This is a genomic window from Streptomyces sp. NPDC006385 (genome assembly GCF_040612485.1).
Classification (GTDB): domain Bacteria; phylum Actinomycetota; class Actinomycetes; order Streptomycetales; family Streptomycetaceae; genus Streptomyces.
Genome location: NZ_JBEXQG010000025.1, coordinates 57,672 through 110,416, shown reverse-complemented (window position 1 = coordinate 110,416; position 52,745 = coordinate 57,672). Strand labels below are relative to the sequence as shown.

41 protein-coding genes (1 of these 41 only partly in view) are annotated in these 52,745 nt (G+C 71.7%); 33 read left to right on the top strand and 8 right to left on the bottom strand.

The genetic code is table 11. The features are described from left to right. The 8 genes from ABZ078_RS20840 to ABZ078_RS20805 all read left to right on the top strand — a co-directional run. Positions 1–2,661, top strand: a 2,661-nt coding sequence (locus ABZ078_RS20840; RefSeq protein WP_356577306.1) for an acyltransferase domain-containing protein, incomplete at its 5' end; no start/stop codon positions are given. 55 nt (positions 2,662–2,716) lie between these two features. Next, the gene (locus ABZ078_RS20835; RefSeq protein WP_356577304.1) at positions 2,717–3,922 is read left to right on the top strand and encodes a macrolide family glycosyltransferase; all 1,206 of its coding nucleotides are present in this window, start codon (positions 2,717–2,719) and stop codon (positions 3,920–3,922) included. A gap of 1 nt (position 3,923) precedes the next feature. Next, a complete protein-coding gene (locus tag ABZ078_RS20830; RefSeq protein WP_356577302.1) occupies positions 3,924–4,910 on the top strand; it encodes an NAD(P)-dependent oxidoreductase in 987 nt (328 codons plus the stop codon). A gap of 8 nt (positions 4,911–4,918) precedes the next feature. Further along, positions 4,919–6,142 carry a glycosyltransferase gene (locus ABZ078_RS20825; RefSeq protein ID WP_356577300.1) on the top strand — a complete coding sequence of 408 codons (1,224 nt, stop codon included), beginning with the start codon at positions 4,919–4,921 and terminating at the stop codon, positions 6,140–6,142. A gap of 54 nt (positions 6,143–6,196) precedes the next feature. After that, on the top strand, positions 6,197–7,321 hold the full coding sequence (locus ABZ078_RS20820; RefSeq protein ID WP_356577298.1) for a DegT/DnrJ/EryC1/StrS family aminotransferase: 1,125 nt from the start codon (positions 6,197–6,199) through the stop codon (positions 7,319–7,321). Positions 7,322–7,347: 26 nt separating this feature from the next. Beyond that, positions 7,348–8,412, top strand: coding sequence for a glucose-1-phosphate thymidylyltransferase (locus ABZ078_RS20815; RefSeq protein WP_356577296.1), 1,065 nt, complete (start codon positions 7,348–7,350; stop codon positions 8,410–8,412). Then, on the top strand, positions 8,409–9,392 hold the full coding sequence (gene rfbB, locus ABZ078_RS20810) for a dTDP-glucose 4,6-dehydratase (protein WP_356577295.1): 984 nt from the start codon (positions 8,409–8,411) through the stop codon (positions 9,390–9,392). The genes ABZ078_RS20815 and rfbB overlap by 4 nt, the downstream gene beginning before the upstream one ends. A 92-nt stretch (positions 9,393–9,484) precedes the next feature. Next, a complete protein-coding gene (locus tag ABZ078_RS20805; protein ID WP_356577309.1) occupies positions 9,485–10,849 on the top strand; it encodes an NDP-hexose 2,3-dehydratase family protein in 1,365 nt (454 codons plus the stop codon). A gap of 31 nt (positions 10,850–10,880) precedes the next feature. Here ABZ078_RS20805 and ABZ078_RS20800 read toward each other — a convergent pair whose 3' ends face one another. Beyond that, the gene (locus tag ABZ078_RS20800) at positions 10,881–11,522 is read right to left on the bottom strand and encodes a DapH/DapD/GlmU-related protein (RefSeq protein WP_356577293.1); all 642 of its coding nucleotides are present in this window, start codon (positions 11,520–11,522) and stop codon (positions 10,881–10,883) included. Positions 11,523–11,734: 212 nt separating this feature from the next. Here ABZ078_RS20800 and ABZ078_RS20795 point away from each other — a divergent pair, with 212 nt between their 5' ends. The 24 genes from ABZ078_RS20795 (at position 11,735) to ABZ078_RS20680 (ending at position 33,831) form a co-directional block, all read left to right on the top strand. Next, positions 11,735–12,736, top strand: a complete 1,002-nt coding sequence (locus tag ABZ078_RS20795) for a ketoacyl-ACP synthase III family protein (protein ID WP_356577292.1) — start codon at positions 11,735–11,737, stop codon at positions 12,734–12,736. Continuing rightward, the gene (locus ABZ078_RS20790; protein ID WP_356577290.1) at positions 12,724–13,494 is read left to right on the top strand and encodes an alpha/beta fold hydrolase; all 771 of its coding nucleotides are present in this window, start codon (positions 12,724–12,726) and stop codon (positions 13,492–13,494) included. Before ABZ078_RS20795 ends, ABZ078_RS20790 begins: the two co-directional genes overlap by 13 nt. A gap of 49 nt (positions 13,495–13,543) precedes the next feature. Beyond that, complete coding sequence (locus ABZ078_RS20785) at positions 13,544–13,822, top strand: phosphopantetheine-binding protein (protein WP_356577288.1); 279 nt, start codon at positions 13,544–13,546, stop codon at positions 13,820–13,822. Then, entirely contained in the window at positions 13,819–14,913 is a 1,095-nt protein-coding gene (locus tag ABZ078_RS20780; RefSeq protein ID WP_356577286.1) for an acyl carrier protein, read from the top strand. Before ABZ078_RS20785 ends, ABZ078_RS20780 begins: the two co-directional genes overlap by 4 nt. A 31-nt stretch (positions 14,914–14,944) precedes the next feature. Continuing rightward, positions 14,945–15,199, top strand: coding sequence for an acyl carrier protein (locus ABZ078_RS20775; protein WP_356577284.1), 255 nt, complete (start codon positions 14,945–14,947; stop codon positions 15,197–15,199). Further along, positions 15,196–16,389, top strand: a complete 1,194-nt coding sequence (locus tag ABZ078_RS20770; RefSeq protein ID WP_356577283.1) for an acyl-CoA dehydrogenase family protein — start codon at positions 15,196–15,198, stop codon at positions 16,387–16,389. Before ABZ078_RS20775 ends, ABZ078_RS20770 begins: the two co-directional genes overlap by 4 nt. Beyond that, the gene (locus tag ABZ078_RS20765; protein ID WP_356577281.1) at positions 16,382–17,467 is read left to right on the top strand and encodes an acyl-CoA dehydrogenase family protein; all 1,086 of its coding nucleotides are present in this window, start codon (positions 16,382–16,384) and stop codon (positions 17,465–17,467) included. The genes ABZ078_RS20770 and ABZ078_RS20765 overlap by 8 nt, the downstream gene beginning before the upstream one ends. Next, a complete protein-coding gene (locus tag ABZ078_RS20760) occupies positions 17,464–18,165 on the top strand; it encodes a 4'-phosphopantetheinyl transferase superfamily protein (RefSeq protein WP_356577279.1) in 702 nt (233 codons plus the stop codon). The genes ABZ078_RS20765 and ABZ078_RS20760 overlap by 4 nt, the downstream gene beginning before the upstream one ends. Next, complete coding sequence (locus tag ABZ078_RS20755) at positions 18,158–19,078, top strand: hypothetical protein (protein ID WP_356577277.1); 921 nt, start codon at positions 18,158–18,160, stop codon at positions 19,076–19,078. Before ABZ078_RS20760 ends, ABZ078_RS20755 begins: the two co-directional genes overlap by 8 nt. Continuing rightward, positions 19,075–20,616 (top strand): amino acid adenylation domain-containing protein, encoded by a 1,542-nt coding sequence (locus ABZ078_RS20750; RefSeq protein WP_356577275.1) that lies wholly within the window; start codon positions 19,075–19,077, stop codon positions 20,614–20,616. The genes ABZ078_RS20755 and ABZ078_RS20750 overlap by 4 nt, the downstream gene beginning before the upstream one ends. Positions 20,617–20,633: 17 nt before the next feature. Continuing rightward, complete coding sequence (locus tag ABZ078_RS20745) at positions 20,634–22,130, top strand: AMP-binding protein (protein ID WP_356577274.1); 1,497 nt, start codon at positions 20,634–20,636, stop codon at positions 22,128–22,130. Next, the gene (locus ABZ078_RS20740; RefSeq protein ID WP_356577273.1) at positions 22,127–23,386 is read left to right on the top strand and encodes a type III PLP-dependent enzyme; all 1,260 of its coding nucleotides are present in this window, start codon (positions 22,127–22,129) and stop codon (positions 23,384–23,386) included. The genes ABZ078_RS20745 and ABZ078_RS20740 overlap by 4 nt, the downstream gene beginning before the upstream one ends. Beyond that, positions 23,379–23,852: a cobalamin-dependent protein gene (locus ABZ078_RS20735; RefSeq protein ID WP_356577271.1), complete on the top strand. Its 474-nt coding sequence runs from the start codon at positions 23,379–23,381 to the stop codon at positions 23,850–23,852. Before ABZ078_RS20740 ends, ABZ078_RS20735 begins: the two co-directional genes overlap by 8 nt. Then, positions 23,849–25,105, top strand: a complete 1,257-nt coding sequence (locus ABZ078_RS20730) for a methylaspartate mutase (RefSeq protein ID WP_356577269.1) — start codon at positions 23,849–23,851, stop codon at positions 25,103–25,105. The genes ABZ078_RS20735 and ABZ078_RS20730 overlap by 4 nt, the downstream gene beginning before the upstream one ends. Before the next feature lie 318 nt (positions 25,106–25,423). Further along, entirely contained in the window at positions 25,424–25,861 is a 438-nt protein-coding gene (locus ABZ078_RS20725) for a hypothetical protein (RefSeq protein ID WP_356577267.1), read from the top strand. A 210-nt stretch (positions 25,862–26,071) separates the two neighbouring features. Further along, complete coding sequence (gene atpB / locus ABZ078_RS20720; protein ID WP_356577307.1) at positions 26,072–26,908, top strand: F0F1 ATP synthase subunit A; 837 nt, start codon at positions 26,072–26,074, stop codon at positions 26,906–26,908. Between the two features lie 75 nt (positions 26,909–26,983). Further along, a complete protein-coding gene (locus tag ABZ078_RS20715; protein ID WP_356577265.1) occupies positions 26,984–27,214 on the top strand; it encodes a F0F1 ATP synthase subunit C in 231 nt (76 codons plus the stop codon). A gap of 44 nt (positions 27,215–27,258) precedes the next feature. Continuing rightward, positions 27,259–27,810 carry a F0F1 ATP synthase subunit B gene (locus ABZ078_RS20710; protein WP_356577263.1) on the top strand — a complete coding sequence of 184 codons (552 nt, stop codon included), beginning with the start codon at positions 27,259–27,261 and terminating at the stop codon, positions 27,808–27,810. Then, the gene (locus tag ABZ078_RS20705; RefSeq protein ID WP_356577262.1) at positions 27,807–28,622 is read left to right on the top strand and encodes a F0F1 ATP synthase subunit delta; all 816 of its coding nucleotides are present in this window, start codon (positions 27,807–27,809) and stop codon (positions 28,620–28,622) included. Before ABZ078_RS20710 ends, ABZ078_RS20705 begins: the two co-directional genes overlap by 4 nt. 126 nt (positions 28,623–28,748) lie before the next feature. Further along, complete coding sequence (atpA, locus tag ABZ078_RS20700) at positions 28,749–30,341, top strand: F0F1 ATP synthase subunit alpha (RefSeq protein ID WP_356577260.1); 1,593 nt, start codon at positions 28,749–28,751, stop codon at positions 30,339–30,341. A gap of 20 nt (positions 30,342–30,361) precedes the next feature. After that, complete coding sequence (locus ABZ078_RS20695; protein WP_356577258.1) at positions 30,362–31,279, top strand: F0F1 ATP synthase subunit gamma; 918 nt, start codon at positions 30,362–30,364, stop codon at positions 31,277–31,279. Then, positions 31,279–32,721, top strand: a complete 1,443-nt coding sequence (gene atpD, locus ABZ078_RS20690) for a F0F1 ATP synthase subunit beta (RefSeq protein WP_356577257.1) — start codon at positions 31,279–31,281, stop codon at positions 32,719–32,721. Before ABZ078_RS20695 ends, atpD begins: the two co-directional genes overlap by 1 nt. 128 nt (positions 32,722–32,849) lie before the next feature. Beyond that, entirely contained in the window at positions 32,850–33,224 is a 375-nt protein-coding gene (locus tag ABZ078_RS20685; protein ID WP_356577255.1) for a F0F1 ATP synthase subunit epsilon, read from the top strand. Positions 33,225–33,384: 160 nt separating this feature from the next. Further along, positions 33,385–33,831, top strand: coding sequence for a DUF2550 domain-containing protein (locus ABZ078_RS20680; RefSeq protein ID WP_062709764.1), 447 nt, complete (start codon positions 33,385–33,387; stop codon positions 33,829–33,831). A gap of 37 nt (positions 33,832–33,868) precedes the next feature. Here ABZ078_RS20680 and ABZ078_RS20675 read toward each other — a convergent pair whose 3' ends face one another. The 7 genes from ABZ078_RS20675 to ABZ078_RS20645 form a co-directional block, all read right to left on the bottom strand. Beyond that, positions 33,869–35,698: a glycoside hydrolase family 18 chitinase gene (locus tag ABZ078_RS20675; protein ID WP_356577253.1), complete on the bottom strand. Its 1,830-nt coding sequence runs from the start codon at positions 35,696–35,698 to the stop codon at positions 33,869–33,871. Between the two features lie 211 nt (positions 35,699–35,909). Continuing rightward, a complete protein-coding gene (locus tag ABZ078_RS20670) occupies positions 35,910–36,998 on the bottom strand; it encodes an HAD-IIIC family phosphatase (RefSeq protein WP_356577251.1) in 1,089 nt (362 codons plus the stop codon). A gap of 31 nt (positions 36,999–37,029) precedes the next feature. Beyond that, on the bottom strand, positions 37,030–38,007 hold the full coding sequence (locus tag ABZ078_RS20665; RefSeq protein WP_356577249.1) for a 3-oxoacyl-[acyl-carrier-protein] synthase III C-terminal domain-containing protein: 978 nt from the start codon (positions 38,005–38,007) through the stop codon (positions 37,030–37,032). Beyond that, positions 38,004–39,104: an acyl-CoA dehydrogenase family protein gene (locus tag ABZ078_RS20660; RefSeq protein ID WP_356577247.1), complete on the bottom strand. Its 1,101-nt coding sequence runs from the start codon at positions 39,102–39,104 to the stop codon at positions 38,004–38,006. The genes ABZ078_RS20665 and ABZ078_RS20660 overlap by 4 nt, the downstream gene beginning before the upstream one ends. Beyond that, a complete protein-coding gene (locus ABZ078_RS20655) occupies positions 39,097–39,372 on the bottom strand; it encodes an acyl carrier protein (protein WP_356577245.1) in 276 nt (91 codons plus the stop codon). The genes ABZ078_RS20660 and ABZ078_RS20655 overlap by 8 nt, the downstream gene beginning before the upstream one ends. Before the next feature lie 12 nt (positions 39,373–39,384). Beyond that, complete coding sequence (locus ABZ078_RS20650) at positions 39,385–40,050, bottom strand: class I SAM-dependent methyltransferase (RefSeq protein ID WP_356577244.1); 666 nt, start codon at positions 40,048–40,050, stop codon at positions 39,385–39,387. Beyond that, entirely contained in the window at positions 40,050–40,916 is an 867-nt protein-coding gene (locus ABZ078_RS20645) for a 3-hydroxyacyl-CoA dehydrogenase family protein (protein ID WP_356577242.1), read from the bottom strand. Before ABZ078_RS20645 ends, ABZ078_RS20650 begins: the two co-directional genes overlap by 1 nt. Positions 40,917–41,852: 936 nt before the next feature. On the opposite strand from ABZ078_RS20645, the gene ABZ078_RS20640 reads away from it, so the two are divergent. After that, positions 41,853–52,745, top strand: partial view of an amino acid adenylation domain-containing protein gene (locus ABZ078_RS20640; RefSeq protein ID WP_356577240.1) — the 5' portion only. 12,498 nt of this gene lie beyond the right edge of the window; only the first 10,893 of its 23,391 coding nucleotides appear in the window; its start codon is at positions 41,853–41,855; the stop codon falls past the right edge of the window.

The window sequence follows — 52,745 nt, the reverse complement described above, 5'->3', positions numbered from 1 at the left end:
GTCGTCGCGGGCGAGCCGCAGGCTCTGGATGAGCTGATCGCTGCTTGTGAGGCCGACGAGGTCCGTGCCCGCCGTATCCCGGTGGATTACGCCTCTCACACCTCTCACGTGGAGCGGATCGAGGAGGAGCTGGCCCGGGTCCTGGCCGAGGTCCGCCCGCAGACCGCCACAGTCCCGTTCTTCTCCACGGTGGAGGCCGACTGGCTGAACACGCAGGCCCTGGATGCCGGTTACTGGTATCGCAACCTGCGCCGAACGGTCCGTTTCGAGGACTCCATACGCACCCTCGCCGACCAGGACCACACCGCGTTCGTGGAGGTCAGCCCGCATCCGGTGCTCGCGATGAGCATCCAGGACACCGCCGACGAGGCGGCCGTCACCGGCACCCTGCGCCGCGAGGACGGCGGCCTGGACCGCTTCCTGACCTCCCTGGGTGAGCTGTGGGTCCACGGCGTGGACGTCGACTGGGCCCAGGCCTTCACCGGCACCGGCGCCCACCACGTCGACCTGCCCACCTACGCCTTCCAGCACCGCCACTACTGGCTGACCGTCGACCCCTCAACCGCGGGTGACGTCGGAGCCGTCGGGCTGCTGCCGACCGGGCATCCGCTGCTCGGGGCTGCGGTCGAGCTGCCGGAGCCGGAAGGGGTCGTGCTGACCGGACGTCTGTCGGCGCAGGCCCATTCCTGGCTGGCGGGCGAGGGTGAGAGGGTCCTGTTGCCCGCTACGGCGTTTGTGGAGCTGGCCGTTCACGCGGGTGACCAGGTCGGCTGTGACACGGTGGCGGAGCTGACGCTCCGGCAGCCGCTGGTGCTGCCCGCACGGCACGCCGTGCAGCTGCGGGTGCGGGTGGCCGGGGCCGACGCGGAGGGACGGCGGGTCTTCGGCATCCACTCGCGCGCCGAGGACGCCCTCCCGGGCACGCCGTGGGCCTGCCACGCCACCGGGCTGCTGGTGCGGGCCGGTGCGCCGGTGTCGCAGTGGGAGCCGGCCGTCTGGCCTCCGGCGGGGGCGGCCCGACTGGAGACGGACCGGGTGGACGCCCTGTGGCGGGGCGTCGACGGCGAGGTGTTCGCCGAGGTGAGCCTGCCCGACGGGCAGCGGGCGGAGGCGGCCCGCTACGGCCTGCATCCGGCCCTGCTCGACGCCGCCCTGGAGGCCGCGCGGTGCGCGGCGGACGGCGCGGACGGCGGCGAGGACACGGACCGGCTGCTGGTGCCGACGGTCTGGCGGGACGTCGTCCTGCACGCGGTGGGGGCGGAGCGGCTGCGGGTGCGGATCAGTGGTGGTGGGCGGCCGGAGGGCGTGTCCGTCGGGCTGGCCGACCCGAGCGGCGCGACGGTCGCGTCGGTGCGGCTGGTGACGCTGACCGCCCTGGATCCGGCGGAGTTCGACCGGACGAACGAGCCGGACGGCTCCGCTCCGGTACGTACCGTGATCCGGCGTCCGGTTCCGGCGCGCCGCACCGCGGTGTCCGCCGGCGACGCGGGCGAGCCGGGGCTCGCGGTCCGGCTGGCCGGGCTGGCGGGGGCCGAGCAGCTACGGGTGCTCACCGAGCTGGTGCACGCCGAGGCGGCCGCGGTGCTCGGGCTGCCCGGGCCGGACGCGGTGGAGGCCCAGCGTGGCTTCTTCGAGCTGGGCTTCAACTCGCTGATGGCGATGGAGCTGCGTAACCGGCTCAACGCGGCCACCGGGCTGCGGCTGCCGGCGTCACTGCTGTTCGAGCACACCCGGCCGGCCGCCGTGGCCGCCCATCTGCGCGGGGAGCTGACGCGTGCGTCGGCCGCGGGCGGGCAGGCGCCGGGCGGGATCGAGGCGATGTTCCGGCAGTCGTTCGCCGAGGGACGGCACGTCGCGGGCAACGAGCTGATCATGGCGGCCTCCCGGCTGCGGGACGCCTTCGACGTCGCGTCGGCCGCGGGCCACGCCCCGGAGCCGGTGCCGCTGGCCACTGGCGAGGAACGGCCCCGGCTGTTCTGCCTGCCGGCCGTGGTGGCGACCGCCGGGCCCCAGCAGTACGCCCGTTTCGCCGAGGGCTTCCGCGGCCGCCGGGACGTCACCGTGCTGCCCCAGCCGGGCTATCTGCCCGGTGAGCGGATCCCCGCCGACATGGTGGCGCTGGCCGAACTGCACGCGCAGACGCTGCGCCGCGTCGCCGGTGAGGAGCCGTTCGTGCTGGTGGGGCACTCCGCGGGCGGGCAGATCGCGCACGCCGTGACCGCGCACCTGGAGACCCTCGGCAGCCGGCCCGCGGCCCTGGTGCTGCTGGACGTGCCGTGGCCCGAGGACGACGCGGAGAACGCGGAGGTCGGCGCGGCGATGCTCGGCGTGGCCTTCGACCGGGAGCGGAAGCTGGGCGGCGGCATCATGAACGACGTGCGGCTGACCGCCATGGGCGGCTACCACCGCCTCCTGGCCGACTGGCGCCCCGAGCCCGTCAAGACGCCGACGCTGCTGGTGCGCGCCACCGAACCGATGCCGTCGGCGTCCGGAGCGCCAGGGGACGACCCGGTGATGCTGCGCGTCGACTGGAAGCTCGGCCACACCGCGCGGGACGTGCCCGGGAACCACTTCAGCATCGTCGAGGACCACGCCGGGGACACCGCCCGCGTGGTCGAGGAATGGCTCACCGACATCACCGCGAACGGCGCGACGGGCTGAGCGCCCGTCGAGTGTCCGTAGCAAGTGAAGCAAACCCCAACGAAAGTCAGGACTTGTGACCAAGCACATCGCCGTTCTCGGAGCCCCGTACCACGGGCATGTGAACCACACCCTGCCCGTCGTCGCCGATCTCGTCGGCCGCGGACACCGGGTCACCTATGTCACCACCGAGCACTTCGCACCCTCCGTGTCGGCGGCCGGTGCCCGCGTGGTGACGTACGAGTCGGTCTGGCCGGCCGAGCGCAGCGTGCCGCCGGAGATGTCGGTGGACGAGATGGCGGAGGGGCCGCTCAAGATGCTCTCGGAGAACGTGGCGGTCACGGCCGCCGCCGAGCGGGAGCTGGCCGGGGACCGGCCGGACGTGGTGGTCTACGACACCCTCATGAACTTCTCCGGCCGGGTGCTGGCCGAGAAATGGCAGAGGCGGGCCGCGCAGCTCGTTCCGATGCTCGCCTCCAATGAGCACTTCTCGGTGCTCGCGGCGCTGGCGCAGGAATTCCCCGCGATGGACCCGCAGCATCCCGCACTGCTCGAATTCGGCATGAAACTGGCCGAGTTCCGCATCGGACACGGTCTGTCCGTGCCCGGGCCGGGCGACATCCTGGGTGTGCCGGAGGAGCTCAACGTGGTGTTCGTGGCCCGGGAGTTCCAGCCCGCCGCGGACACCTTCGACGAGCGGTACGTCTTCGTCGGTCCCGCGGCGAGCGCGGGCGGCGGCGAGGCAGCCTCGTGGCAGCCGCCGCAGGGTGACAAGCCCGTGCTGCTGATCGCCCTCGGCACGCTGTTCAACGAGCGGCCCGACTTCTACCGGGCGTGCCTGAAGGCCTTCGCCGACCTGCCCTTCCGTGTGGTGATGGCGACCGGCGAGCATGTCGACCCCGCCGACCTGGGCGCCGTACCGGACGGCTGGGAGGTGCACCGGCAGGTGCCACAGCGTGCGGTGCTGGAGCACGCCGCCGTCTTCATCACGCACGCGGGCATCCGCTCCACGATGGAGTCGCTCGCGGCCGGCGTCCCGCTGGTGGCCGTGCCGCAGTCCGTGGAGCTGGACTTCACCGCGCGACGCATCGCCGAGCTGGGCCTCGGCGTGCGCGTCGCCCGCCAGGAGGCCTCACCCGAGGCGCTGCGCGAGGCGGTGCTGACGGCGGCCGAGGACGCCGGGATCCGGCAGCGGGTGACCGCGATGGCCGGGCACGCCCGCGCCGGCGGCGGCGCGGCCGCGGCGGCGGACGCGCTCGAGGCGTATGCGGAGCGGGCCTGATATGGCGGGACACTGGTCCGGCCGCACCGTCCTGGTCACCGGGGGACTGGGCTTCATCGGCTCCCACTTCGTGGAGGAGCTGCTGGGCCTGGGCGCGCGGGTGCTGTGCCTGTACCGCCGGGACCACCCGGAGGTACGGGCCGAGTTGCCCGTCACCGAGGCCCTGACCACCGTGCAGGTCGACGTCCTGGACGAGCGGGCGCTGCGGGCGGCCGCGGACACCGTCCCGGGACTCGACATGGTCGTCAACTGCGCCACCCTCGACGGCAACATGCAGTTCCTGCTCCAGGAGGCGGGCCGCATGCTGGACGAGAACATGCGCATCGTCTCCAACGTGCTCAACCTCGCCCGCGACCGGGCCGTGCCCGACGTGGTGCTGATCAGTTCGGCCGAGATCTACGCGTACGACGAGACGCGGCCCGCGCGCGAGGAGGACGACCACCGGCGGCACATGGAGTTCTCACCCAACGGCTACCGGATGTCGAAGATGTTCACCGAGGTGCTCGCGGACCTCTACCGCACGCAGTTCGGCATGAACATCTACACGCCGCGCCCCACCAACGTGTACGGGCCGCGCGACGACTTCGCCACGACGACGAACCACGTCATCCCCAACATGCTGATGCGGCTCGCCGCCGGACAGGACGTCGAGGTCTGGGGCGACGGCAGCCAGCTGCGGACCTTCATCCACGTGCACGACCTGGTGCGCGCGGTGCTGTGCATGGTGCGTTCCGGTGAGTATCCGGCGCTCAACATCGGGACGTCGGAGCCGGTCTCCATCCGGGATCTGGCGTTCCTCGTCGCTCAGGCCGCCGGCCAGGAGGAGGACCGGATCCGGTTCGCCCCGGACAAGCCCGTCGGGGCGGCCCGCCGGGCGCTCGATCTCGAGAGGTTCCAAAAGGTCGTCGATTTCACGCCGCGCCCGCTGAAGGACGGCCTGCGGGACACCGCGCGGTGGTACCGGAAAAACGTGCTGGAGGTCCAGTGAAGGTTTCGTTGCAGACGTTCGGAACCCGTGGTGACGTTCATCCGTTCCTGGCGCTGGGCATCGGCCTGCGCCGGCGCGGACACGAGGTCAGCGTGGCCACGTCGATCGACTTCAAGGCGATGGTCGAGCTGGCCGGCCTGGAGTTCTGCGAGATACCCGGAAAGGCCGCCGACCACTTCGCCGACCCCGACGTCATCCGGTCGATCCGCAAGAGCGCCTCGTCGCTGCGCACCGCGCTGGTCATGAAGCGGCCCACCACGGAGGAGTTCGCCCACTCCGTCGAGCGGATGCAGGAGGCCGCCGAGGGCGCCGACTTCGTGCTCACCTCGATGATCTGCCGCGGCTACGGGTTCGCGGGCGCCACCGCGCCCTGGGGCACCGTCAACTGGTGGCCGATGACCCCGACCCGGGAGTTCCGCGCGTACAAGACCCCCGACCTGCCGCTCGGGCCCGCTTACACCCGGTTCACGCACGCCATGTCCGCCCAGCTGGAGTGGGCCGTGCACCGCCCGGCCGTCAACAAGGTCCGCACCCGTCAGGGTCTGCCGCCGCTGAAGAAGTCGCCGATGGGCACGCTCGGCGTCGAGCACCCCGTCCTCTACCCCTACAGCCCCGCCTTCCTGCCGCCCCCGGCGGACTGGCCGGCCCGCGCCCACGTCACGGGCTACTGGGTCTGGGAACGCCCCGACCAGGAGCCGCCGGCGGAGCTGGTCGACTTCCTCGGCAGCGGCTCCCGGCCGCTGGTGCTCGCCCTGGGCAGCGCCTGGCCGGTGTACGGCGAGCAGACCTTCCACGCCGTGCGGGACGCGGTACGCCATGCCGGGCGGCGCCTGGTCGTGGTGGGCGGACCCGAGGGCACCGCCTCCGACGACGTGTTCCGGGTGCGGGAAGTGGACTACGGCTGGCTCTTCCCGAGGGCGGCCGCGGTGATCCACGGGGCGGCCTTCGGCACCACCGCCGACACGGTGCGCGCCGGCGTGCCGCACGTGACCGTGCCGTGCTGGGCCGACGGCCCCTACTGGGCGGCCCGGCTGGCCGAGATCGGCGTCGCACCGGCCCCGGTGCCGTTCCAGCGGATGACCGGCGGGCGGCTGCGGCAGGCCGTGGCGGCCGTCCTGGACGACCCCCGGCCCGCCGAACGGGCCGCCCTCATCGGCGAGCGTGTGCGCGCCGAGCGGGGCGTGGACACGGCCTGCGACCTCATCGAGACCGCGGTGGCCGCGGCCGCCTGACCCCCACCCCCACCCCCACCCCCCACCCCTCAAGGCTTGGAGAGCCACGCCCTCATGACCACGTATGTTTGGGACTACCTTCCGGAATACCAGGACGAGCGCGCCGACATCCTCGACGCCGTGGAGAAGGTCTTCTCCTCGGGCCGGCTGGTGCTCGGCGAGAGCGTCAGCGGCTTCGAGGCCGAGTTCGCCGCCTATCACGGCCTGCGTCACTGCACGGGCGTCGACAACGGCACCAACGCCGTCAAGCTCGCCCTCGAAGCGCTCGGCATCGGGCCCGGCGACGAGGTGATCACCGTGTCCAACACGGCCGCCCCCACGGTCGTGGCCATCGCCGGCGCCGGCGCCACCCCTGTCTTCGTGGACATCCGCGCCGAGGACTTCCTGATGGACACCGACCAGGTCGCCGCCGCGATCACCCCGCGCACCAAGGCCCTGCTGCCGGTGCACCTGTACGGACAGTGCGTGGACATGGCGCCCCTGCAGTCCCTCGCCGCCGAGCACGGCCTCGCCCTGGTCGAGGACTGCGCGCAGGCCCACGGCGCCCGCCACCACGGCCGGCTCGCCGGCACGATGGGCGACGCCGCCGCGTTCAGCTTCTACCCGACCAAGGTCCTGGGCGCCTACGGAGACGGCGGCGCGGTCCTCACCGACGACGCCGGCACCGACGCCGCCCTGCGCCGGCTGCGCTACTACGGCATGGAGAAGGTGTACTACGTCGTCCAGACCCCCGGCCACAACAGCCGCCTGGACGAGGTGCAGGCCGAGATCCTGCGCCGCAAGCTGACCCGCCTCGACGCCTACATCGCCGGCCGCCGCGCCGTCGCCCGCCGCTACGAGGAGGGCCTGGCCGACCTCACCGGCCCCGGCGGCCTGCTGCTGCCCGGCACCAACCCCGGCAACGAGCACGTGTACTACGTGTACGTGGTCCGCCACCCGCAGCGCGACCTGATCATCGAGCGCCTGAGGAGCGAGTACGACATCTCCCTCAACATCAGCTACCCGTGGCCGGTGCACACCATGACCGGCTTCGAGCACCTCGGCTACCGCAAGGGCGCCCTGCCGGTCACCGAGGCGCTGGCCGACGAGATCTTCTCGCTGCCGATGTACCCCTCCCTGCCCGTGGACCTCCAGAACACCGTGATCGGTGCCCTGCGCGACGTCCTCAAGACGCTCTGAGCCCACGCCTCGAGAAGGAGTCCCCGGTGAAAGCACTGGTGTTGTCCGGCGGCATGGGGCTGCGGCTGCGGCCGTTCAGCCACTCGATGCCCAAGCAGTTGATGCCGCTCGCCAACAAGCCCGTCCTGCTGCACGTCATCGAGCAGCTGCGCGGCCTGGGCGTGACCGAGATCGGTGTCGTGGTCGGCGAGCGGTCGGAGAAGATCAGCCAGTACCTCGGCGACGGCGCCGAGTTCGGCGTACGGCTGACGTACATCCCGCAGGACGCCCCGCACGGCCTCGCGCACTGCGTCGCCATCTCCCGCGAGTTCCTCGGCGACGACGACTTCGTCATGTACCTCGGAGACAATCTGCTCCCCGAGGGCGTGGACGACATCGCCGTCGAGTTCCGCGCCCGGCGCCCCGCAGCCCAGCTGGTGGTGCACAAGGTGGCCGACCCCCGCGCCTTCGGTGTCGCCGAGGTCGACTCCACCGGGCGGGTGCTGCGGCTGGTGGAGAAGCCCGAGCAGCCGGTCAGTGACCTCGCGGTGGTCGGCGTGTACTTCTTCACCGCGGCCATCCACGAGGCCGTGGCCGCCGTGGAGAGCAGCGCCCGCGGCGAGCTGGAGATCACCGATGCCATCCAGTGGCTGGTCACCCGGGGCGCCGAGGTGCGGGCCAGCACCTACCACGGCTACTGGAAGGACGCCGGGCAGATCGACGACGTCCTGGCCTGCAACCGAGAACTCCTGGACCGGCTCAAGCCGTCCGTCGACGGCGAGGTCGACGCGCACAGCGAGCTGATCGGGGCCGTCGTGGTGGAGGAGGGCGCCCGGGTCGTCCGCTCCCGGATCACCGGGCCGGCGGTCGTCGGCGCCGGCGCGATTGTCGAGGGCAGCTCGATCGGCCCGCACACCTCCATCGGGGAGGGCTGCCGGCTGCTCGGCGTGCAGCTGAGCGACACCATCGTGCTGGAACGGGCCAGCATGCGCGGTGTCACAGCGGTGCGCGGCTCCATCATCGGCCGCGAGGCCAGCGTCAGCGCCGTCGACGCGGACGGCTCCCACCGGCTGATCGTCGGCGACCACGCGCGCGTCGAGGTGGCCGCATGAGGCTGCTGGTGACCGGGGGCGCCGGGTTCATCGGGTCCGCCTACGTCCGTACGCTCCTGGCGGGCGGCTACGCCGGCTACGCGGACGCGTCGGTGACCGTCCTGGACAAGCTGACCTACGCGGGCAACCGGGCCAACCTGCCCGAGCGGCACGACCGGCTGGACTTCGTCCACGGCGACGTCTGCGACACCGACCTGCTGCGGCAGCTGCTGCCTGGCCATGACGCGGTGGTGCACTTCGCCGCCGAGTCCCACGTGGACCGCTCCATAGCGGACCCCTCCGTGTTCGTCCGCACCAACGTCGTCGGCACCCAGACCCTGCTGGCGGCCTGTCTGCACACCGGCGTCGAACGGGTCGTGCACATCTCCACCGACGAGGTCTACGGCTCCATCGCGTCCGGCGCGTGGACGGAGGAGTGGCCGCTGGCCCCCAACTCGCCCTACGCGGCGTCCAAGGCGGGCAGCGACCTGCTGGCCCGGGCCTACGCCCGCACCCACGGCCTGGACGTGTCGATCACCCGCTGCTCCAACAACTACGGCCCCCACCAGCACCCCGAGAAGCTCATCCCGCTGTTCGTCACCCGCCTGCTGCGCGGCGAGACCGTCCCGCTGTACGGCGACGGCTCGAACGTGCGCGAGTGGCTGCACGTCAGCGACCACTGCGCGGCCGTCCAGCTGGTCCTCACCCGCGGCCGGGCCGGCGAGGTCTACAACGTCGGCGGCGGCACCGAGCGCACCAACCGGCAGATCACCGACCTGCTGCTGCGGCTGTGCGGGGCCTCGCCCGACCAGGTGCGGCACGTCACCGACCGCAAGGGCCATGACCTGCGCTACGCCCTGGACGACAGCAAGATCCGAAAGGAGCTGGGCTACGCCCCACGCGTGCCCTTCGAGGAGGGCCTCGCCGACGTGGTCGACTGGTACCGCGCGAACCCCGACTGGTGGCAGGCGTCCGCCGCCGACCGCAGGGTGGCCGCGTGACCGCCCCGGCCCGCCCGGCGGCGCTGCACCGCTGCGAGGACCCCGGCCTGCCCGCCCGGCTCGCCCGGTCGGCGCGGGAGCGCGACGGGACGATGCTGCCGACTGGGGCGGCCGACGCCTGGCTGGAAGAGCGCCGGCAGGCCCACCCCTTCCGGGTGGAGCGGGTGCCCTTCGCCGAGGCGGACGGCTGGGGCTTCGAGGAGGCCACCGGCAACCTCACGCACCGCAGCGGGCGGTTCTTCACCGTCGAGGGACTGCGGGTGAGCACGGAGACCGGCCGGTGGCGCCAGCCCATCATCAGGCAGCCGGAGATCGGCATCCTCGGCATCCTCATGCGCGACTTCGGCGGGGTGCCGCACTTCCTGCTGCAGGCCAAGATGGAGCCCGGCAACCCCAACCTGCTCCAGCTGTCGCCGACCGTCCAGGCCACCCGCAGCAACTTCACCGGCGTGCACAAGGGCGCACCCGTGCGTTACCTGGAGTACTTCGCCGGTCCGCTGCGCGGCCGGGTGGTGGTGGACGTCCTGCAGTCCGAGCACGGCAGCTGGTTCTACCGCAAGCGCAACCGCAACATGGTGGTCGAGGTGGACGCCGACGCCGAGGTGCCCCTCGCGGACGACTTCCGCTGGCTGACCCTGGGCCAGATCCACGAGCTGCTCGCCCGGGACAACGTGATCAACATGGACGCGCGGACGGTGCTGTCCTGCCTGGCCCCGTTCCTGTCGCCGTCGGCACCGGGGGACGAGGCGCTCACCCCGACCGCCGGACTGCTGGGCTGGCTGACCGGGCAGCGCGCCACCCGCGACATCGAGGTGAGCCGGATCCCGCTGCGGGAGACGGAGGCCGAGGGGTGGCTGCGCGGCCCGGACGAGATCGCCCGCCCGGACGGCCGGTACTTCAGCGTCGTCGCGGTGTCCGTGCGGGCCGGCAGCCGTGAGGTCGGCAGCTGGCACCAGCCGCTGTTCGCGCCGCGCGGACCGGGCGTGGTCGCCCTGGTGCTGCGGGAGTTCGCCGGCGTACCGCACGTGCTGCTGCGGGCCCGGGCCGAGCCCGGCTTCCACGGCGTGGTGGAGCTGGGCCCCACCGTGCAGTGCGTGCCGGACAACTACGGCCCGGCCGACCGGCCCCCGCTGCTGGACTGGGTGCTGTCGGCCGACCCGGCGCAGGTGCGGTACGACACCGTGCACTCGGAGGAGGGCGGACGGTTCCTGGACGCGGTCGCCCGCTACACCATCGTGGAGGCCGACGCGACGCTGCCCGCCGAACTCCCGGCGGACTTCGCCTGGTTCAGTGTGCCGCAGCTGAGCGGTCTGCTGCGGCACGAGCACTACGTCAGCGTGCAGGCCCGCACCCTGCTGGCCTGCCTGAACGCCCTGCCCCGCAACGGGGCGCCGCTGCCCCCGCCGGCCCCGCTCCGGCGCCCGGCGCAGCCGCTGCCCTCGCGGTGGGCGTCGTAGCGGGGTGGCCGTGGCAGGGAGCGGTGCGTCGTCAGTCGTCGGGGAGGCCGTCGTGGAGTGCTTCGTGGAGTACTTCCGGCCCCTCGGGAACGAGGGTGTCGTTGTCGCGCTCGGTGTACCGCTCGCCCGTGCTCGGGCAGCGGAAGCGGCCGTCCCCCTCGTCCTCCAGGGGCACACCGGCCCGCCCCACCCACTTCACGCGGCGGGCCGGCACCCCCGCCACCAGGGCGAAGTCGGGCACGTCCCGGGTGACGACGGAGCCGGCGGCGACCAGCGCCCAGCGGCCGACCGTCACCGGCGCCACGCACACCGCGCGCGCCCCGACCGAGGCGCCGTGCCGGAGGGTCACCCCGACCGGGGTCCAGTCCTGCGGCCCCTTCGGGGCACCGGCGGGGGTCACGGCACGGGGGTGCGGGTCGTTGGTGAGCACGGCGGAGGGACCGATGAACACGCCGTCCTCCACCACGGCGGGCTCGTAGACCAGGGCGTGGTTCTGCACCTTGCAGTGGTCCCCGACCGTGACGCCGGGCCCGATGTACACACCCCGCCCGATGGTGCAGTCGCGGCCCACGACCGCGTCCTCCCGTATATGAGCCGTGCCCCAGACAGACGTTCCGTCGCCCACGGTCGCCTTTTCCTCGACCTCGGCACCGGGCGCAATGCGAGCGTTCATCATTCCTCCGTCGGTGAAAAACCGTGCAGGTATATGAGTACCGTACTGCCAAAATTCGAGTGTGATGCACATCACGTGTGCAATGGGTAATGTTTCGCTGACCCGACTTGACATGGCGATTGTCGCTGTAATTGGGTAGTGATCAGTAAAGACGGGGGCCTGAAGGGATTTCCGCGATGCAGGTAAACGGGGTATACATTGACTCGCTCGGCGTGCACCTCTCTGAATGGGTGTCCGTCGCCGATGCGGAGGGCCCGGGGGATTACGAGCGCGGCGAGTTCACCGCGGCCGGCCTGACCGGCACGCACGTGGCCGGGGACACGCCGGCCGTCGACATGGCCGTCCTGGCCGCCCGCAGAGCCGTCGAGCGCGCCGGCGTGGACCTGTCGGCGATCGACTCCCACATCCACGGCAGCGTCTACTACCAGGTGCCCGAGGGCGCCTACGCACCCGGCTACATCCTGCGCGAACTGGGCGCCGGCCACATCCCCTCGCTCGACGTCCAGCAGGGCTGCGACGGTGTGCTGGGTGCGCTGGAGACGGCCGCCGGACAGATCACCGGCGTCGCCCGGCGGCAGAACGTCCTGCTGACCACGGCCACGAACTTCAGCTCCCCGCTCATCAACCGCTGGCGCGATTTCGGTACCTCCTCCCTTTACTCGGACGGCGCCCTGGCGGCCGTGGTGAACGGCCGCGGCGGATTCGCCGAGGTCCGGTCCATGAATTCCGGGACGCTGCACAGCCTGGAGCAGTGGCACCGCGGTGAGGAATCCCTGCTGCCACCCGACGGAAATCCCCGGAAGTATTTCAACGTGGGGGAGCGGTCGCAGTATTTCGTGGACAATGTCATGGGCTTCACCGAGCTATTCGAGACGTTCACGAAATTCGATCTCGGCGTCATCAACGATTCCATCATCGACGCCGGAATGACCGCCGCGGACATTTCCAAGGTCATCACGATCAACGTGGACAAGCGGATGATCGAGCACGCCCTGCTGCGCCCGCTCGGCATTCCCGTGGACCGGCTGGTCTGGGAGTACGGAGCCTCCGTCGGACACGCCGGCGGCGCCGACATCCTCATCTCCCTGGAGCACGCCGTGCGCACCGGCGAGGTCCAGGTCGGTGATCACGTCCTGGTGACCTCCCAGGGCCCCGGCTGGGTCTGCTCCTCCGCCGTCCTCACCATCCGGGAGCTGCCCGCGTGGGCGCAGTAGACACCGGCAAGTGGATCCACCGGTACGAGCCGGCGCCCGACGCCCCCCGGCGGCTGGTGTGCTTCCCGCACGCCGGCGGCGCCGCGTCGTACTTCGTACCGGTGGCCCGGGCCATGGCGGGCCACACCGACGTCCTCGCCGTGCAGTACCCCGGCCGCCAGGAACGCCGTAACGAACCCTTCCTCGGCTCCATCGAGGCGCTCGCCCGCGCCGCCGTGGACGCGCTCGCGCCCTGGCTCGACCGGCCCGTCACCCTCTTCGGGCACAGCATGGGCGCCATGGTCGCCTTCGAGGCGGCCCGGCTGCTTCAGGCCGAGGGCAGGGCGCCCCGGGGACTCGTCGTCTCCGGCCGCCGCGCCCCGACCTGCGTCCGGCCCGCCCCCGACCTGGTGCACCTCCGGGACGACGAGGGGCTGATGGCCGAGATCCGGCGGCTGGACGGCACCGACGAACGGATCCTCGCCGACGAGGAACTGCTGCGCATGATCCTGCCCGTCATCCGCAGCGACTACCGGGCCGTGGAGGGCTACCGCTACCGCCCCGGCCCGCCCCTGAGCTGCCCGGTCCTCGCCCTTATCGGCGACACCGACCCCCAGGTCACCCCCGAAGAGGCGCGGTCCTGGGCCGAGCACACCAGCGGACCGTTCGACATGACCGTGTTCCCCGGCGGCCACTTCTACCTCAACTCCCAGGCGAACGCGGTGATCCGGGCCATCACCGAGCACATGTCGGCCGCAGGCTCCACGGCGGCGCGCTGAGCGGCCCCGCCGCCGTACCGCGAACACACGACGGAAGGTCAACCCAGAAGTGAATCCCGACCGGGACAGCATCGTCGAGGCCGTCAAGCGCGTGATCGCCGCCGAGAGCGGGTCCGGCCTGCAGCCGTCCGCGCTGAGCGAGGACGAGCCGCTCGGCGGCGAGCGCTTGCGGATCTCCTCCATGCGCCTGCTGGGCATCCTCACCCGGCTGGAGGACGAACTGGACACCCCCCTGCCCGACGACCTGTTCGCCGGCCGCTCCTACGACACCGTCCGCGACCTCGTGGACCTGGCCGTCGAGGGCGCCGAAGGGAGCCCGGCCCGGTGACCGCCTTCCCCGCCCACGCCCAGCACCTGGACTGCCTGCAGGCCAACCTCGCCCTGCTCGCCGACCGGCACCACGGCACCGGCACGCACACCCGCCTGGGCGCCGTACCCCGCTGCGCGCCGCGCCCGCTGACCGACGGGCCCCTGGCCGGCCTGCTCACCGTCGAGCCGACCCTCGACGCACAGCTCGCCGACGCCGCGGCCCTGCTCGGACTGGACGTCGCCGACCGCCGCCGGACCGGCCCGGGCGAGGTGCCGGACACCTCGGGAGGGCCGCTGTACGTCGTCGCCGACGCCTACCACCTGCCCTGGGTGCCCTACCACGGGACCAAGCACGTGGAGCACAGCTTCGTCGTGGACGACGACGGCGGCGACACCCTCCTGATCAGCGACGCCTACCACAACGACACCCAGTGGGGCCGCGCCCGCCCCGCTCGACTGCCTTACGCGCGCGCGGAGTTCTCCGCCCTGTTCAAGGCGCTGCCGGACGGCGCCGAGACCGTGCGGTTCACCCCCCGCCCGCTCGGCGCACCCCCCGAGCCCGGGCCCGTGCCCGGCCCGCCGCCGCAGTACCTGCGCGGCTACGCCGAGCACCCCGACCGGCGGGCGGCACTGGAGGCCTTCACCCTGGAGACCTGGCTGCTCGCCCGCACCCGCCGGCTGCACGCCGCCTACCTGGAGGAGCGGCGCGGGGCCGGCCTGCCGGAGCCGGTGCGCGAGCACCTTCGGCGCTGGGACGGCCTGGTCGAGCACGCCTACCTCGCCTTCCGGCGCGTGGACCGCGGCCGGGCCGAACCGTCGGGCCTGTTCGAGCGGGCCGCCGAGGCGCTCGCGCAGGACGCCGTGGCCTTCGGGGCCGGTGCGGCCGTGCGCGAGGTCGTCGCCTCCGTCCTCCAGATCGACGAAACGGCTCTCGTCGACGGTGATTTGACGGTCCATCCGGAATTCAATTCGATCCGGATGGTGGAAGTCGTGGAGATCCTCGAAGAACGGTTCACCGTGGAGTTCGACCCGGCCGATCTGGTGCCCGAGAACCTGCAGAGCGTTGCGGGCCTGTGCGCACTGCTGAACCGCGCACTCGACCATGAATAGAAGCCAGTTACATCGAAGGGAAACCTCTTCCGTGGACGCCCGCTTTACCGAGATGCTCAAGCCTTTCCTGCCCTTCCTCGGCGAGGAGCCCATCACGGCCGACACCCCGCTGCGCGAACTCGGGCTGGATTCCATGCAGGCCATCGAGCTGATGTTCACGCTGGAGGACACCTTCGGCGTGCAACTGCCCGACGACGCCCTCACCGAGGCCACCTTCGCCACCGCGGGCAGTCTGTGGAACGCGGCCGTCGCCGCGATGCCCGCCGGCACGGGGGACGCGATATGAGGGGCTTCGACCGCACCGGCTTCGACGCGCAGGCCACCGCGGACGCGGTCCGCCGGGTGTGCGAGACGGCCCGCAAGCACGCCGCGTCCTGCGACGAGGCCGCAGAGTTCCCCCTCGCGGCCTTGGAGGAGATGCGCCGGACCGGGCTGCTCGGCCTGATGGTGCCCACCGCCCACGGCGGGATGGGCGGCGGCGTGGACGACGTCCTGGACGCCGGCATCGCCCTCGGCCGCGTCGACATGTCCGTCGCCATGATCTTCACCATGCACTGCCAGCAGGTCGCCGGCATCGTCCGGCACGCGTCCCCCCGGCTCGCCGCCGAACTCCTCCCGGAGATCGCCGCGGGACGCCTCTACCTGGCCTCCGTCACCACCGAGGCCGGCAAGGGCGGCCACCTGCTCACCTCCGCCGCCGAACTCGCCACACAGGACGGCCGGCTGGTCATCGACCGGGTCGCACCGATCGTCACCGGCGGAGCCCACGCCGACGGCTTCCTGATCACCATGCTCAGCCCCACGGCCCGCTCCCCGCACGAGGTCTCCCTCGTCTACGCCCACCGCGACCAGCTCGACATCAGCGTCTCCGGCGACTGGGACCCGCTCGGCATGCGTGCCAGCCACAGCGTGGCCCTGAAGCTCACCGGCCAGGTGCCCGGGCATCAGGTCGTCGGCGAGCACGGCCAGTTCCGCAAGGTCGTCCTGGACACCTTCGGCCCGCTGGCCCACCTCGGCTGGGCCGCGACCTGGCTGGGCACCGCCGCCGGCGCCCTGTCCCGGGTGCTGCACACCCTGCGCAGCCCGGTCGGCCGCAAGAGCGCCAACCTCGACTCCGAGCTACTGCTGACCCGGCTTTCCCGCGCCCGGCAGCGCCTGGACACCGTGCACGCCCTGCTGCGGCACACCGCGACCACCCTCTCCCGGGCCGCCGACGACGGCGACGACCTCTCCCGGCCCAAGTACCAGATGCTGGTCAACGCCCTCAAGATCACCGCGTCCGAGGAGTGCCACCGCACCGTCGAGGACCTGGTCGACGCCGTCGGCCTGCGCCACGGCTACCTCAAGAGCTCGCCCACCGGACTCGAACGCGCCCTGCGCGACCTCAGGTCCGCCGCGCTCAACTACAGCAACGACCGGCTCCACCTCGCCGACGGCAGGCTCGCCCTGCTCGATGCGGAGGTGTCCCTTGCCTGACCGGCCCCTCGGGCTGCCCGTCGACGACGCGGCCGGGATCCTCAAGGCCCTCGCCGCCTCCGGCACGCTCACCGAGCTCTACGGCAAGGAGCCGACCGGCCGCCTCGACCCGCTGCTGCTGCGCCGCATCCTCAGCGAGGCCGATGCGCAGAGCCCGACGGGCACGGTCCTCGCGCTGCTCGTTCAGCTGGCCAGCGCTACACCGCTGCTCACCGAGATGGCCGACAGCCCGGCCGCATCGCACACGCTGCGCGCGGCCCTCGAAGGCGAGGAACTGCTCGCCCTCGCCGCCACCGACACGGCAGCCCCGGGCTCCGACCTCGCCGCACTCGGCACCACCGTCGACCTCTCCGGCACCGACGGGGACCTCGTCCTCGACGGCGGCAAGCGCTGGGTCACCTCCGCCCTGACCGCCGGCCACGCCCTGGTCCTGGCCCGGCACCGCCCCGGCCGCCACTTCACCAGCTTCACCTGGGTCCTGGTACCGCTGACCGCCCCCGGCGTGACCGCGGAAGCGGCCGACACCGACCTCTTCGACGGCGCGGGCCTCGGCCACCTCCGTTTCCACTCCGTGCGGCTGCCCCGCGAACACGTCCTCGGCCGCCCCGGCCGGGGCCTGGCCCTGTTCGCCCGGCACCTGACCGTCGAACGCCTGGCCTCCGCCGCCTGGGCGGTGGCGCTGTGCCGCAGGGCCGTCGCCGACACGGACCGCCGGCTCGCGGACCGGTCCATCGACGGCACACCCCTGCGCCGGTCGTCTTCCGTACGCCAGCGGCTCGCGGACTGCGCCGTACGTCTCAGCGCCCTCGACGCGCTGTGGACACAGTCCGCCGACCGCATCGCCCGCCACCATGACGCCACCGCCGCCGCCACGCTCAAGGCGCTGTCCGGCATGACCGTCGAACACGTCCTCACCGCATGCGGCCATCTCCAGGGAGCCGACGGCTTCGACCGGGGCGGAGCGCAGCGGCTGCGCGCCGAGGCGGCCGTGTTCGGCATCGGCGGCGGCGCCACCGAAATCGTCCTCGACACCGTCGCCGAACGCCTCGACCAGGTCCTGGACGGGCTGACGCCATGACCGCCGCCACCGCCTCCTCCGCCGCCGCCGGGACCCGACTCCACACCGAGGCGGCTCCCGGCGTCTGGGTCGCCGTGGAACCGGTCGGCACCCCCGCCGACGACCCGGCCGGGCTCACCCCGCACGACCTGGCCGACGCCGAGCACCTGCCCGAGTGGCGCGCCCGTGAACTCCTCGCCGCGCGCCGGGCCCTGCGCAGCCTGCTGGCCGCCCACTTCCCCGAGGCCCGGCACGCCCCCGTCGCCTACACCGACCGCGGGGCCCCCCGCCTCGTGGACCAGCCCCGCATCGGCATCAGCGTCAGCCACGACGGCGGGGCCGTCGCCGCCTGCGCCGCCCTGGACCACGCCGTCGGCGTCGACCTCCAGCACCCGCCGGACACCGTGTCCGACGGCATGCTGCGCCGCTGCGCCAAGACCCACACCGAGCGGCTCGCCCGCCTGCCCATGGCCGCGCGCACCAGGGAGTTCGCCTGGCTGTGGACCGTGCGCGAGGCCATCGTCAAGGCCGACGGCACCGGCGTCGCGGGCGGGCTGTGGACCGCCGACATCACCCCGTACAGCCGGCACGGCGCCTCGGGCCGGCACCGGTGGGTGAGCCTGCGCGAGCAGTCGCCGATCCCGCTCAGCTGCGCCTACACACCGCTTTCCGCACCGACCCCGCCCATCGAACGCCCCCTGGAGAACGACAGTGAGTGAGCCCTCGGCCGAGCTGAGCTGCTACACGGCGGGGCTGGTGGCGTATCTGGAACCCCAGGTCCCCGACATCCGGGACCGGCTCGCGGCCGCCGTCCGCCTGCGGGTGCGCACCGATCCGCCCGACGGCGGACTGGCGTTCTCCCACCACGCCCGCGTCGACATCGACGGCCGGGGCCGCGGCCTCGTCCACCGGGGTGCCGACGACTGGGCCGCCGCCCGCGCCGCGCTCGACGCCGAGCTGGCCCGGCACGGCGCCGTGCTCGCCGTCGGCAACACCCGCCACATCCCCTGGTCCCCGTCGTACGGTGGCGCGCAGACCTCGCACTGGGTGGTGCTCCGCCGGCACGGCGACGCCACGTGGCACGTGCGCGACGACTTCGACGCCCTCACCCCGCACGGCACCCAGACCGCCTACGAGGGACTCCTGGACGACGCCGAACTCCAGGCCCTCCTCACCCCGTTGTCCAGTACGACCGCCCAGGCCGTCAGCCGCGACCGCCACGCCCTCGGCGAGGCCGCCGAACTGGCGCCGTACACCGGCTACCGCTGGCTCGAACTCGGCGACACACCGGACAGGTCCACCCCCGAAGGAACCTGGGTGGACGGGCCGCTGCCCGCGCTGCGGCTCGTGGCCGACACGGTGTGTGCCGACCCCGACGCCCTCACCCGCTACGCCGACGACATCTGGACCGCCGCCCGCCACCAGCGTTTCCGGCTGGCCTCCCGCCCCGAGGCGGCGGGCGTCGCCGCGGCGGCGGCAGCGTGGGGATCCCTGCCGCAAGCCGTCCGCTTCGGCATCGCCTCGGCCGAGCGCGGCCGGTACCGCGAGGGGGTCGTGCGGCAGGCCTTCGAGCAGCTGATCGGCACCGTCGAGCGACTGGAGAGCGAGCAGCGGGAGGAGACCGGCCGATGACCCACCAGGACACCCTGTACGGGCGGTTCGCCGCCACCGTCCGTCGGCACCCGGACGCCGTGGCCCTCGAACTCGATGGCGCCGCCCACACCTATGCCGAACTGGACGCCCTCGCCGCCCGCCTGGCCGCCGCCTTGGTCGCCGGCACGGATGGCCCCGGCCCCAGCCGGGTCGGCCTGCTCGCCGTGCGCACCCTGACCGCCTACGCCGGCTATCTCGCCGTACAGCGCCTCGGCGCCACCGTGGTCCCGCTGCACCCGGACTTCCCGGCCCCGCGCACGGCGGCGACGGCCAAGGCGGCCGAGCTGGACTGCGTGCTGACCGACCCCGACCGCGCGGGCGTCGAGCTGCCGGTACCGGTGCTGGCCCCCGACGTCACGGCGCCCGCCCCGGCCCCCCCGGGCGAGACGCGGCACGCCGGGCCGGACGACCTCTGCTACATCCTCTTCACCTCCGGCTCCACCGGCACCCCGAAGGGCGTCCCGATCCGGCACCGCAACGTCACGGCCTACCTGGACCACGTGACCGCCCGCTACGGCATCGGGGTCGGCGACCGGCTCTCCCAGACCTTCGACCTCACCTTCGACCTCTCCGTCTTCGATCTGTTCGCGGCCTGGAGCAGCGGCGCCACGGTCGTCGTACCCGGCCGCGGCGACCTCCTCGCCCCTGCCCGGTTCGTCGCCAGGGAACGCATCACCCACTGGTTCTCCGTGCCCTCGGTGATCTCCCTCGCCCGACGGCTGCGCGGCCTGACCCCCGGCTGCATGCCCACGCTGCGCTGGAGCCTGTTCTGCGGCGAACCCCTGACCACCGCCCAGGCCGAGGCCTGGCGGGCGGCCGCCCCCGGCAGTGTGCTGGAGAACCTCTACGGCCCCACCGAACTGACCCTGAGCTGCACTCAGCACCGGCTGACGGACACCCCGGCCGAGCAGTTGCCCGCGCACGGCACCGTGCCGATCGGGCGGCTCTACCCCGGCCTGGAACAGCTCGTCGTGGACGACGACGGCCGCCCCGCCACCGAGGGCGAGCTGTGCGTCCGAGGCGTCCAGCGCTTCCCCGGCTACCTCGACCCCGCCGACAACGTCGGCCGTTTCCTGCGGTACGAGCCCGGCGACAGCCGCGCCACGGCGGTGGACGCCGCAGCGGATCCGGACGATCGCCTCTGGTACCGCACTGGCGACCGGGTGCGCCTCGACGAGAACGGCCTCACCCACCTCGGCCGCCTGGACGACCAGGTCAAGGTGCGCGGCTACCGCCTGGAGCTCGGGGAGGTGGCGAGCGAACTGCGCGCCCACCCGGACGTCCGCGACGCCGTCGCGCTCACCCTCCCCGGTCCACGCGACGAGACCCGCCTCGTGGCGGTGTGCACGGGAGACGGCGTCGATCCCGCCGATGTCCTCGCCTCCCTGCGCGCCCGCCTGCCCGAGTACATGATCCCCAGCACCCTCACCGTGCTGGCGGACCTGCCGCTGAACGCCAACGGAAAAATCGACCGCCGCGCCCTGCGGGACATGCTCATGACCGCCCGCGCACGCTGAAACTGGGGGAAACACGCTTGAACGGTCAGACCATCCACTCCCTGCTCGACGCCGCAGTCCAGGAGACGCCCGACGCCCCGGCGATCCGGGATGCAGCCGGCCGCTGGACCTACCGCGAGCTGGACGCCGCCGCCCGGGCGTTCGCCCGCTGGCTGCGCGGCCAGGGGATCGGCCGCGGTGACCGCGTCGTCGTCCAGCTACCGACCAGCCGGGAACTGGCCGCGATGTTTTACGGCACCTCCCGCGTCGGTGCCGTCTTCGTCCCGCTCAACCCGGCGATGAAGGAGTTCCACCTGCGCTCCGTCGTCGGCAACGCGGAACCCAAGCTGCTCCTGACCGACGCCGCGGGCGCCCCGGTGCTGCGCCGCGTCAGCACCGCGCCGGTGCACGACATCGCCGACGTACGGCCGGACCTGGTGCCGGTCGGCGAAGACCCCGGCGAGGCGGAGGCGGTCGCCCCCGACGACCTGGCCGTGCTGATCTACACCTCCGGCAGCACCGCCGCCCCCAAGGCGGTCATGTGCCCCCACGCCCAGGTGACCTTCGCCTGCCGCGCCCTGACCGAGGTGCTCGGCTACCGCCCGGACGACGTCGTCTTCTGCCGCTTCCCCATGTCCTGGGACTACGGTCTGTGCAAGGTTCTGATGACCTGCGTCGCCCGCTGCGAGATCGTCCTCGCCGACGGCGAGTCCGACCTCCTGCTGCTGCAGCGCATGCGGGAGACCGACGTCACGGTCGTACCGATCGTGCCGTCCCTAGCCACGATGATCGTCCGCCTGGCCGGCCGGGACACCCGGCCCGTGCCGCCCGTGCGCATGTTCACCAACACCGGAGCCGCGCTGCCCCAGAGCACCATCGACGCCCTGCGCACCCACTTCCCCGGCGCCCGCGTGGTCCGGCAGTACGGCCAGACCGAGGCCAAGCGCATCACGGTCATGCCGCCCGAGGCCGACCGCGAACGCCCCGACTCCGTCGGCCTGCCGCTGCCCGGCACCCGGGTGCTGATCCTGGACGACGACGGCAGCCCGCTGCCCGCCGGCGAGGTGGGTGAGATCGTCGCCACCGGCCCCCACGTGATGGCCGGTTACTGGCGCAACCCCGAGGACACCGCCCGCTCCTTCCGCCGCGACCCGCGCACCGGGGAGCCCCTGCTGCACACCGGCGACTACGGCTGGCTGGACGACGACGGCTACCTCTACTTCCAGGGCCGCCGCGACGACATGTTCAAGCACAAGGGCTTCCGCATGAGCACCCTGGAGATCGAGAGCGCGGCCATGGACATCCCCGGCGTGCGGGCCGCCGCCGCGCTGCCGCCCGGCGACGGACACGGGTTCGCCCTGTTCGTGGAGAGCGACCTCGACGCCCACCAGGTCATCACCGAACTCACCCAGCGCCTCGAACTGCCCAAGGTGCCCACCGTCTGCCGGGTCCTGCAGGAGTTCCCGCTCACCCTGCACGGCAAGAACGCCCGCCGCGAGCTCGCGGCCCTGCTGGAGGGAGAGGACCGCGCATGACCGACCGCACCCGCCTGCGCGCACTGGCCGACGCGTACGGCACCCCCCTGTACGTCTACGACCTCGACCGCCTCGACGCCGCCCGGCGGGACCTGTTCGGCTGGCTGCCCGACGAGTTCGACGTCTTCTACGCCCTCAAGGCCAATCCGCACGTCGATCTCGTCCAGGCCCTGCGCGAGGGCGACGGCCCCGGCTGCCGCGCCGAGATCAGCTCCACCGGCGAACTCGCCGCGGCCCTCCAGGCCGGCCACGACCCCGCGGACATCCTCTACACCGGGCCCGGCAAGACCCCCGGCGAACTGCACGAGGCGATCGGACAGGGCGTCCGGCTCTTCTCCGCCGAATCGCTCACCGACCTCGAACACATCGGCGAGGCCGCGCTGGCCCACGACACGGTCGCCGACTGCCTGCTGCGCGTCAACGACGAGACCGCCCGGGCGGCCACCGGTGTCCGGATGACAGGCCGACCCACCCAGTTCGGCTTCGACAGCGAGACCATCGCCGGCCTCGGGCCCCGGCTGCGCGCGGTGCCGGGCACCTCACTGGCCGGTCTGCATCTGTTCACCCAGAGCAACGCCTCCGACGAGGACGCCCTGATCGCCGAGTTCCGGCACACCATCGACACCGCCGCCCGCATCGAGCGGGAACTCGGCATACCCCTGCGCCTGCTCGACATCGGCGGAGGCTTCGCCTCGCCGTACGGCCAGCACGGCGAGCGCACGGCCTACCCCGCCCTGCGCGCGGCGCTCGAAACCGCCCTCGACACGCACTTCCCGCGCTGGCGGCAGGGCGCCCCCCGGCTCGCCGTCGAGTCGGGCCGCTACCTGGTCGGCGACTGCGGAACCCTGCTGGCGTCCGTCAGCAACGTCAAGACCGGTCGCGGCCGGACCTTCGTCGTCCTCGACGCCGGCATCAACACCTTCGGCGGACTGTCCGGCCTCGGCCGCATCCTCCCGGTGTCCGTCCGCATCGACTCCGATTCCGACGCCGGGCAGACGCAGCGGGTGACCCTCGCCGGGCCGCTGTGCACCCCCGGCGACACCCTCGGCCGGGACGTCGTGGTCCCCGCCGGCCTCGGCCCCGGCGACCTCGTCGCCATCCCCAACACCGGAGCCTACGGCCCCACCGCCAGCCTCCTGATGTTCCTGGGCAGGCCCGCTCCAGCCGAGGCCGTGGTACGCGCCGACGACGTGGTCTCCGTCTCCCGTATCGAACACGTACGGACCTATCGGAAGGTGGAACGGGAACATGACTGATGCTCGCACGACGGCGCGGCAGACCGTCGTGGTGACCTCGATGGCCTCCGACTCCCACACCTGGAACCTGGTGTTCCTCCAACTGCTCCTGGAGGAACTCGGCTACGACGTCGTCAACCTCGGCCCCTGTGTCCCCGACGACCTGCTGGTCTCCCGCTGCGCCGCCGTGCGCCCGGCGTTCGTCGTCATCAGCAGCGTCAACGGGCACGGGCACCAGGACGGGCTGCGCGTCATCGGCACGTTCCGCTCCCACCCCGACCTGGCCACCACCCCTGTGGTCATCGGCGGCAAGCTCGGCGTCGCCGGCCAGGACTCGGCCCGCGCGCGAGAGCTGAGGTCGGCCGGCTTCGACAAGGTCTTCGAGGAGGACACAGACCCGGCCACCGCCCTGGCGGCCTTCGCCGCCTCGCTTCCTCGGGCCGTGGCGCCGGGCCGACGCCCGGTCACGCTGCCCGCCGCCCGATGAGCGCCCCGCAGACCGCGGACTTCGGCGCGTACGTCAGGGCCGAGGCCGAAGCCGGTCGGCTCGTCGTCCAGCCGCGGATGGGATTCGGCGATCCGGCGACCATGCGCGCCGGGCTCGCGGCCACCCGCGGCGCGGCCGCCCGCACGGTCGGCACGATCACGGTCGACGCCCACACCCGGGTGGGTCACCTGGCCGCCGTCGAGAGCGCGCTGCGCGACGGGGTCGCCCTCAACGGCTATCCCCTGGTCACTCACCCCGTGGCGACGACCGCCGAGGTGCTGGCCGGCCTCCACGGCCCGGACTTCCCGGTCCAGGTGCGCCATGGTTCGGCAGACCCCCTCGGCATCTTCCGCGCCATGCTCGCCGTGGGCCTGGGCGCCACCGAGGGCGGGCCGGTCTCCTACTGCCTGCCCTACGGCCGTACGCCGCTCGCGGAGTCCGTCGACAATTGGGCGCGCGGCTGCGAGCTGCTCACCCGGCTCCGCGACCAGGGGCTGGAGCCGCACCTGGAGACCTTCGGTGGCTGCATGCTGGGGCAACTGTGCCCACCTGGCCAGCTCGTGGCCATCAGCGTGCTGGAGGCTCTCTTCTTCGCCCAGCACGGCATCCGCAGCATCTCCGTCAGCTACGCCCAGCAGACCCACCCGGGGCAGGACCGCGATGCGCTCGCGGCGTTGCGGCGGCTGTGCCGGGAACTGCTGCCGGTGTCCGACTGGCACATCGTCGTATACGCGTACATGGGCCTGTACCCGCAGACGCACGACGGTGCCTACCGCCTGCTGGGACAGGCGGCCGAACTTGCCGTCGACGGCGGCGCGCAGCGGCTGATCGTCAAGACGGCCGCGGAGTCGCAGCGCATCCCCAGCATCGAGGTGAACGTCCGCGCCCTGGAGTACGCAGCCTGGGTGGCCCGGCGGGCGCTGCGGCCGCCGGCCGGGGCCACGGCCGACCCGGAGGTGTATGGGGAGGCCTCGGCTCTGGTGGGCGCCGTTCTGGACCTTGCCCCGGACGTGGGTCGTGCCCTGCTGCTGGCGTTCCGAAAGGGCTACCTCGACATCCCCTACTGTCTGCACCCCGACAACCGGGGCCGGACCCGCAGCTACATCGACGCTGACGGACGTCTGCGCTGGGAGTCGACCGGCGCGCTGCCATTCACCACCCGGCAACGGCCCCGTCGTCGACGGTTCGGCTCGGCGGACCTCCTCGCGGACCTTTCGTACGTGCGCCGGAAGTTCGACGGCGATGAACGGTAGCTCGCAGCGGCGCTAAGGTAAGAATTTGACGAGAGCATTGCCGAGTCATGGGCATTCGGGGCACAGGCCAAGTGCCACAATACCGGACAAGTTTGCCATGATCGCGCCCTGACGTGCAGGTTCGCTCTCATGTGTGACGGCAGGCACGCTGTTGAGTAAAGACTGCATCAAATAGTTTGTGATACCGTTCACGAGAACCCCCGGGTAGAGCCGAGGGGCCGTGATGCGGCGGTCCGGCGGCGTGAGGTCCTCTCTCCATCCGGGGCTACGCTCGTCCATGACGACACCCCTGCCCCCTTTGAAAGCGGAGTTGCCGCCATGCCGTCCAACGACGTCCGGACCCTGGCCCAGGCTGCTGTGCCCACAGCCGCCGTCGGCGCTGTAGCCGCCGTCGTCAGTGGCGTGGTGGCCGGTGGCAAGGGGGCCGTCGGGTCCATCGTGGCCGCGCTGGTGACGATCCTCTTCATGGGCATCGGCCTGCTGGTCCTCCAGCGCACTGCCAAATCGCTTCCGCACCTGTTCCAGGCGATGGGCCTGATGCTCTACGCGGCTCAGATCCTGCTGCTGTTCGTCTTCCTCGCCGCCTTCAAGAACACGTCGCTGTTCCACCCGCGGGCCTTCGCGTTGACGCTCATCGCGACCACCCTGGTGTGGGTCGGCGCGCAGACGGTCGCGCACATGAAGTCCAAGATCCTTTACGTCGAACCGGACTCCGTCGAGGGTGGCAAGCCCGAAAAGGCGGGTCCTTCATCGTGAAGGGTAGGGCCGGGATAAAGCCGCGTTCGACAAACTGCTATCGTCCGGTGCCAACTGCGGCACTGCGGGCGCGGGCATCCGAGCTGACGCCTGTTCCATCGCGAGGCTCGACGCCGAACCGCCGCCCCCATACCAGAAACACCAGTCCAGTGCCGACCCGCGGCCGCGCGCCGCGCCGACACAACGAGGTTGCCGTACCCATGCGTCACGCTGAAGGAGCCCGCGGTGAGTGCTGACCCGACGCAGGTGCTCGCCTTCGAGACCGACTGCCACATCTTCGACGGGTGTGGCTTCCCGGCTCCGGGCCTGCACTCGTTCCTGTTCGAGCCGCTCTGGGGCGATGCGGACAGCAACGTCTACTTCAACAAGACGATGCTGATGGCGCTGCTCGGCTCCGTGATCGTGATCGGCTTCTTCTGGGCCGCCTTCCGCCGGCCGAAGGTCGTGCCGGGCAAGCTGCAGATGGTCGCTGAGGCGGGGTACGACTTCATCCGGCGCGGCATCGTCTACGAGACCATCGGCAGGAAAGAAGGTGAGAAGTACGTCCCGCTGATGGTCTCGCTGTTCTTCTTCGTCTGGATGATGAACCTCTGGTCCATCATTCCCGTGGCCCAGTTCCCGGTGACGTCGATCATCTCCTACCCGGCGGCCCTGGCTGCGATCGTCTACGTCACGTGGATGACGATCACCTTCAAGCGGCACGGCTTCGTCGGTGGGTTCAAGAACCTGACCGGCTACGACAAGTCCCTTGGCGCCGTACTGCCGCTGGTCATGGCCATCGAGTTCTTCTCGAACGTGCTCGTCCGGCCCTTCACGCACGCGGTTCGACTCTTCGCGAACATGTTCGCTGGTCACACGCTGCTGCTTCTCTTCACCATCGCCAGCTGGTACCTGCTGAACGGCATCGGCATTGCCTATGCCAGCGTCTCGTTCGTGATGGTGATCCTGATGACCGCCTTCGAACTTTTCATCCAGGCGCTCCAGGCGTACGTGTTCGTGCTCCTGGCCTGCACCTTCATCCAGGGCGCGCTCGCCGAGCACCACTGATCGCCCCGTATTCACCATCCCCTAACTGTCCGGTGGCTGACCGCCACCGGTCCGTAAAGAGAAGGAAGAACTGGCATGTCCCAGACTCTCGCCGCTGTCAACGGTAGCCTCGGATCCATCGGGTACGGCCTCGCCGCCATCGGCCCCGGCGTCGGCGTCGGCATCATCTTCGGCAACGGCACCCAGGCCCTCGCCCGCCAGCCTGAGGCGGCCGGTCTGATCCGCGCCAACCAGATCCTCGGCTTCGTCTTCTGTGAGGCGCTCGCCCTGATCGGTCTGGTTATGCCGTTCGTCTACGGCGTCTGATCACCTCAGGCTGACGACCAGCAATCCAGACGAAAGGCAACGACATGAGCCAGCAGCTCATTCTGGCGGCGACCGAGGGGGCGGCGGAGAACCCCCTCATCCCGCCGATCCCTGAGCTCGTCATCGGCCTGCTCGCCTTCGTCATCGTCTTCGGCTTCCTCGCCAAGAAGCTTCTCCCGAACATCAACAAGGTTCTGGAAGAGCGTCGCGAGGCCATCGAGGGCGGTATCGAGAAGGCCGAGGCCGCTCAGACCGAGGCCCAGAGCGTGCTCGAGCAGTACAAGGCCCAGCTCGCCGAGGCCCGGCACGAGGCCGCGCGTCTGCGCCAGGAGGCGCAGGAGCAGGGTGCCGCGCTCATCGCCGAGATGCGGGCGGAAGGCCAGCGGCAGCGCGAGGAGATCGTCGCCGCCGGTCACGCGCAGATCGAGGCCGACCGCAAGGCCGCGTCCTCCGCGCTGCGCCAGGACGTCGGCAAGCTCGCCACCGACCTGGCGGGCAAGCTCGTCGGTGAGTCCCTTGAGGACCACGCCCGGCAGAGCCGTGTCATCGACCGCTTCCTCGACGAGCTCGAGGAGAAGGCCGAGGCCGGACGATGAACGGAGCGAGCCGCGAGGCCCTGGCAGCCGCACGTGAGCGTCTCGACGCGCTGACGGACAACACGTCCGTCGACGCGGCCGAGCTCGCCGAAGAACTGGCCGCCGTCACCGCGCTGCTCGACCGCGAGGTGTCGCTGCGTCGGGTCCTCACCGACCCGGCGCAGGCCGGTGAGGCCAAGGCCGAGCTGGCCCAGCGCCTGCTCGGCGGACAGGTCAGCGGCGAGGCAGCCGACCTGCTGGCCGGCATGGTGCGCTCCCGCTGGTCGCAGTCCCGTGACCTGGTGGACGCGCTGGAGGAGCTGGCGAACACCGCCGACCTCACCGCCGCGCAGAAGGCCGGCACGCTCGACGACGTCGAGGACGAGCTGTTCCGGTTCGGCCGGATCGTCTCCTCGAACACCGGGCTGCGCGCCGCGCTGACCGACCGTGCCGCCACCCCCTCGGCCAAGAGCGAGCTGCTGCGCAACCTGCTCGGCGGTCGGGCCAAGGCGACCACCGAGCGTCTGGTGACGCGTCTTGTGACCGCGCCGCGTGGACGTAGCCTGGAGTCGGGACTGGAGTCCCTGTCCAAGCTCGCCGCCGAGCGCCGGGAGCGCATGGTGGCCGTCGTCACCTCGGCGGTACCGCTGAGCGACGCGCAGAAGCGACGCCTGGGCGGCGCTCTCGCGAAGCTCTACGGCCGCACGATGCACCTCAACCTCGACGTGGACCCCGAGGTCGTCGGCGGGATGCGGGTGCTGGTCGGCGACGAGGTCATCAACGGCTCCCTCGCGGACCGCATCGAGGACGCCGGCCGCCGACTGGCGAGCTGAGCAGCAACTCAATAGGCAAGACGTACTCACGACGGCCCTGGTTGGGCCGTGCAGAAGAATCCTGGGGGTCGCCCCCAGACCCCCAAAGTGAAACTTCGGGCCCAACAAGGAGAGCAGGGAACCCAGATGGCGGAGCTCACGATCCGGCCGGAGGAGATCCGGGACGCACTGGAGACCTTCGTCCAGTCGTACAAGCCGGACGCGGCCTCGCGCGAGGAGGTCGGTACGGTCACCCTTGCCGGCGACGGCATCGCGAAGGTCGAGGGTCTGCCCTCGGCCATGGCCAACGAACTGCTGAAGTTCGAGGACGGCACCCTCGGCCTCGCCCTCAACCTCGAGGAGCGCGAGATCGGTGCCATCGTCCTCGGTGAGTTCAGCGGCATCGAGGAGGGGCAGCCGGTCACCCGTACCGGCGAGGTGCTCTCCGTGGCCGTCGGCGAGGGCTACCTCGGCCGCGTCGTCGACCCGCTCGGCAACCCGATCGACGGCCTCGGCGAGATCGAGACCAGCGGTCGTCGTGCCCTTGAGCTGCAGGCCCCCACGGTCATGCAGCGCAAGTCGGTGCACGAGCCGATGGAGACCGGCTACAAGGCCGTCGACGCGATGACCCCGATCGGCCGCGGCCAGCGTCAGCTGATCATCGGTGACCGCCAGACCGGCAAGACCGCCCTGGCCGTCGACACGATCATCAACCAGCGCGACAACTGGCGCACCGGCGACCCGAACAAGCAGGTCCGCTGCATCTACGTCGCCATCGGCCAGAAGGGCTCCACCATCGCCGGCGTGCGCCGCGCGCTGGAGGAGAACGGCGCGCTGGAGTACACGACCATCGTCGCCGCCCCGGCGTCCGACCCGGCCGGCTTCAAGTACCTGGCGCCCTACACCGGCTCCGCCATCGGTCAGCAGTGGATGTACGAGGGCAAGCACGTCCTCATCATCTTCGACGACCTGTCGAAGCAGGCCGACGCCTACCGTGCCGTGTCGCTGCTGCTGCGCCGTCCGCCGGGCCGCGAGGCCTACCCGGGCGACGTCTTCTACCTGCACTCCCGTCTGCTGGAGCGCTGCGCCAAGCTCTCCGACGACCTGGGCGCCGGCTCGATGACCGGTCTGCCGATCGTCGAGACCAAGGCCAACGACGTGTCGGCGTTCATCCCGACCAACGTCATCTCCATCACCGACGGCCAGTGCTTCCTGGAGTCCGACCTGTTCAACGCCGGTCAGCGTCCGGCCCTGAACGTCGGTATCTCGGTCTCCCGTGTCGGTGGCTCCGCCCAGCACAAGGCGATGCGCCAGGTCTCCGGCCGTCTGCGCGTGGACCTCGCCCAGTTCCGTGAGCTGGAGGCGTTCGCCGCCTTCGGTTCCGACCTGGACGCCGCGTCGAAGGCGCAGCTGGAGCGCGGTCAGCGCATGGTCGAGCTGCTGAAGCAGCCCCAGTACGAGCCGATGGCCACCGAGGACCAGGTCGTCTCCGTGTGGGCCGGCACCACCGGCAAGATGGACGATGTGCCGGTCGCCGACATCCGCCGCTTCGAGAAGGAGCTCCTGGAGTACCTGCACCGCAAGGAGCAGGGCCTGCTGACCTCCATCAAGGAGGGCGGCAAGATGTCGGACGACACGATCACCGCTGTCGCCGACGCCATCGCGGAGTTCAAGAAGCAGTTCGAGACCTCGGACGGCAAGCTGCTCGGCGAGGACGCTCCTGCCGCTGCCGGCAAGTGACGACGGAAGGGACCTGACTCATGGGAGCCCAGCTCCGGGTCTACAAGCGTCGCATCAAATCCGTCACCGCGACCAAGAAGATCACCAAGGCGATGGAGATGATCGCCGCCTCGCGCGTCGTCAAGGCGCAGCGCAAGGTGGCGGCCTCCACGCCGTACGCGACCGAGCTCACTCGCGCGGTCACGGCGGTCGGCACCGGCTCGAACACCAAGCACCCGCTGACCACCGAGGCGGAGTCGCCGACCCGTGCCGCGGTGCTCCTCCTGTCGAGCGACCGCGGTCTGGCCGGCGCCTTCAACTCCAACGCCATCAAGGCCGCGGAGCAGCTGACGGCCCGCCTGGAGGGCGAGGGCAAGGAGGTCGACATCTACGTCGTCGGCCGCCGCGGTGTGGCCCACTACAACTTCCGTGAGCGCAAGATCACGGAGCAGTGGACCGGCTTCACCGACCAGCCCGAGTACGCGGACGCCAAGAAGGTCGCCGGCCCGCTGATCGAGGCCATCAAGAAGGAGACGGCCGAGGGCGGCGTGGACGAACTCCACATCGTCTACACCGAGTTCGTCTCGATGATGACGCAGACGGCGGTCGACAGCCGCCTGCTGCCGCTCAGCCTCGAAGAGGTGGCCGAGGAGTCGGTGAAGAAGAGCGAGCTTCTTCCGCTGTACGACTTCGAGCCGTCGGCGGAGGACGTCCTCGACGCCCTCCTGCCGCGCTACGTCGAGAGCCGCATCTACAACGCGCTGCTGCAGTCGGCCGCTTCCAAGCACGCCGCCACGCGCCGCGCGATGAAGTCGGCCACCGACAACGCCGGGGATCTGATCACCAACCTCACCCGGCTTGCCAACGCGGCCCGCCAGGCCGATATCACCCAGGAAATCAGCGAGATCGTCGGTGGCTCCGCAGCCCTGGCCGACGCGACCGCGGGGAGTGACAAGTAATGACGACCACTGTTGAGACGGCCACGGCTACGGGCCGCGTCGCCCGGGTCATCGGCCCGGTCGTCGACGTGGAGTTCCCCGTCGACGCGATGCCGGAGATCTACAACGCCCTGCACGTGCAGGTCGACGACCCGGCCAACGAGGGCGCGAGGAAGACGCTGACCCTCGAGGTCGCCCAGCACCTGGGCGACGGCCTGGTCCGCGCGATCTCCATGCAGCCCACCGACGGCCTGGTCCGCCAGGCCCAGGTGACCGACACGGGCAACTCCATCTCGGTGCCGGTCGGTGACGTGACCAAGGGTCGTGTGTTCAACACGCTGGGCGAGGTCCTCAACGACGACCCGTCCTGCGTCGCGGACGCCGAGCGCTGGGGCATCCACCGCAAGGCCCCGGCCTTCGACCAGCTCGAGTCCAAGACCGAGATGTTCGAGACCGGCCTGAAGGTCGTCGACCTTCTCACCCCGTACGTCAAGGGTGGAAAGATCGGTCTGTTCGGTGGTGCCGGTGTCGGCAAGACCGTGCTGATCCAGGAAATGATCATGCGTGTGGCGAAGCTGCACGACGGTGTGTCGGTCTTCGCGGGCGTCGGTGAGCGCACCCGTGAGGGCAACGACCTCATGGCCGAAATGGAAGAGGCGGGCGTTCTCGACAAGACCGCCCTCGTCTTCGGCCAGATGGACGAGCCGCCGGGCACCCGTCTGCGCGTGGCCCTGGCCGGTCTGACCATGGCGGAGTACTTCCGCGATGTGCAGAAGCAGGACGTGCTGTTCTTCATCGACAACATCTTCCGCTTCACGCAGGCCGGTTCCGAGGTGTCGACCCTGCTCGGCCGCATGCCCTCCGCGGTGGGCTACCAGCCGAACCTGGCCGACGAGATGGGTCTCCTCCAGGAGCGCATCACCTCGACCCGTGGTCACTCGATCACGTCCATGCAGGCGATCTACGTCCCTGCGGACGACCTGACCGACCCGGCCCCGGCCACCACCTTCGCCCACCTCGACGCGACGACGGTGCTCTCCCGTCCGATCTCCGAGAAGGGCATCTACCCGGCCGTGGACCCGCTGGACTCCACGTCCCGGATCCTGGACCCGCGCTACATCTCGCAGGACCACTACAACGCGGCGATGCGCGTGAAGAACATCCTGCAGAAGTACAAGGACCTCCAGGACATCATCGCGATCCTCGGCATCGACGAGCTCGGCGAGGAGGACAAGCTCGTCGTGGCCCGTGCCCGCCGCGTGGAGCGCTTCCTGTCCCAGAACACCCACGCCGCCAAGCAGTTCACGGGTGTGGACGGTTCGGACGTGCCGCTGGACGAGTCGATCGCCGCGTTCAACGCGATCTGCGACGGCGAGTTCGACCACTTCCCGGAGCAGGCGTTCTTCATGTGCGGTGGTCTCGAGGACCTCAAGAAGAACGCCAGGGAGCTGGGCGTCTCCTGAGTCCGGTGACTCACTGAGCGCTGTGACTCATGACGAGGGGCGGGCCGCGTCCCGCCCCTCGTCGTACTCCCACTAGAATTTGACCCAACACCCGGCAGAACCGCCGGGTGGTGACCCGAGGAGCCACCTTGGCTGCTGAGCTGCACGTCGCGCTGGTCGCCGCCGACCGTGAGGTCTGGTCGGGCCAGGCCACCCTGGTCGTCGCGCGCACCACGTCCGGCGACATCGGCGTCATGCCCGGTCACCAGCCGCTGCTCGGTGTGCTGGAGTCGGGCCCGGTGACCATCCGTACGAGTGAAGGTGGAACGGTCGTCGCCGCGGTGCACGGCGGTTTCATCTCGTTCGCGGACGACAAGCTGTCGCTGCTGGCCGAGATCGCCGAGCTGTCGGACGAGATCGATGTCCAGCACGCGGAGCGGGAACTCGAGCGGGCGAAGGCGGAGGGCGACGCCGCCGCCGAGCGCCGCGCGGAGGTCCGCCTGCGGACGGCGACGGCGCGCTGACCCCTGGGGGTACCGCCCGGGCCCTTTAGTCTGGGAGAGCGCACGCGATGACGTCACTCAGCCGCGGCTGGGACCGGAGCAATCCGGTGCCGGTCGCGGCTGAGGCAGATATGGAAGTTTTTTCCGTTCCGTTACCTAGGAGACGAGGAGGTCGGTGTCGATGGTCCTCGCTCTGACTGTGTGCGGAATCGTCGTCGCCCTTGTGGTGCTGGGGTTGTTCGTCTTCGGTCTGCGCCGCAGGCTGATCCAGCGCTCGGGCGGCACGTTCGACTGTTCCCTGCGCTGGGACGTGCCGGAGAAACCCGACACCAGCGGTAAGGGCTGGAGCTACGGCGTCGCCCGTTACAACGGCGACCGCATCGAGTGGTACCGCGTCTTCTCCTACGCCTACCGCCCGCGCCGCATCCTGGAGCGCTCCGCGATCGAGGTGGCCGGCCGTCGCGTACCCGACGGCGAGGAGGAGCTGGCGCTGCTCTCCGACGCGGTGATCCTCACCTGTCTGCACCGGGGCACGCGTCTCGAACTCGCCATGAGCGAAGACGCGCTGACCGGTTTCCTCGCGTGGCTTGAGGCAGCCCCGCCCGGTCAGCGCGTCAATGTCGCTTAGTTCGCCTATTCGCCTATTCGCCTGTTCGCCTGTTCGCTTATTGGTTGAGGCCGTTGTGGATGGCGGTGACCAGCTCACCGTTGCTGGTGTCACCGCTGAACTCCCAGAAGAACGCGCCGCCGAGGCCCTGGTTCTCGGCCCACGTCATCTTCCCGGCGATCGTCGACGGGGTGTCGTACGACCACCAGTTGCTGCCGCAGTGCGCGTACGCCGTACCCGCGATGGTGCCGGTCGCCGGGCAGGAGTTCTTCAGGACCTTGTAGTCCTCGATGCCCGCCTCGTACGTACCGGGAGCCGCGCCGGTCGCCGTGCCGCCGGGGGCGGACTGGGTGACGCCGGTCCAGCCGCGGCCGTAGAAGCCGATGCCGAGCAGGAGCTTGGCGGACGGGATGCCCTTCGACTTCAGCTTGGCGATCGCGTCCGCCGAGTTGAAGCCCGCCTGTGGGATCCCCGGGTACGAGGTGAGCGGGGAGTGCGGGGCGGTCGGGCCGTCCTTGTCGAAGGCGCCGAAGTAGTCGTACGTCATCACGTTGTACCAGTCGAGGTACTGTGCGGCGCCCCCGTAGTCGGCCGCGTCGATCTTGCCGCCGGAGGAGCCGTCGGCGGTGATGGCCGCGGTGACCAGGTAGTTCGGGCCGAACTCCGCGCGCAGTGCCTGCATGAGGTTCTTGAACGCCGCGGGTCCTGAGGTGTCGCAGGTCAGGCCGCAGGCGTTCGGGTACTCCCAGTCGATGTCGATGCCGTCGAAGACGTCGGCCCAGCGCGGGTCCTCCACCACGGCCTTGCAGGACTTGGCGAAGGCGGCGGCGTTGGCCGCGGCCTGGCCGAAGCCGCCGGAGTAGGTCCAGCCGCCGAAGGAGTACAGCACCTTGATGTGCGGGTACTTGGCCTTCAGCTGGCGCAGCTGGTTGAAGTTGCCGCGCAGCGGCTGGTCCCAGGTGTCGGCGGTGCCGCTGACGGACTGGTCGGCGGTGTAGGCCTTGTCATAGGCGGCGTAGGTGTCGTCGACGGTGCACTGGCCGTTCTTGACGTTGCCGAAGGCGTAGTTGATGTGCGTGATCTTCGACGCCGAGCCGGACGTCACCAGGTTCTTGACGTGGTAGTTGCGGCCGTAGACGCCCCACTCGGTGAAGTAGCCGAGGTTGATCTTCGTGCCGGGCTGCGGACCAGGGTCGGTGCCGCCGCCGGTGGTGCGCACCGCGCGGGCGCCGGAGGCGGGGCCGGTCTGGTCGGCGGTGTCACGGGCCCGGACGGTGTAGGAGTAGTCGGTGCCGGCGGTGAGGCCGGTGTCGGTGTACGACGTGCTCGTCACCGTGGCGACCTTGGCGCCGTCGCGCAGGACGTCGTAGTTCTTGATGCCCTTGTCGTCGGTGGCGGCCGACCAGCTCAGCTTCACCGAGGTGGTGGTGATGTCGGAGGCGCTGGGTGTGCCCGGGGCGGAGGGCGGGTTGTCGCCGGGGACGCTGCCGCCGTCGCAGCTGCCGCCGTTGAGCTTGCAGTTCGCGGGGGAGCCGGAGCCGGTGCCGTTGAAGCCGAAGGAGACGGAGGCGCCGGGGGCGAGGGTGCCGTTCCAGGACTTGTTCCTGGCGGTCCAGTGGGTGCCGGAGGAGGTGACGTCGGCGTCCCAGGCGGAGGTGACCGAGGTGCCGGAGGGGAAGTCCCACTCGACGGTCCAGGAGCTGAGGCTCGTGGTGCCGGTGTTCTTCACCGTCCACTTGCCCTCGAAACCGGAGCCCCAGTCCTGGGTCTTGGTGTAGGTCGCGGTGGCGGACGTCGCGGCCTCGGCGGGGCTCGCCAGGCCGACGAGGCCGGCCAGCGGGAGCAACAGGGTCGCGAAGCCTGCCGCGGCTCTGTGTCTGAAGCGCATGCTGCGCCTCCCTCGATAGCGGGATGTCAGGGGCATGACTGAGTTGTCAGCCTGCAGTGCTGCGAGGGTAGGGAGGTCTGAACCATTGGTCAATAGGTCTGGACCAATGGGCAGATGCCGGTGCTCGACGGCTGGATCCCGAGGGAGGACCCAGCCGTCGGCGACGCCGCGGCGGTCGGGACGGTCGGGTTCGTGCGGAGGGAGGCGTCTGTCAGGCGGTCGTCGGCCGCCATTCGGTCAGGCCGCTCTCCTCGGCGAACAGCCGGGGCGCGAGCACCCTGAGATGGGCGGGCGGCTGCTGCCGCGTGGGCGCGAGGCGCAATGTCCGGATCCCCTCGCCCTCCTGCGTGTGCTCCGCCTCCTCGAACCCCGCGAACCGGTAGGCGATCTCCATCATCCGGTTGCGTTCCGTGCGCCGGAAGGAAGCCGTCAGCCCGGTGCCGGCCAGGGCTGCCTCGTCGGTGAGCCAGCGCAGCAGGGCGGCGCCGACCCCGAAGGACACCACACGGCAGGAGGTGGCCAGCAGCTTGATGTGGAAGGCCTCGGTCAGCCGCTCCAGCAGGATCACCCCGACGGCACCGTGCGGGCCGAACCGGTCGGTGAGCGAGGCGACCAGCACCTCGTGCCGCTGGTCCGAGAGCAGGGCACGCAGCGCCTCGTCCGAGTAGTGCACCCCGGTCGCGTTCATCTGGCTGGTGCGCAGCGTCAGTTCCTCCACGCGCGCGATGTCCTCCTCACTCGCCCGGTGGATGTTCAGCTCCAGGCCGAGCGAACGCAGGAACTCCTCGTCCGTGCCGGTGTGTTCAGACCGCTCGGTGTTCCGCTGGAAGCCCGCCTGGTACATCAGCCGGCGGTTGCGGGCGTCCGCCGTGACCATGGTCGGCGTGAACTCCGGCCTGCTCAGCAGCTCCGGGACCTCCTCGGCGCGGTAGCAGCGGACCTCGGGAAGGTGGTGGGAGACCTCGGCGCGTTCGGCGGGCTGGTCGTCGACGAACGCGATGGTCTTCAGGGCGAAGTTCAGCTGGTCGGCGATCGCCCGCACGGATGCCGACTTGGGGCCCCAGTTGATCTGCGGCAGGACGAAGAACTCCGCCAGCCCGAGCTTCTCCAGCCGCTCCCAGGCGTGGTCGTGGTCGTTGCGGCTGGCCACGGACTGCAGGATGCCGCGGGCGTCCAGCTCGCGCACCACCTCGCGCACCGCCGTCGGCACGTCCACGTCGCCGTCCTCGAGCAGGGTGCCCTGCCACAGGGTGTTGTCCAGGTCCCAGACCAGGCACTTGACGGTCGGCTGCTGCGTCACGGCCGCTTCCCTCCTCGGCGGGTGGCCATCGTCATACTTCCCACAGGGTCACCGTCCAGGCCGCGACCGGACTGTTGCTGAGGACCAGCACGTGCCCGCCCGGCTCCACCTCGCCGAGCGCGAGCAGCCGGTCAAGGTTGAGCACCACGTCCATCGGGCCGAGATGCCCGAAGTCGGCGAGGTGGGCCGCGCAGACCGGATGGATGGGCAGGCCCAGGCTGACGCGGTAGAAGTCGAACGCGCTGGCGGTGACGTTCTGCATCAGCGTGGCGGACACGTCCGCCTTGGTGAGGCCGGCGTCGGCCAGCACCTCGTCGACCATGCGGCCCAGCCGGTTGCGGCTGTGCATGGCCAGCTCGAAGGAGTAGCGGTCGTTGTCGAGGCACTCCTCGCGCCACTGGGACCACGGCCGCGACTTGTAGTCCACCCGGAACAGGTCGTGGAAGGAGCTGTCGGCCTCCATGCGGTGTGCCCTGATCACCGGTCGCCCGCCTCGAACGAGGGTCATGGCGAAGGCGCCGTCCCCGATCACGGTGACGGGCCGGCGCACCCGGTCGGCAGCGGTCGGCCGGCTTCCGTAGGTGAGGAGCACGCTCCTGCGACTGGGATCGCCGAGCAGCAGGTCGCGGGCCAGTCCCCAGGCGGCCGAGGAACCGGCACAGCCCAGACCGTCCACCGTGAAGGGGAAGACGCCCGTCAGCCCGGCCAGATGCGCGATCTTGCCGGAGTCGGAGCCGATCAGCACGTCCGGTGCGCGGGAGGCGATGTGCACCATCAGGTCCGGGGGCTCCGGCAGCCCGGCGAGCAGTTCCCGGCATGCGCGGGCGGCCAGTTCGGTGGGCTCGGTGTCCGGGAAGACGCCCACCGTCTTCACCCCGGCCTGCTCGGCGAACTTCAGCTCCTCCTGGCTGAGCCGGGACAGTTCGGGCAGGTCGACGACGGCGGTGCGGTCCTCCGGCAGCAGACAGTGCACCGCGCCTATGCCGATCTCGTCCGGTCCGTTGGTCATGCCGCTTCCTCCAGCGCTCGCTCCGCGAGGATGAGCTGGCAGAGCTCCTCGCTGCCTTCGATGATCTGCATCAACTTGGCGTCCCGGTAAGCGCGTGCCACCGTCTCGCCGTCCCGCGCGCCCGCGGAGGCGAGGACCTGTACGGCCGTGGCGGCGGCCCGTGCCGCACCGCCCGCGGAGACATGCTTGGCGAGCACCGCGGCGGTCGACAGGTCGGGGGCGTGGGTGTCCCAGCGGTCGGAGGCGTCCTCGCAGACCCGGGTCGCCGTCTGCTCGGCCACATACAGCTCGGCCAGATGCCGGGCGACGAGCTGATGCCGCGCCAGTGGCTTGCCGAACTGCTCCCGGTCGCGGGCATGGGCCGCGGCCGCCCGCAGGCAGGCGCGGATGATGCCGACGCACCCCCAGGCCACGGACATCCGCCCGTAGGTCAGGGCGATGGTGGTCAGCAGGCCGAGCGGCAGTCCGGTGCCGGACAGGACACTGGAGACGGGGAGGCGTACATCGTTCAGGAGCAGGTCGGCATGCCCGGCCGCGCGGCATCCCAGCGCGTCGGTCACGGGCCGCAGGGTGACACCCTGGGCCCGCGTCGGTACGAGCACGGCCGCGGCGCCGTCGCGGTAGCGGCCGAAGACCACCACCACGTCGGCGTAGGCAGCGGCGGTGGACCACACCTTGTGCCCGTTGACGACCACACTGTCGCCGTCGTCCTTGACCGTGGTGCTGATCGCCGACAGGTCGCTGCCCGCCTGGGGCTCGCTGAAGGCCACGGCGGCCAGCCGACCCCCGGTGAGCCGGGTCAGCTCGCCGGCGCGCTGTTCGCGGGTACCGAACCGCTGGATGGTCCAGGCGGCCATGCCCTGCGAGGTCATCACGCTCCGCAGTGAGCTGCACATGCTGCCCGCGTGGGCGGTCAGTTCGCCGTTGCGGCGGCTCGACCATCCGCGTCCGCCGTACTCCTGCGGGACCTCGGCGCACAGCACGCCGTGGGCACCGAGCTCGCGCAGCACCGGCTCGGGGATGGCGCCCTCGGTGTCCCATGCCGCGGCTCGGTCACCGATCGCCGCGGTGACGAGCGCTGCCGGTTCCTCACTCACGGTTGCCGGCCAGGCGCAGCACGAGGGCGGTCATGGCACGGACCGTCCGGAAGTTGTCGATCCGCAGGTCGGGCCCCTCCACGACGACACCGAAGGTCTGTTCGATGTGCACCACGAGTTCCATGGCGAACATGGAGGACACGCCGCCGGTGCCGAACAGGTCGGTGTCGGCGTCCCAGGTACTGCGGGTGTGCTCTTCGAGAAAGCGGGTGAGGTCGGCTTCCACCTGCTCTGCCGTGATCTCACGGGCCGTTGCGGGCTCGCTCATGTCCTGTTCCTCTCAGGGTTTCTTGTGGGCGAGGGTGAGGCCGTCCGCCACGGCGAGCAGGGAGATCTCCACGCGGTCGTCGTCGCGCAGCCGGGCGTTGAGTTCGCGGATGGCCTGGGTGTCCGCGTCCTGGGCGGCCGGGTCGGCAACCCGGCCGAAGAACAGCGTGTTGTCCAGGACCACCAGGCCGCCCGGCCGCAACAGCGTCAAACACTGCTCGTAGTAGCGGGGGTAGTTGGCCTTGTCGGCGTCGATGAAGGCCAGGTCGAAGCTGCCGGCGCCGTGCTCCGCCGTGAGCCGGTCGAGGGTCTCGCCGGCATCGGCGAGCCTGAGGTCGATCCGGTCGGCCACCCCGGCGCGCTGCCAGTAGCGGGTCGCGATGCGAGTCCAGCGCTCGCTGTTGTCGCAGGTGACCAGGGTGCCGCCGGCAGGCAGGGCGCGGGCCATGCACAGGCTGCTGTAGCCGGTGAAGGTGCCGACCTCCAGGACGTTGCGGGCGCCGGTGAGCCGTACCAGCAGGGCGAGGAACTGGGCCTCCTCAGGCAGCACGAGCATCGCCTGGAGCATCGGCATCCCGGCGGTCTCCGCGCGCAGGTCGCGCAGCACGTCGTCGTCGCGCAGCGACATCGCCCGCACGTAGTCGTGAAGCCGGTCGTCCAGGGCGAGCTGGCCGGCCATCAGGTCCACCCGCCCGCGGTGTACGTGTAGAAGCCCCGGCCGCTCTTGCGACCGTGCTCACCGTCGCGCACCTTGCGTAGCAGCAGTTCGCAGGGGCGGCAGCCCTCGTCGCCGGTGCGCCGGTGCAGCACCCACAGGGAGTCCACGAGGTTGTCCAGGCCGATGAGGTCGGCGGTGCGCAGCGGGCCGGTACGGTGGCCGAGACAGTCCTGCATCAGGATGTCCACGTCCTCGGCGGTGGCCTGACCCGACTCCACGATGCGGGCCGCATCGTTGATCATGCGGTGCAGCAGCCGGCTGGTGACGAAGCCTGGTCCGTCGGCGACGTGCACGCCCTTACGGCCCAGCGCGCCGAGCAGCCGTGCCACGCCGTCCAGCGCCGGTCGCCCGGTGCGGGGTCCGTGGATCACTTCCACGGTGCCGATCAGGTAGGAGGGGTTCATGAAGTGCACCCCGACGAGTTTTTCGGGGCGGCTGATCCGGTCGGCCAGCTCGTCCACGGGGATGGACGAAGTGTTGGTGACCAACACCGCGTCAGGTCCCGTCAGTTGATCGATCTCGGCCAGTGCCTTGGCCTTCACCTCGGCGTCCTCGGTGACGGCCTCGATCACCGCGTCCGCCCCCTGGCAGTCGGCCGCCGCGGCGGTGACCGTCAGTTCGCCCGGCGGCCCGTCGGGACGCACGCCCATGAGCTGGGCCGTGCGCAGCTCGTGCTCGACCCGGGCCCGGATTCGCGCTCGTCGGGCCGGGTCCGTCTCGACGAGGACCACCGGCACACCCCGGCCGAGTGCCAGGGTCGTGATGCTGACCCCCATCACCCCGGCTCCCAGTACGGCGAGCCGCGGAGCCGCCTGTTGTTCTGTCACCGCGCGTACCTCCCCCACCCCTCGGTGGGCATCGATGAGTCGTTCGCTCGGGCAATCGGTCTGAACTGGACTTCTTCCACCCGCGCCGGTCACGCCTGAGACGGGACTCGGAGGCGCCGGGGCTGACGGGGGCGCCGGGAGGCGGCAGGAACGGTGATGCGCTGTGCCGCCGTCGCGGAACTCGGCCCCGAGCCGGACCGCCGCGGTCACGCGGCGAGGCAATTATCTCGCGCGGTCCGGAGGCAACTCTGTCGTGCGGTCCAGAGGGGAAAGCGGCATCCCGGTCGGTGGTCGCATCTGCTGCACTAAGGTGCCACGGTCCTCCCCCTGGATCATCCGCACAGTGACCGTAACACCATAGGTCGACCTTCGGACAGGTTGCAATTACCCACCGCAGTTGCTGCGGCCAACTGCACGAAAAGGCCGTTCCGAGATGTCCGATTTTATGCGCAATGGGCGGGGGTGAATGATGAATAAGCGCTGTCCGAAGATTTGCGATGTGGCGCAAAAGCGTTGCCGATGCATTGTCGGCGGCGGATTCAGGACGATCTTCAATAGCTTCTCCGACGCCGTGACCTGGCCTTACTCGACCATTCCAGAGGTGGAGCGGCGGTGGCGCCGGATGGTTGCACTCTTGCCTGTCGAGAATGGAGGGTGTTACGGTCCGGCGTAAGTGAAGATCGAACGGGGGATAGATGTAATCGTGCAGACTCTCTATAGCTGAATCTCCTATTTGCGCGTCGGCGCCTTGCGTCACCCTTTTCCGGGTGCGCTCTTGCCCGCCTCTCTTGCGGCCCTCATTTGCCTCTACTGCGGCTATCCGTGTCCTCTTCGGGAATTCAGAAAGAGTTCCTCTCGCGTTCAGGTACGCATCGAATCCTGCGTCGAGCCGACGCGAGACCGGTAGCCCCAAGCCCATTCGGACAAGGCGAAGGTATGGATGACAAGCGTGCTCTTCTGCTGAAACTGCTGGCTTCCGTGCGGCAGGCGGCCGTCCCCGGGAACGAGGCTGAGGGCATCGCCGTCATCGGGCTGGCCGGGCGGTATCCCGGGGCGGCCACACCGCAGGACCTGTGGCGCAACGTGCTGCAGGGACGCAACTGCATCGGCGAGGTGCCCGCGGACCGCTGGGCGGTGGACGAGCACTACCACCCCGACGGCGCGGACGGGCGCAGCTACAGCAAGTGGGGCGGCTGGCTGCAGGACGTCGACAAGTTCGACCCGCTGCTCTTTCAGATCTCTCCCTCCGACGCGGAGGAGATGGACCCCCAGGAACGGCTGTTCCTGGAAACCGCCTGGGCGACGGCAGAGGACGCCGGTTACGCGCCGCGCGGCCTGGCCGAGGCCGGCCCGGTCGGTGTCTTCGCCGGCGTGATGAACAACGACTACGAGTGGCTGGCGGGGCAGGCCGACGCCTTCGGCACGCGCACCAACGCCCGTGCCCCGCACTGGTCGATCAGCAACCGGGTGTCCTACGTACTGGACCTGCGCGGCCCCAGCCTGACGGTGGACACCGCCTGCTCCGCCTCGCTCACCGCCATCCACCTGGCCTGCGACAGCCTGCGGCGAGGCGAGTGTCAGATGGCCCTCGCGGGCGGCGTCAACCTCATCCTCCACCCGGCGCACCTGGACATGCTGGCGGACCGTCAGATGATCTCGCGGGGTGACCGGTGCCGCAGCTTCGGCGCCTCAGCGGACGGATTCGTCGACGGCGAGGGCGTCGGCGCGGTCCTGCTCAAGCCGCTGCGCGCGGCGGAGGCGGACGGTGACCGGATCTACGCCGTCCTGAAGGGCTCCGCGATCAACTCCGGTGGCCGGACCAGCGGTTACACGGTGCCCAGCCCCCAGGCGCAGGCGGAGGTGATCCGCGCGGCTGTGCGCCGCTCCGGTGTCGACCCGCGCACCATCACCTACGTGGAGGCCCACGGGACCGGCACTCCGCTCGGTGATCCCATCGAGATCGCCGGGCTGCGCGAGGGGCTGCTGGGCGGTGCCCCCGCCGACGCCCGGCCCGAGTGCGCCATCGGCTCGGTCAAGTCCAACATCGGCCACCTGGAGTCCGCCGCCGGCATCGCCGGACTCGCCAAGGTGCTGATGCAGCTCCGCCACGGGGTGGTGCCGCCCTCGCTGCACTCCGAGCAGCTCAACCCGGACATCGATCTGTCCGGGACCCCCTTCCGCGTCCAGCAGGAGGCCGCACCCTGGCCGCGCCCCGTGCTGCGGGACGACGCAGGGCGGGAGCGGGAGTTCCCGCGCCGTGCCGGCATCAGCTCCTTCGGTGGCGGAGGCGCCAACGCGCATCTGATCGTCGAGGAGTACCTGGGCGCCCGGCCGCCGGGCCGGAAGGGCGGCGGTACGGAACTCGTCGTGCTCTCCGCCCTCAGCGAGGAACGACTGCGCACCTACGCCGGGCAACTGGCCGACTTCCTGGACGGTCGCCCGGCCGGCGGCGCGTCCCTCCAGGACAGCGCCCGCACCGCCGCCGAGGTGCTGCGGGCGCGGCCGGAGGACCTGGATCCGGACACCCCGTTGGCGGACTACGGCTTCTCGCCCGCCCAACTCGCCGAACTTAGCGAGGAGTTGGGACTGGAGCCGACGGTTCCCGGTACGGCGACGCTGCGCGACCTGGCATCCGGCGGGGAACCGGAACTCGCCCTTGCCGATGTCGCCCACACCCTGCGCGTGGGCCGCGAGCAGCTCGACGTCCGGCTCGCCTTCCCGGCGGGGGACCTCGCCGAGATGCGCGCGGTGCTGCGGGCCGTGGCCCGCCAGGCGGAGACCGGCGTGGAGCTGAACGACGCCGGGGCCACCCGCCGCACGCTGGAGCCGGACGCCGGCGAGCGCCTGGCCCGCGCCCTCGCCGACGGCGACCTGCGGACCGCGGCCCGGCTGTGGACCCAAGGCGCGTACGCCGCCTGGCCGGTGACCGGTGCCCGCCGGGTGGGCCTGCCGACGTACCCCTTCGCCCGCAAGCGCTACTGGCTTCCGCTGCCCGACGCCACGCGTGCGGCCGGGGTGACGCAGCCTCGTCCGCCCCACGCGGCCGCACCCGCGCCGGCGAGGGCTCAGCACACCGCGGCGGTCGGCGCCTCCACCGCGCGCACGGGCGCGATCGAGACCGCCGAGGTGGCCGGCGCCGCCGGAACCGAGGAACGCCAACTGCGGTGCCTGCAGCCGGTGTGGTGCCCCGAGGACCTGGACCGGGCCGGCCCGGTCGGCCGGGCCGAGGGCCCGGTGGCCGTGCTCACGGCGGGGGAGCCCGACGCGCTGGCCGAGGCGCTCCTCCGCCACCACCCCGGAGCGCGGCTGATCCGGCTGGACCGCGACGACCCGGCCGTGCTGCTCGCCGAGCCGGTGGCGCACCTGTACCACCTGGGCGCCACACGGAGTCCGGGAGACCTGGAGACCGGGGTGCGCGACGGCGTGCTCGCGCTGTTCGCGACCCACGCGGCCGCCTCGCGGCTCACCGTGGTGACCGAGGGCGCCCACGAGGACAACCCGTCGGCCGCGGCGCTGCTCGGCTTCGTCCAGGTGCTCGCCGCCGAGCGGCCCGACCTGGACATCACCTGCGTCGACGTGCAGGACGCCGACCCGGAGCGGGCCCTCGCCGCGATCCTCGCGGAGCCCGCCCACCCGGCCGGCCGCGCGACGCTGCTGCGGAACGGCCGACGGTACGTACGGCGTCTGGTGGACAGCCCGCTGCCCCGGCCCGACCGGTCCCCGTACCGACAGGGAGGAACGTATCTCCTGTTAGGCGGCACCGGGGGCATCGGGCGGGTCCTGTCCGAGGACCTCGCCCGGCGGTTCCGCGCCAACCTGGTGTGGATCAGCCGGAGCGAACCGGGCCCCGAGCAGAAGAGATCCATCGCCCGAGTGCGGGAGGCGGGCGGCGAGGTCCTCCACCTGACGGCCGACGCCGCCGACGCCGGAGCGCTGCGCGCGGCCGTGGCGAAGGCCAAGGAACACTTCGGCGCGCTGCACGGCGCCTTCCACGCGGCCATGACGTTCAACGCGAGCACCATCGCCGAACTCGGCACCGCCGCACTGCGCACCGCCCTCGCCGCCAAGGTGGACGGCTCGGTCGCCCTGGCCGAGGCACTGGACGGCGAACCCCTGGACTTCCTCGTCTTCTTCAGCTCCGTCGGTTCCTTCGTCAGCGCCGCGGGCAACGCCGCCTACGTCGCCGCGAGCGCCTTCCAGGACGCCTACGGCAGACAGCTCGCCACCCGTCGCCCCCATCCGGTGCACGTCGTGAACTGGGGCTACTGGGGGCAGGTCGGCTCCGGAGCGCAGCCGGGCCTGACGGAGGTGTTCCGGCGGGCCGACATCGATGCCTTCCCGGTGCGCGAGGGGCTCGACGCCCTGGAACGGATACTGGCGCACGGCCCGGTCCAGGTCCTGCCGATACGGGCCGGCCGCCGCGCGCTTCAGGCCCTGGGGCACCGCCCGTCCGAACTGGCCCGCCGCCTCGGCCGCCCCGAACCGGCCGGCCCCGGCGCCGCCGCCGTCCTGCGCGGCTACGACCGGCTGGCCGCCCTGTGCGACCGGGCGCTGCTCGACGTCTACCGGCGGATGGGGGCCCTGCTGCGGCCGGGGGAGCGGCACGACGTCTCCGCCCTCGCCGACCGGCTCGGCATCCTGCCCAAGTACCGCAGGCTGCACCGGGCCCTGCTCAACATCCTCGCCGACGCCGGCCAGGTGTCCGTGCGCGGCGACGAGGTGGAGGTGCTGCCGGCCGCGGCGGGCAGCGACCCGGACGACTGGGAGCGGGAACTCGACGAGATCGCCGCCGACCACCCCGACATCGCGGCCACGGTCACGCTCACCCGTCTGTTCCTGCGCTGCTACCCGCAGGTGCTGCGCGGCGAGGTCGGGGCCACCGAAGTGATGTTCCCCGACGCGTCGATGGACCTGGTCCGGGACTTCTACCGCGGCAACCCGCTCACGGACTCCTTCAACGAACTGGTCGCCCACGCCGTCGCCGAGTACGCGCGCCCGCGCCTGTCCGGGCCGGACCACGGGGAGCCGCTGCGCGTGGTGGAACTCGGTGCCGGGACGGGCGCGACGACCGAACGGGTCCTGCCCGTGCTGTCCGGCGCCCCCCGGCGGGTCGAGTACGTCTTCACAGACATCTCGCCGCAGTTCCTGGAAGCGGCGGAGCAGCGGTTCGCGGACACCTACCCGTTCACCGTCTTCCGTACCCTCAACCTCGAACGGCCCCTGGCCGACCAGGGGTTCGCGCCCGGCACGGCCGATGTCGTCGTCGCCACCAACGTCGTACACGCGACCTCGGACCTGCGCCGCACCCTGCGCACGGCCCGGGAACTGCTGCGCCCCGGCGGCCGGCTGGTGCTCAACGAGCTGACGGCGGTGCGCAGCAGCATCACCGTCACCGGCGGGGTCCTCGAGGGCTGGTGGGCGTTCACCGACGCCGGTCTGCGCATCCCGGACGCCCCGCTGGCCACCGCGGCGACCTGGCAGCGCCTGGTGCTGGAGGAGGGCTGCACCGACGCCGTCGTCCTGGAGCGGGACCTCCCCCTCGGCCAGCACGTGATCGTCGCGCAGAACGCCGACCGGGCGGATACCGGAAAGGCGGCACCGGCCGTGCCCGCGACCGGGCGGCCGGCCCCCGCCACCGTCCCCGCCGGCGGCGCCCTGCTCGCCAGGCTCGCCCAGATCGTCGAGCACTCGCTGAAGCTCGAGGCGTCCCTCGACACCGACCGGCCGCTGTCCGACTACGGTTTCGACTCGCTCAGCGGTATGAAGGTCGCCGCGGCGATCGAGGAAACCCTCGGGGTCCGCGTCCCGCTGCGCGACCTGCTGCGGCACCCCACCCTGCGCGACCTGGCGGACTTCCTGGAACCGGCGGCGGCTGCCGACGCGGCCCCGCAGCCGCTCGCCCGCCCGGCCGCACCCGGCGCCGACGCGCTCACCGCGCGGGAGTTCCCGCTCTCGGCCGGGCAGCGCGCACTCGCCGTGATCGAGCGGACCAGCCCCGGTACCTACGCCTACAACCTGCCGCTGGCGTTCTGGTTGGAACCGGACACCGACCTGACCGCCCTGAGTGCGGCACTCCAGGCCCTGGCCGACCGGCACGAGCAGCTGCGGGCCCGGGTCATCGGTGACCGGCAGCGGATCGAGCCGGCGTTGCCAGTGCCGTTCACGCACCGGCGGCTGGACACGGACGACGTGGCAGCGCTCCGCGAGGAGGCGCGCCTGCTCGCCCGCGAGCCGTTCGACCTTGAGGCCGGGCCGCTGGTGCGGGCCGCCGTCCTCACCCTGGCCGACGGGCGGCACGTCCTGCTGCTGGTGTTCCACCACATCGTCTTCGACGGCGTCTCCATCGCCGTCTTCCTGCGGGAACTGTCCGCCTTCTACCGGGGGGCGCCGCCGACCGAGCGCCCGGAGCGCACCTACGCCGACTTCGTCGCCTGGCAGCAGCAACTGCCCGCCTCGCCCCGCGGCGAGCGGCTGCGCTCGTACTGGCTGCGGCGGCTGGAGGGGGACCGCCCCGAGCTGCGGTTCCCGTGGGACCGCCCGCGCCCCGCCGTGCCGAGCCACCGGGGCGCGTCCGTCGAGGGGCGGCTGAGCGGCTCCCTCGTCCGGCAGGCCAAGCGGCTCGCCGACGCGGAGGGGACCTCCCTCTTCTGCGTGCTGCTCGCGTCGTACACGGCACTGCTGCACCGCTACTGCGGGCAGGACCGCGTGGATGTGGGCACCCCCGTCGCGGGGCGGCCCTCGCCCGAGTACGCCGACGTGATCGGCTACTTCGTGAACATGGTCGTCCTGCGCTGCGACATCGCGCCCGAGGAGGACTTCCGTGGCCTGCTGCGGTCGGTGCGCGACGTCACCCTCGAAGCGCTGGAGCACGGCGATCACCCGCTGCTCACACTCGCCCAGGACCTGCGCGCCCAGCGCCTGTTCGACACCGCCTTCTACTTCCAGAACTGGGTCGAGACCGGCTCCGGCACCGCGCCCGTGACCGGGGTCTTCCCGGGAGTGCACCAGGAAGGCGAGTTCGACCTCACCCTGGAGGTGGTGGAGGAGGCGGACGGCGCCCGCTACTGCCTGAAGTACAACCCCGACCTCCTCGACGAGGACACCGCACGGCGGTTCGGCGAGCACTTCGAGGCGCTGGCCGGTGCCGCGATCGCCGAGCCCGGTACCGCGCTCGACCGGCTCGCCGTACGCACGCCCGCGGAGCGGCACCTCGAGCGCGAGCGGGATCGGCGATCGCGGCGGGCCTGGCCCGAGGACGCCGTCCTGCCGGAGCTGTTCGCGGAGCAGGCCCGGCGCAGCCCGGACGCGGTGGCGGCGGCCGACTCCACCACCGAGCTGACGTACGGCCGGCTTCTCGAGCGTGTCGAGGAACTCGCGGCACACCTGCGGCGGCAGGGGGTCCGGCCGGGACGTACCGTGGGCGTGCTGGTCGACAGGTCGGTCGACATGCTCGCCGCCCTGCTCGGTGTCCTCGCGGCCGGCGGAGCGTACGTACCGCTGGACCCAGGCTATCCGGAGGACCGGCTGCGCTACATGGCCGAGGACGCGGGACTGCACCTGCTGCTCACCGGCCCCGGGACACCTCCCTCGCTCGGCGTCCCCGTGCTGCGGCTCGACCAGGTCCCCGAGGAGGCGTCCGCGCTCCCCGGCGGCGGCGCGGTCCGCTCCCGGGGCCCGGCCCCCGACGACCCGGCGTACGTGATCTACACCTCGGGCTCCACGGGCCGTCCCAAGGGCGTCCAGGTGCCGCACCGGGCGCTCGCCAACCTGCTGCTGTCGATGGCCGAGGAGCCGGGCCTGTCGGCCGGCGACCACCTGCTCGCGCTCACCACCGTGTGCTTCGACATCGCGGCCCTCGAACTGTTCCTGCCGCTCATCACCGGCGCCCGGGTGGAGATCCTGCCCGCCGAGGTGACCCGGGACGGCGTGCTGCTGCGCCGCCTGCTGGAGAACAGCCCCGCCACCGTCATGCAGGCCACCCCCGCCACCTGGAAGATGCTGCTCGCGGCCGGCTGGCGCGGCACACCCGGACTGAAGGCGCTGTGCGGGGGCGAGGCGCTGGAACAGGACACCGCCGAGCGGCTGCTCGCCCGGGCGGGAGAAGTGTGGAACATGTTCGGGCCGACGGAGACCACCATCTGGTCGTCCGTCAGCCGGCTCACGCCCGGGGAGGGCGTCACCATCGGCCACCCGATCGCCAACACCACGCTGCACGTGCTGGACGCCCGCCGCCGACCGGTCCCCACGGGTGTGCCGGGCGAGTTGTACATCGGCGGCGCCGGCCTCGCCATCGGCTACCTGGGCCGTCCCGAGCTGACCGAGGAGCGGTTCGTCACCCTGGACGGCGAGCGCCGCTACCGCACCGGGGACCTGGTGCGCGCGCTCCCGGACGGCCGGATCGAGTACCTGGGCCGGCTCGACACCCAGGTCAAGGTACGCGGCTTCAGGATCGAACCGGGCGAGGTGGAAGCCGTACTGCGGGCCCGGCCCGGGGTGCGGGAGGCCGCCGTGGTCTCCCGCCCGGTGGGCGGCGACAACGCGCTCTACGCCTTCGTCGTGCCGGCGGAGGGCGCACGACCGCCCGCGCGGGAGGACCTGGGAACCTGGCTGCCCGCCTACCTGGTCCCCGACGTGCTGGTGTCCGTTCCGGCGCTGCCGTACACGCTCAACGGGAAGGTGGACCGCGCCGCACTGCGCGACGCGCCGCTGGAGGAACTGCGCGCGTCCCAGCAGCCCGGCCGCTCCGCCACCCCCGACCGCCACGCCCCGGCCGGGGCGGCGGCGCCCGCGATCCGCGCGCAGGACCTGGCCCGGCTGGTCGCCGAGATCCTCGACGTGGACGCCGCAGGGCTGCCGTACGACGTCTCGCTGGGCGAACTCGGCATGAACTCGGTGAGCTTCACCGCGCTCAGCACCCGCATCACGGAGCACCACGGCATCGAGGTGCTGCCCACCCTGTTCTACCGCTGTCCGACCATCGAGGCCGTCGTGGCCCACCTCGCCCGGAAGGATCAGCAGAACGACGGGACCGCCCCGGACGCCCCGGACCACCCGGAGACCGCGGTACCCGTGGACGGTCCGAACGCCCCTGACCCCGCGGCCGCCGCCGAAGCGTCGGCCGGGCAGCTCCCCGCGTCCCGCCGGAGCGACCTGCCCGACGGCACGGCCGGCGACATCGCGATCGTCGGCATGGCCGCCCGGCTGCCCGGGTCGGCCGACCTTTCGGAGTTCTGGGACCACCTGGTCCAGGGGCACGACCTGATCCGGGAGATCCCGGCCGACCGCTGGGACTGGCGCGCGCACACCGACGTGTCCCGGTCGCGGTGGGGCGGCTTCGTGGAGGGCGTGGACCGTTTCGACGCCGCCTTCTTCGGCATCTCGCCGCGCGAGGCCGAGCTGATGGACCCGCAGCAGCGGTTGCTGCTGGAGGTGGTGTGGTCCGCGATCGAGGACGCCGGCTACCGGGCCTCGGACCTGCGCGGCCGGCGGGTCGGCGTCTTCATCGGCACGACGAACTCCGACTACGCCCAGCTCCAGCGGTCCACCGGGCACGCGGCCGAGGCCCACAGCCTCACCGGGGCCGCGCAGTCGGTCATCCCGAACCGGATCTCCTACGTCCTGGACCTGCGCGGTCCCAGCCTCGCGGTGGACACCGCCTGCTCCAGCTCCCTCACGGCCGTGCACCAGGCCGTCACGGCGCTGCGCGACGGCAGCTGCGACCTGGCCATCGCGGGCGGGGCCAGCCTGATCCTCGACCCCGGGCTCTACGCCGCGCTCAGCCGGGGCGAGATGCTCAGCGAGGACGGGCGCTGCAAGGCCTTCGACGCCTCCGCCAACGGCTACGTGCGCGGCGAGGGGGTCGGCGTGGTCGTCCTGCGCGACCTCGCCGCCGCCCGCCGGGACGGCGACCGGGTGGCCGCGGTCGTCAAGGCGACCGCGGTCAACCACGGAGGCCGCACCACCTCGCTGACCGCGCCCAGCCCCGACGCCCAGGCCGACCTGCTGGAGAGGGCCTACCGGGCCGCCGGCGTCGACCCCGACTCGGTCGGCTACATCGAGGCGCACGGCACCGGAACCGAGCTGGGCGACCCCATCGAGGTCACCGGCCTGACCGAGGCGTTCACCCGGCTCGACCGGACCGCGCGGCCCGACGGGCCGGTGTGCGGGATCGGCTCGGTGAAGACCAACATCGGCCACCTGGAGGCCGCCGCGGGCATCGCCGGGCTGCTCAAGGTGGTCCTGGCGCTGCGCCACCGGACCCTGCCCGCCAGCCTCCACTTCCGGGAGCGCAACCCCTACGTCCGCTTGGACGACGGCCCGTTCGAGGTCGTCGACACCACCCGCCCCTGGCCCTCCCCGGTGGACGCCGAGGGCCGGCCACTGCCGCGCCGGGCCGGGGTCAGTTCCTTCGGCTTCGGCGGCGCGGGCGCCCACGTGGTGCTCGAAGAGGCCCCGGACACGCCGGGCGCCGGTTCCGAATCGGAGCCGGAGCACGAGGACCTCTACGTGCTCTCCGCCCGCACCACGCGCGCCCTGCGCGAACAGGCCCGCCGGCTGGCCGCGTTCGTCCGCCGGGAGCGGCCCGCGCTCGCCGACATCGCCCACACCCTGCGGGTCGGACGCGAGAGCATGCCCGAGCGGCTCGCCTTCGTCGCGCGCGACCGTGTCGAGCTGCTGCGGCTCCTGGACACCTGCGCCGAGGGCCGGACCGAGCCGGACGTGCTGCGCGGTGACGCGCGGACCGGGCGGCGGCGCACCTCGGCCGCCTCCGGCGCGGCCTGGCGGGACTTCGTGCGCGCGCTGGCCGCCGACCGGGACCTGCGCTCCGTGGCCGAACTGTGGACCGACGGAGCGGACGTCGACTGGTCCGACCTGCCGCCCGCCCGCCGGATCGGCCTGCCCACCTACCCGTTCGAGCCCGTGCGGCACTGGCTCGACACGTCCGCAGGGACCGGGACGGAACAGGCCGGGGACGGAGACGGCGGACTGCTGGACGAGAACGTCTCGACGTTCGGCACCACGGCCTTCGTCAAGCGCCTCACCGGAACCGAGTTCTACCTGGCCGATCACCGGGTGGGCGATGACCTGGTCCTGCCCGGTGTGCTGTACCTCGAACTGGCCCGGCAGGCCGGCGAGCGTGCCCACGGCCGGGCCCGCGTCCGGCACGTCGAGGACGTCGTGTGGGCCGCCCCGCTCACGCTGCCACCCGGCCGGAACCAGGAGCTGCGGGTGACGGTGGCGCCGTCCGGTGAGTTCGAGATCAGCAGCGAACACCCGCACGCGCACGGACGGCTCGTCCTCGACGACCGGCGGCCCACCGGGGCCGACGTTCCCGGACCCGTCGACGTGGCCGCGCTGCGCGAGCGGTGCCGCGACAGCCGTACGCCCGAGGAGTGCTACGCCCGCTTCTCCGGCGTCGGCTTCCACTACGGCCCGGCCTTCCGAGTCCTTCAGGAGCTGCGGCTCGGCGACGGTGAGGCACTGGCTGTGCTGCGGCATCCCGGCCTCGGCCCGCGGTTCGCCTTCCACCCCTCCCTGCTCGACGGCGCCCTGCAGGCCGCCGGCTGGCTGGCCGAGGGCACCGCGGCCCATCTGCCCTACGCGATCGGCGCCGTACGGCTGTTCGCACCGGAACCGGCGGCCGGCTGGCCGCAGACCTGCCTGGTGCACGCCGTGGCCGTGGAGCGGGGCCCGGACGGCCAGGCGTTCGACATCACCCTCGCGGCCGAGGACGGCACCCCCCTGGCGCGAATCGAGCGGTTCGTCCTGCGTCCCGTACCCGGCGCCGGCCGGCGGACGCACGCCTTCGAACCGGTATGGGAGGAGGCG

Bases quoted from the DNA above. Each gene is read 5' to 3' on its own strand.
- ABZ078_RS20760 (WP_356577279.1), top strand. From the start codon at position 17,464: ATGACCGCCGCCACCGCCTCCTCCGCCGCCGCCGGGACCCGACTCCAC.
- ABZ078_RS20710 (WP_356577263.1), top strand. From the start codon at position 27,259: ATGAGCCAGCAGCTCATTCTGGCGGCGACCGAGGGGGCGGCGGAGAAC.
- ABZ078_RS20800 (WP_356577293.1), bottom strand. From the start codon at position 11,522: ATGAACGCTCGCATTGCGCCCGGTGCCGAGGTCGAGGAAAAGGCGACC.
- ABZ078_RS20730 (WP_356577269.1), top strand. From the start codon at position 23,849: ATGAGCGCCCCGCAGACCGCGGACTTCGGCGCGTACGTCAGGGCCGAG.
- rfbB (WP_356577295.1), top strand. From the start codon at position 8,409: ATGAGGCTGCTGGTGACCGGGGGCGCCGGGTTCATCGGGTCCGCCTAC.
- ABZ078_RS20770 (WP_356577283.1), top strand. From the start codon at position 15,196: ATGAGGGGCTTCGACCGCACCGGCTTCGACGCGCAGGCCACCGCGGAC.
- ABZ078_RS20675 (WP_356577253.1), bottom strand. From the start codon at position 35,698: ATGCGCTTCAGACACAGAGCCGCGGCAGGCTTCGCGACCCTGTTGCTC.
- ABZ078_RS20650 (WP_356577244.1), bottom strand. From the start codon at position 40,050: ATGGCCGGCCAGCTCGCCCTGGACGACCGGCTTCACGACTACGTGCGG.
- ABZ078_RS20740 (WP_356577273.1), top strand. From the start codon at position 22,127: ATGACCGACCGCACCCGCCTGCGCGCACTGGCCGACGCGTACGGCACC.
- ABZ078_RS20715 (WP_356577265.1), top strand. From the start codon at position 26,984: ATGTCCCAGACTCTCGCCGCTGTCAACGGTAGCCTCGGATCCATCGGG.
- ABZ078_RS20695 (WP_356577258.1), top strand. From the start codon at position 30,362: ATGGGAGCCCAGCTCCGGGTCTACAAGCGTCGCATCAAATCCGTCACC.
- ABZ078_RS20655 (WP_356577245.1), bottom strand. From the start codon at position 39,372: ATGAGCGAGCCCGCAACGGCCCGTGAGATCACGGCAGAGCAGGTGGAA.
- ABZ078_RS20705 (WP_356577262.1), top strand. From the start codon at position 27,807: ATGAACGGAGCGAGCCGCGAGGCCCTGGCAGCCGCACGTGAGCGTCTC.
- ABZ078_RS20725 (WP_356577267.1), top strand. From the start codon at position 25,424: ATGCCGTCCAACGACGTCCGGACCCTGGCCCAGGCTGCTGTGCCCACA.
- ABZ078_RS20820 (WP_356577298.1), top strand. From the start codon at position 6,197: ATGACCACGTATGTTTGGGACTACCTTCCGGAATACCAGGACGAGCGC.
- ABZ078_RS20735 (WP_356577271.1), top strand. From the start codon at position 23,379: ATGACTGATGCTCGCACGACGGCGCGGCAGACCGTCGTGGTGACCTCG.
- ABZ078_RS20680 (WP_062709764.1), top strand. From the start codon at position 33,385: ATGGTCCTCGCTCTGACTGTGTGCGGAATCGTCGTCGCCCTTGTGGTG.
- ABZ078_RS20805 (WP_356577309.1), top strand. From the start codon at position 9,485: ATGCTGCCGACTGGGGCGGCCGACGCCTGGCTGGAAGAGCGCCGGCAG.
- atpD (WP_356577257.1), top strand. From the start codon at position 31,279: ATGACGACCACTGTTGAGACGGCCACGGCTACGGGCCGCGTCGCCCGG.
- ABZ078_RS20830 (WP_356577302.1), top strand. From the start codon at position 3,924: ATGGCGGGACACTGGTCCGGCCGCACCGTCCTGGTCACCGGGGGACTG.
- atpA (WP_356577260.1), top strand. From the start codon at position 28,749: ATGGCGGAGCTCACGATCCGGCCGGAGGAGATCCGGGACGCACTGGAG.
- ABZ078_RS20750 (WP_356577275.1), top strand. From the start codon at position 19,075: ATGACCCACCAGGACACCCTGTACGGGCGGTTCGCCGCCACCGTCCGT.
- ABZ078_RS20665 (WP_356577249.1), bottom strand. From the start codon at position 38,007: ATGACCAACGGACCGGACGAGATCGGCATAGGCGCGGTGCACTGTCTG.